Genomic DNA, 57494 nt, shown 5'->3' with positions numbered 1-57494 from the left:
ACCCGGTGAGATCGCCACCCACAGCGAATCCATCAACGGCCATGTAAGGTTCATCGGCACGTTTCTCAGTACCATTCCTTTCGCACGCAAGTACGGAATCATCGAGTCGCCACTGGAATTGTGGATCGAGAACTCCGTTGTGACGCGCATTGCCACTGACATACCGGGGCTGGAGCACGACTTCAACAAATACCTGGACGCGAATCCCTCGAACCGGCGCATCGAAGAACTGGGGATCGGCACCAACGAAGGTGTCAGTCAGCTGTACGCGCGCAACGCAGGTTTCGAAGAGCGCCATTGCGGACTGCATCTGGGCTTGGGCGGCGGTGCCAAGGGCAGCCATCACATGGACCTGATTTTCAACGGCGGATCACTGGCCGTGGACAAGCGCGTGGTGTTTGACGGTAACGCCTACGTCGTCTGACCCGTAAGCGCGCAAAAAAAAAAAGCCAGTCTCTCGACTGGCGTTTTTCGTAGTGCAGACCGCTTTCACCGCTTCACAACGTTACTCTGGCTTGCGACGACCAAAGCCTGGACGCTGACCGGAGCCGCTTGGCGGACCGCGACGTTTGCCGGACGGGGTCTTGTCGTCCACCAGACCGATGCCGGGACGCGAAGGCTTCGGCTTGGCCGGACGCTTGTTCATGTCGCTTGGGCGTTCCGCGACCGGCGTGCCGCGACCGTTTTCGCTACGGGCGCTGTCGCCACGTGGATTGCCGCCACGGGCAGTGTCGCCACGGCCACCAATGGCCGGGCGCGGGGTGCGCGCCGGACGGCCGCTTTCCGCAGGCTTGCGCGCCGGGCGCTCGCCGTCAGCCAGACGCGGCTCGCGGGCTGGACGATCCGGGGACACCGCATCCTTGGCTGGACGAACCTGACGCACACGCTCGCCCTTGCCCAGCGGACGGGAGGACTGGCGCTGCAGGCGCTCCAGCTTGTCCTTGGTCTTGGCATTCATCTGCGGCATCGCGACCGGCGTAAGGCCGACCTCGGCGCTGAGGATGTCGACTTCCTGCTGACTCATTTCGCGCCAGCGACCCATCGGCAGGTCGGAATTGAGGAACACCGGACCGAAACGCACGCGCTTCAGGCGGCTGACCACCAGGCCCTGGGATTCCCACAACCGGCGAACTTCACGGTTGCGGCCTTCCATGACCACGCAGTGGTACCAGTGGTTGAAACCTTCGCCACCCGGCGCCTGCTGAATGTCGGTGAAACGCGCCGGGCCGTCTTCCAGCACCACGCCAGCCTTCAGCCGCGCCAGCATGTCGTCGTCGACTTCGCCACGGACGCGCACGGCGTACTCGCGGTCCATTTCGAACGAGGGGTGCATCAGGCGGTTGGCCAGTTCACCGTCGGTGGTGAACATCAGCAAGCCAGTGGTGTTGATGTCCAGACGACCGATGTTGATCCAGCGGCCTTCTTTCGGGCGCGGCAGGCGATCAAATACGGTCGGACGGCCTTCAGGGTCGTCACGGGTGCAGATTTCACCGTCTGGCTTGTTGTACATGACGACGCGGCGAACGGTTTCGGCGGCTTCTTCGCGGCGGATCACGCGACCGTCGACCGTAATGGCGTCATGCAGATCGACGCGCTGACCGAGAGTGGCCTGAACGCCGTTGACCTTGATGCGGCCTTCGCCGATCCAGGCTTCAACGTCGCGACGGGAACCGACGCCAATGCGCGCCAGAACCTTCTGCAGTTTTTCGCCTGCTGGGCCGATCTCTTTGTCTTGCTTGTCTTGTTCACTCATCTGGGCACCTCCCGGTGTGTCGAATCAGGGCATGCGCGAGTGGGCATGGCCTGTGGCCCGGCTCTCTGGACGAAAGCGGCTCCGGATCAGAACAATTCTGAGGCGGAACGGGCAGAAAACTGAAATCCCTGGCGCGTGTGGATCGCCAAAAGGTCGCGAATCATACGCGTCTGACGCGCGTTGCGCATCAGAGACTAGATGAAAAAATCAGGCTGACTTCTTTTTCCGCCGACTGGCGCCCTTCAGCTTGATCAACCGCAAGGCCGACTCGGCGAGCACCGATCGCTTTTCGTCCTTCTCCATCTTCTTCCAGGATTTGATCTCGCGCTTGCTGCGACCACAGCCCAGGCAAATATCATCGTCGAACTTGCAGAGGCTGATGCAGGGATTCTTGGTGCTCATGGGTTCGCCTGAATGAGGAATTGGGCGCTGCGCATCGTCCTGCCACAGCGTTCGTCACCGCGGATCTTCATCGTCCTGCGGCGGTTCTTCCAATTCAGACTCTTTATCGGCCTCATCGAGCAATAAATCGTCGAAGTCTGTTTTCAGGCCCTGCTCCATCGTATCCAGCTCGGCCAGCAGGCTCCGGAAGCTGGTCTCATCCCGGGGCGCCTCAGGCTCTGCGTCGGGATCAACTTCCAGGCTGGCGTCGGCCAACGCCTGCAAGTGCGCGGGCACCGGCGCGTCGTCGAATTCCAGCACCGGCTCGGTTTCCATCTCGCGCAGGTCGGCCAGTGGCGGCAGTTCGTCGAGGTTCTTCAGGTTGAAGTGGTCAAGAAAGGCTTTGGTGGTGGCGAACATCGCGGGCTTGCCGGGCACGTCGCGGTAGCCAACGATCCTGATCCATTCACGTTCCATCAGGGTCTTGACGATGTTGCTGTTGACCGCCACGCCGCGCACGTCTTCGATTTCGCCCCGGGTAATCGGCTGGCGATAGGCGATCAGCGCCATGGTTTCCAGAAGAGCCCGTGAATAACGCTGGGGCCGTTCTTCCCACAGGCGCCCGACCCAGGGCGCGAACTTCTCGCGGATCTGCAAGCGATAGCCGGTGGCGACTTCTTTCAGTTCGAAGGCGCGGTTGTCGCAGGACTTGCCCAGCAACGTCAGCGCCTTTTTGAACACCGGCGGTTCGGGCCGTTCGCCCTCTTCGAACAGCTCGTAGAGACGCTCCAGGGACTGTGGTTTTCCGGAGGCGAGGAGAAACGCTTCGAGCAACGGCGCCAGATCGCGGGGTTCATTCAGGTTCATTGATCAGTTCTTGCTCTTTATTCGGCTCGCGCCCGCACATGAATAACGGCGAAGGCTTCGTTTTGCACGAGCTCCACCAGTTGCTCCTTGACCAGTTCCAGCACGGCCATGAACGTCACCACCACGCCCAGCCTTCCCTCTTCTGCCGTGAACAGCTCGGCGAAAGGCACGAAACCAGCGCCTTTCAAGCGCTCCAGCACATCACTCATGCGCTCGCGGGTGGACAGCGCTTCGCGGCTGACCTGATGGCTTTCAAACATGTCGCCACGGCGCAGCACATCCGCCATCGACATGAGCAGCTCTTCGAGGGCGACGTCCGGCAACAACTTGCGCACCCGGGCTTCGGGCGCCTCAAGCCTTGGAACGACGACATCACGGCCCACACGAGACAGTTGATCGATGTTTTCGGCCGCCGCCTTGAACCGCTCGTACTGCTGCAAGCGACGGATCAGTTCGGCGCGGGGATCACCCTCTTCTTCCTCGGCCATTTCCGAGCGGGGCAGCAGCATGCGCGATTTGATCTCGGCGAGCATGGCCGCCATCACCAGATACTCGGCGGCGAGCTCCAGGCGCACGGTTTTCATCAGCTCGACATAGCCCATGTACTGGCGGGTGATTTCCGCCACGGGGATGTCGAGGATGTTGATGTTCTGTTTGCGAATCAGGTAAAGCAGCAGGTCCAGCGGGCCTTCGAAGGCTTCGAGGAACACTTCCAGCGCATCCGGCGGGATGTACAGGTCGACCGGCATCTGCGTGACGGCCTGACCGTAGACCATGGCAAACGGCAGCTCTTGCTGGGCGTTGGCCTGCGGGTCGATATGAGCGTCGGTCTGAGCCTCCAGGGTTTGCGCCTCGGTCACTCGACTTCGACCCCGAACGGCGTCGGATCGCCGCAACCCACACGCACCACCTGGGGCTCGCCATCGGTCAGGTTGACAACGGTCGAGGCCGAAATGCCGCCCTCGCCTGCGTCGATGATCAGGTCCACCTGATGCTCAAGGATCCCGCGCATTTCGTAGGGATCACTCATCGGAATGGTCTCGCCCGGCATGATCAGGCTGACGCTCATCAGCGGCTCGCCCAGTTCCTGCAAAAGCGCCTGCGCAATGGGATGACCCGGCACGCGCAAACCGATGGTGCGCCGCTTGGGGTGCAGGACAAGACGCGGCACGTCACGGGTGGCGCCGAGGATGAAGGTGTACGGCCCCGGCGTGTGGGCCTTGAGCACGCGAAACGCCGCCGTGTCGACCTTGGCGAACAACCCCAGCTGGGACAGGTCGCTGCACATGAGCGTGAAGTTGTGCTTGTCGTCGAGTTGACGCAGGCGACGGATGCGCTCGACGGCCGTCTTGTCGCCCATCTGGCAACCCAATGCGTAGGACGAATCGGTGGGATAAACCACCAGACCGCCCGCCCGGATGATTTCCACGGCCTGCTTGATCAGGCGCGCTTGCGGGTTTTCCGGGTGGACCTGGAAAAATTGACTCACGGTAATTTCCTGTTCAGACGGCAGTAGGCTGGTCATGTTTGAACCGACACCAAAGGGGCGGCAGGTCTTCGGGCAATGGGCGATAAACGCCGATTTCAGACCATGCGCCTGGGGCATGAAAATCACTGCCGGCACTGACCAGCAGACCGAACTCACGGGCCAGAATCGCCAGACTGCCGACTTGATCGGCAGGCTGCAGGCCGTTGACCACTTCTATTGCATGACCGCCGGCCTGGATGAAGTCGGCGACCAGCTTGCGACGCTTGCTGCGGGTGAAATCGTAATGCGACGGGTGCGCGAGGCTGACCCACGCCCCGGCGGCGCGCAGGGTCGCCACCGTTTGTTCAAGGGTCGGCCAGTGTTGCTTGACGTCGCCCAGCTTGCCAGCGCCGAGCCATTTGCGGAACGCCTCGGCGCGGTCCTTGACGAAACCCTGGTTGACCAGAAAGTCGGCAAAGTGCGGTCGGGCCGGCGCATTTCCGCTGTCGCCCAGTGCCTGCTGCACCGCACGCGCACCTTCGAGCGCACCGGGCATACCTTTCATCGCCAACTTGCGGCTTATTTCTTCGGCCCGCAACCAGCGGCCGGTGTGCAATTGCTCGATCGCCTCACGCAATTGCGGGGCGTCCACATCGAACCCATAGCCCAGCACATGGATGGTGGCACCGCCCCAGGTGCAGGACAATTCGATGCCATCAATCAGCTGCATACCCAGCGCAACCGCCGCAGCACGGGCCTCGGCGAGGCCTTCGAGGGTGTCGTGATCGGTCAGCGCGAGGACTTTCACGCCGTGCTCGTGGGCACGTGCGACAAGTACCGCGGGCGCAAGGGCGCCATCGGAAGCGGTGCTGTGGCAGTGCAGATCGACGTTCATAGGGGCGCTTTCGCAGTCATTGATGTTTGTTATTATGCCGTCACATCCAGCTTCTGGCTCTTACTGTGAAACAATTCATCGACTTCATCCCGCTCATCCTGTTCTTCATCGTTTACAAAATCAGCCCGCAAGCCGTCGATGTCCTTGGCCACAGCTTCATGGTAGGCGGGATTTACAGCGCCACCGCGATGCTGATCGCCAGTTCCCTCGTGGTTTACGGCGTCCTTTATGTCCGTCAGGGCAAACTGGAAAAAAGTCAGTGGCTGACGCTGATTGCCTGTCTGGTCTTCGGTAGCCTGACCCTGGCGTTCCACAGCGAAACCTTCCTGAAGTGGAAAGCTCCGGTCGTGAACTGGGTCTTCGCGCTGATCTTCGCCGGCAGTCACTTCATCGGCGACCGTCTGTTGATTCAACGCATCATGGGTCACGCGCTGACCCTGCCGCAGGCGGTCTGGACCAAGCTGAACATTGCCTGGATCGTGTTCTTCCTGTTCTGCGGCGCAGCCAATCTCTATGTGGCGTTTACCTATCAAGAATTCTGGGTCGACTTCAAAGTGTTCGGCAGCCTGGGCATGACCCTGCTGTTCCTGGTCGGCCAGGGCATCTTCCTGGCTCGCCACATCCATGATGTCGACCCGTCTACCCAGCCTTCAAACAAAAAAAGAGAGGACTGACATGCTCTATGCAATCGTGGCAACCGACGTCGCCAACTCGCTGGAAAAACGCTTGGCCGCGCGCCCTGCGCACCTTGAGCGCCTGAACGCAATGAAAGCCGAAGGCCGCATCGTCCTCGCCGGCCCGATGCCTGCGGTAGACAGCATCGACCCGGGCGCCGCAGGGTTTACCGGCAGCCTGATCGTCGCCGAATTCGAGTCAATCAAGGACGCCCAAGCCTGGGCTGAGGCGGATCCCTATGTGGCAGCGGGCGTCTACGCTGACGTGGTCGTCAAACCGTTCAAACAAGTCCTGCCCTGATACATCAGTCGAGCGCCCGGCTCCGTACACCGAGCCGGACCGCCTTCAACCCGCTTTCCAAAGCTCACCCTTCGCACTGCCCTGCCGATAAGTTGCTAGAACCAAAGGCTTTGACTGCGGCTCAAAGAGGCACGGGCGGTCATGCCTTTGCGGGTGTGATCGAACAACAATGGTTTGTCGCAGGGGGCGCTCAGCAAGGGTGGCCCTCCAGTGCGGTATCTTTGCCAGCGGCTGGCGTAGACGTCGTCGGCAATGGCTAAATTGAGTGAGTCATGAGCGAGCTGTTACTTATTGATGATGACCAGGAGCTGTGTGAGCTCCTGAGCAGTTGGTTGAGTCAGGAAGGGTTTGCCGTGCGCGCCTGCCACGATGGCCAGAGTGCGCGCAAGGCGCTCGCCGAATCCGCACCCGCTGCGGTGGTGCTGGACGTGATGCTGCCCGACGGCAGCGGTCTGGAACTGCTCAAACAATTGCGCACCGATCACCCCGACCTTCCCGTGCTGATGCTGTCCGCTCGTGGCGAACCGCTGGACCGTATCCTGGGTCTGGAGCTGGGCGCTGACGATTACCTGGCCAAGCCATGCGATCCCCGTGAACTGACAGCGCGTCTGCGTGCGGTGCTGCGGCGCAGCCATCCGACGGCGGTGTCGTCGCAGATCGAGCTGGGCGACCTGTGCTTCAGTCCCGCACGGGGTGTGGTCACGATTGACGAGCAGGAATTCACCCTGACCGTTTCCGAAGCGCGCCTGCTTGAAGCCTTGCTCGGCCAGCCCGGCGAACCGCTGGAGAAGCAGGAGCTGGCGCAACTGGCCCTTGGCCGCAAGCTGACCCTGTACGACCGAAGCCTTGATATGCACGTCAGCAACCTGCGCAAAAAGATCGGCCCCCACGCCGACGGCCGCCCGCGCATCGTTGCCCTGCGCAGCCGTGGGTATTATTACAGCCTCTGACGACGGAGTTGGGAGCGGCAAGTTTCAAGCTGCAAGCTGCAAGCTGCAAGCAACAGCGACAGCACAAGCAACAGCATCGGCAGCGACGCCGGACTGCTTTTGGCTTGAAGCTTGTGGCTTGCCGCTTACAGCTGGGCGCGCACTCGGTAGCAGGCACACTACGTCAACACGCCAGCGCGCCCCCTTTACCCAAGCTTTACCGACCCCTGACCTCGCTTGACCTTGATCTCCCTAAACTGGCCTCAACCGGCACAGAGCCGAAATCGAGACAAGGAGATTCACCATGCGCAAGACTTTGATGGCTTTGATGTTCGCCGCAGCCCTGCCTACCGTTGCAATGGCCATGCCTCCAGAAGGCGGCCCGATGGGTGGCCCTGGCGGCCCAGGCGGCCCAGGCGTCGATGGCCCGGGCATGCATCATCGCCACGGCCCGATGGAGAGACTCAACCTGACCCCGGAACAGCGTCTGCAAGTTGACCAGATGATGGGCGAACAGTGGCGCGGCCGCTCCGAGATCACCCACAAGTACCTGGCCAAGCTGTCGCCCGCCGATCAGAAGGCGATGATGGATGAACAGGAAGCTGCCCGGGCCAAAACCCAGTCCGGCATCCGCGCCCTGCTGACGCCTGAGCAACAGAAGACGTTCGACCAGATCCAGAAGGATGAAGCCCAGCGTCGTGCGGATCGCGCCGAGTTCGAAGCCTGGAAAGCGCAGAAAGCGCAAAAAACCCAGTAACCGGCTGCTGGCGCGGCATTACACTTCCCCCAACCCGACACGCTCCCCGGCGTGTCGGGTTTTCTATTTGACGAACCGGGTCGAGGGCAGCACGTGCGTTCATTGTTCTGGAGAATCCTGGCCAGCTTCTGGCTGGCGATCGCGTTAGTGGCGGGTCTGTCGATTCTGATGGGGCATGTGCTCAATCAGGACGCCTGGATTCTCAGCCGTCATCCCGGCCTGCACAATTTGCCGCAGAAGTGGGTGGAGCTGTACGAAGGCAAAGGCGAGAAATCTGCCCAGGACTATCTGCAAGACCTCAAGCGCAAATACCACATTGACGTTCAGGTGCTGAACGACAGCGGCGAAGCAGTGATTCCCGGCACCTTCCCGCCCCGCGCGGCGGCCTTTGAAGAGCGGCAGAATGACGACACGCGCCCACTGCCCTGGCGGCGCCTGACCACCGAATACACCAGTGATAAAACCGGGGAAACCTACCTGCTGATTTACCGGATTCCCCATCCGGAGCTGGACGCCTGGCACCGGGACAGTCTGGTCTGGCCGCTGAGTGCGCTGGGTATCGCGCTGGTGGTCCTGACGTTGTTCAGCCTGATGGTGACGCTGTCGATCACCCGCCCGTTGAGCCGTTTGCGGGGTGCGGTGCATGACCTCGGCCAGACCACTTACCAGCAGAACAGCCTGGCGCAGCTGGCCAACCGCCGCGATGAATTCGGCGTGCTGGCGAACGACTTCAACCGCATGGGTGCCCGCCTGCAAAGCCAGATCAGCAGCCAGCGCCAGCTGCTTCGCGACGTTTCCCATGAACTGCGCTCACCCCTGGCCCGACTGCGGATTGCCCTGGCCCTGGCCGAACGCGCCGAGCCGGTGGAGCGCGACAAGCTGTGGCCGCGCCTGACCCGTGAGTGCGACCGGCTGGAAGAGTTGATCAGTGAGATTCTGGCGCTGGCACGACTGGACGCCGACATGGGCAGCGCCTCGGCGGTGGATTTGCCAGGGCTGTTGCACCATTTGCAGGCCGAAACCGAGATGGGCAGCGGCGAGCAGACGGTTTCGGTGTCGGTGCAGCCAGGCGTGCAGTTGCAGGGCTGGCCGAACGTGCTGGAACGGGCGCTGGATAATCTGCTGCGCAACGCGCTGCGTTTCAATCCGGCGGGTCAGCCGATCGAGTTGAGCGCAAGCGTCGATGGCGGTGAATTGCGGCTCAGCGTGCGGGACCACGGCCCCGGCGCCAACCCGGAGCATCTGGCGCAGCTGGGCGAGCCGTTCTATCGCGCGCCCAACCAGACCGCGCCCGGTTATGGGTTAGGGCTGGCGATCGCCAAACGCGCCGCCGAAAAGCACGGCGGAACGCTGGTGCTGGGCAATCACCCCGAGGGTGGATTCGTAGCCAGCATCGTGGTGCCCCGCGAGCTGACAGCTTTGCACGGCTGATTCAATGCTACCGGCTTAAGCGATTCTCAGTGGGACTGGCTTCAGCCGGGAAGAGGCCGGTGTAATCGCCCTCCATTTTGCAGTGTGACGCAGTACGCCTTCCCGGCTAAAGCCGGTCCCACTAACTAACCCTCCCACGCACTGACGAACCCGGCAACATCCGGCTTCGCGGCTTCCCGTGGCGGGTTCAGCGGGGTGCCGAGGTAGAGGAAGCCGACAACTTCTTCTTCGGCTGTCAGACCCAGCCCTTCGGCGACGTGTCGGGAGTAGGACAAGTCTCCCGAGCGCCAGACCGCGCCGATGCCCATTGCGTAGGCGGCCAGCAGGATGCCGTGGGCAGCGCATCCTGCGGTGATCACTTGTTCCTTTTTCGGCACTTTGTAGTGGTCAGTCAACTTGGCTATCACCACGACCACCAACGGCGCGCGAAGGGGTCCGTTACGGGCCTTGTCCAGCGCCTTGGCCTCAACATCGCCGCCTTGGTCGACCAATGCCTGGGCCAACAGTTCGCCCATGCGGTTACGTGCATCGCCTTCGACGGTCAGAAAGCGATAAGGCCGCAAGACGCCGTGGTCAGGTGCGCGCAGGGCTGCACCGAAGAGGATCTCGCGTTGCTCGGCGTCCGGCGCGGGTTCGATCAAGCGGGGGACGGACACGCGATTAAGCAATACGTCGAGCGCTTCCATTAAGTCGTCTCCAGGAAAAATGACGGACCATTGTAGTGCCCTCGGTGCGGTCTTGAACTTCAATAACGATTAACCCGGGCAATTACTTACAACACTCTCGGAAATGCCTCGGTTTACACACACGGGCTCGCGAGTAGAATGGCGGCCCTCTCACTTCCTGATCAGAGCGATTGCATGGCGTTGCCGACCCTCCGCATCATCGGTTTCATTATCGGCATCTTCCTGATTACCCTGGCCATCGCCATGGTCGTGCCGATGATCACCCTGATGATCTTCCACCGCACCGCCGACATGCCGTCGTTTCTGTGGTCGAGCCTGATCACCTTTGTGTTCGGGCTTGCGCTGGTGGGCCAGGGCCGACCTGAACACGTGCACCTGCGCCCGCGGGACATGTACCTGCTGACGGTCAGCAGTTGGGTCATCGTCTGCATCTTCGCGGCGCTGCCGTTTCTGCTCACGCAACACATCAGCTACACCGACTCCTTCTTCGAAAGCATGTCCGGCATCACCGCCACCGGCTCCACCGTTCTCAGCGGCCTGGACACCATGTCCCCGGGCATCCTGATCTGGCGCTCGTTGCTGCACTGGCTTGGCGGCATCGGTTTTATCGGCATGGCGGTGGCGATTCTCCCGCTGTTGCGCATCGGCGGCATGCGCCTGTTCCAGACCGAGTCGTCGGACCGCTCTGAAAAAGTCATGCCGCGTTCGCACATGGTCGCCAAGTTCATTGTGCTCGTTTACCTCGGCATCACCGTGCTGGGCACGCTGGCGTTCTGGTGGGCCGGCATGAGCCTGTTCGACGCCATCAACCACGCGATGTCGGCGATCTCGACAGGCGGTTTCTCCACCTCGGATCAGTCCCTGGCGAAATGGCCGCAACCTGCCGTGCACTGGGTGGCGATCGTGGTGATGATCCTCGGCGCCCTGCCTTTCACCCTGTATGTCGCGACGCTGCGGGGCAATCGCGGCGCGCTGCTCAGGGATCAGCAGGTGCAGGGTTTTCTCGTCCTGCTGCTGGTGATGTGGCTGGTGATGACTGCCTGGTATTGGGCGACGACCGATCTGCCGTGGTATGACGCGTTGCGTCATGTCGCGCTGAACGTGACCTCGGTGGTGACGACCACCGGCTTTGCGCTGGGGGATTACAGCCTGTGGGGCAACTTCGCGCTGATGCTGTTCTTCTATCTGGGGTTCATCGGCGGATGTTCGGGGTCAACGGCTGGCGGCGTGAAGATCTTCCGCTTTCAGGTCGCCTACATCCTGCTGCGCGCCAACCTGCACCAGTTGATTCACCCTCGCGCAGTGATCAAGCAGAAGTACAACGGGCACCGGCTGGACGACGAAATCGTGCGCTCGATTCTGACCTTCTCGTTTTTCTTCACCTTCACCATTTGCCTGATTGCGCTGATGCTGTCGCTGCTGGGGCTGGACTGGATGACAGCGCTCACGGGCGCCGCCAGCACGGTGTCAGGCGTGGGGCCGGGGCTGGGTGAAACCATTGGCCCGGCGGGTAACTTCTCGACGCTGCCGGATGCCGCCAAGTGGATTCTGTCACTGGGCATGCTGCTCGGCCGACTGGAAATCATCACGGTGCTGGTGCTGTGCATCCCGGCGTTCTGGCGGCACTAGAACACTGCGGGCGGGGCAATGTGGTTGGCCGGGCCGTGAGAAATTTCGCGGCGCGCAGCGGGGGCTCGGCTAAGCTCAGCCGAGACCCTGTTCAGAGCACAGCCTTATGGAAACAGTGAAGCGTTTCGAGCGATTTGCAGATTTCTATCCGTACTACCTGCATGAACATCGGGACAGCACGTGCCGCCGTTTGCATTTCATCGGCACGAGTCTGGTCATCCTGATTCTGGCATTCGCCTTGCTCAGCGCTAGCTGGATGCTGTTGTGGATATTGCCGCTGGCGGGTTACACCTTCGCCTGGATCGGCCACTTCTTTTTCGAGAAGAACCGTCCGGCCACGTTCAAGCATCCGTTCTACAGCCTGCTCGGCGATTTCGTCATGTACAAGGACATGCTCAGGGGCAAAGTGCCGTTTTGACCGGCACCCGTTGGCGTCGCTTATGACGACTTGCTGGCTCGCCATCTGAGCAACAAGCTGCCGGCTCAGACCGTCTCGCCCACTGGCTGCGCTGCTTCAGGGCTTTTGGCTTTGATGTGGGCGTCGGCCAACCGGAACAGCTCGATCGTGCCATCCCAGTGTTCGATCAAGGCCGTGCAGGACTCCACCCAGTCGCCGCAGTTGAGGTACTCCACACCGCCCACCTGACGGATTTCGGCGTGATGAATGTGTCCGCACACCACCCCGTCCAGCCCGCGCTTCACACACTCATGGGCGATGGCTTCCTCAAAGTCGCTGATGAAACTGACAGCGGTCTTGACCTTGTGCTTCAGGTACGCCGACAGCGACCAATAGCCGTAGCCGTATTTGGCGCGCCAGTGGTTGAGCCAGCGATTGAGGGTCAGGGTGAATTCGTAGGCCGAATCGCCAAGAAAGGCCAGCCAGCGGTGGTAGCGCGTGATGACGTCGAACTGGTCACCGTGGATCACCAGGAGACGACGACCGTCGGCGGTCAGATGCACGGCTTCATCGACCAGCTGGATGTTGCCCAGAATGAGTTTTGAATAGCGGCGCAGGAATTCGTCGTGGTTGCCGGTGACGTAGATGACTTCGGTACCGCGCTTGCTCATGGTCAGCAGGCGGCGGATGACGTTGGTGTGGGCTTGCGGCCAGTACATGCCACCGCGCATCTTCCAGCCATCGATGATGTCGCCGACCAGGTACACCTTATCGGCATGGTATTGCTTGAGAAATCCGGAGAGGTGTTCGGCCTGGCAGTCGCGGGTTCCCAAGTGCACATCGGAGATCCACAAGGTCCGGACACGTTGTTTACGACTGGGTTTCACGTTCTCGGCAATGCTCATGGACCACCTCCACTTGGGTTTCCCCAAGCGTGGACGTGGTCGGTGATATGAACATGACGGCCGTGTTTAGCTTTGATGACACGACATATCGGCTAACACTTTGCGGAATCCTCAGCCGATGCGCGTTCAGGTGTCCAGGCCGACGTGACGATCGTTGTGCCCCAGGTCCCGGGCCGGATCGATCTGGTCGCGGACCCGCTGCTTGAGAATCTTGGCCTCGGGAAAACCGCCGTCGGCCTTGCGCTCCCAGATCTGCACATCATCGCAGGTGATGCGGAACACGCCGCCGGAGCCCGGAATCAGCGACACCTTGCCGAGATCCTCGGTGAAGGTGCTCAACAACTCCTGAGCCAGCCACGCGGCGCGCAACAGCCATTGGCATTGTGTGCAGTAAGTGATGGTGATTTCAGGCTTGGCGGACATCGGTCAGCCCAACCCTGCCAGCAGATCGCGGGCCGTCTGTTGCGGGCCGTCGTCGGAGCCGTCGATCACTTCCTGCAACAGCCGCCGGGCCTCGTCAACGTTGCCTTCATCGATCAGCACCTGCGCTTCATTGATCTTGCTTAGCGGCTCTTCGTCCAGACTCAGCAAATCGAATCCGCCCTCCTCGATCATGAAACTGTCGAGAAAAGCGTCGTCCAGCAAATCGTTGTTGCTCTGCACGACGGCTGCCGGACCCGGCTCGAACTGCACGTCCATTTCCGGCGGCGTTTCCTCTTCGGCGAAATCGCTGAGGAACTGCTCTTCCGGCATCTCGAAAACCTCAGGCAGTTGCGTGAGGTCGGACGAGAAGGAGGTGTCCAGTTCAGGTTCAACTTCAGGTGCGGGCGCAGGCTTGCGGGGAGCAGGCGTGCTGTCGAACGGATCGACCAGATCCCAGTCGGCGTCCATGGAGAGGTCGTCGAGGTTGAGCTGGAAATCGTCGGCAGGGTCAACCGGGTTCAGCGATGCGGCCGCATTTTCGTCCAACTGAGCGGAGCCTGTCAGGCTGAGGTCTGGCGAGTCGTCTAATGTGTGACTGGCCGAGACTGTTTGGCTGGCCAGCACCGCAGCAGCGCCCAGGGCCGCGGCCGGGGCTGCGGCCGAGGTCATGGCAGGCGACGCCACTGGCGCGGCAGGCGCAACGGGCTCCGGCTTCAGTTTCGGGTAACGATCACGGATGTCCTGCAGCTTCTGCGCGTCGATACCCTGGCTCAGCAGGACTCTTTCTTCCTCGTCGTACGCTTGCGCGTCACCCTGCTCGCCGAGCAGTTCAAGGATGCGCAGGCGAACATCGGTGCGCTCGGGCTGTTTGTCCAAAGCATCGCGCAGAATGGCCAGCGCTTCAGCAAAGCGGCCGTAGGCGATGTAAATGCTCGCACCATCCAGCGCGTCGGTAGCGGCACCGGCCAGGCGTTGGCCGGCAGGCGCTGACGAGGCCGGACGCGCAGCGGTAACGGCCGGCACTTCGAAGACTGGCGTGACCGTAGCAGCAGACCTGACCACCGGCTCCACCGGCACTGGCTCAAGGGCCTGCTGATTTTTGATCCGGTTGCGACGCACCGACCAGGCCAGCGCGAGGAGCAGCAGTATCACCAACAGCGCTGCCAGGACCGACGTCCAGGGGAAGTCATCCTCGGCGGCAACCGGAACCGGCGTCGGCGCTTGTACAGGAGTGGCTACTGGAGCGGGTGCAGCTGGTGTGACAGCTGGCGTCGTCGCCACCGTCGAGGCCGCGGGAGCAACTGGCGCAGACGCAGGCTTGGCCGACTGCGCCTTGAGTTCGGCAAGTTGGGTCTGCAGTTCGATGATCTGCTTGTCCTTGTCGGCCTCTTCGACGGTGGAGGTCTGAACCTGCTGCTTGAGGTCGTCCAGCGTCTTGTTCAACTGCTGGTTTTCCAGCGCCGCCGCCGACAACTGATCGCTGGCCTTCTGGTTCGCTGTGGTAGACGTCGGGGTGGAGGCCGCAGCCGAGTTGCTGCTGCCTGCAACAGCAGACGCACTGGCGGTCTTCGGTTCAACGGCATTGTCCGGCAGCAACAGGCTCTGCCCGACCTTCAACTGGCTGCGCTCACCATTGGGAAACGCCTGCGGATTGAGCGCCACCACGCCTTTTATCAACTCGGCAGAAGAGCTCTTGCTGCCTGGCGCCTGTACCTGACGGGCAATACCCGCCAGGGTGTCGCCGGACACAACCGTGTAATGCTTGCCCTGTCGAGCCTGGGGCGGCGCGACCGGCAGACGCGAGTCATCATTCTTCGCGCTGGCGGCCGGCGATTGAGTGCGGCTGCGCGTCGCAGCAAGCCCTGTCGGCGATGTCGGCGGATCAAGCAGTACGGTGTATTCATGCAGCTGGTCGCCGTTCGGCCGCACCAGCCTGACGAGGAAATTCAGATACGGCTCAGTGACCGCCTTGTGCGATTCGATGTGAATCACACTGCGGTTGCCACGAATCACCGGAGTAAAACGCAGATCGTTGAGAAAAAAGACGCGCTCTACGCCAGCCTTGGCGAAGGCCTCGGGCGGTGCGAGCCCGACGACGATTTCTTCGGGACTCATTCCACCCGCTTCAATCAATTCGACATCGGCGTTGAACGGTTGCCCGAGGGCAGAATGAAGGCTGATTTCGCCCAGACCCAGCGCAGCCGCTACGGAGCTGTGCAGCAACGCGGCCGAGGCCAGCCCGATGGCGAGCAAACCCGAACGAAGACCTGACTGAACACGAAGGGGCGCACCCCCTCCGCGACGACTACCGGCCTGAAAACTCTTCAGCATGCGAACCCTTTTGAAGACGAGGCAGGCGTCCCTGCACATTCGGTACGCCCGGACACGTCATCCGGGCAGTATCAGTATGGGTGCAAATAGAACAGGATGTTTCGCCCGCATCAATGTATTTGTCGCAGGCGTTCGCGTGGTTTTCAGGATTTTTCAAGATTGGCGAGGATTTTCGAATGAACGCGCATGCACAGGTGCAGTTCTTCCTCATTGATACCGGCAAAAAGCTCATGGCGCAGGGCGGTGGCGATGGTTTCGATTTTCTCGATCAACGGACGCGCGGTGTCGCAGAGGACGATCTTTTTCGCCCGACGATCTTCAAGCACCGCCTGCCGAAGCACCAACCCCTGATTTTCCAGACTGTCCAGCAGCCGGGCCAGGGTCGGGCCTTCAACCCCCACGCTCTGGGCCAGCTCACGCTGGGTCGGCGGCGTTTTGAAACGGGCCAGATGCAGTAAAACCAGCCAGCGCGCCTGGGACAATCCCAGATCAGCAAGCCGGCGATCCAGTTCCGCACGCCAACCCCGGGACATATGGGCCAACTGCATGCCAAAGCGGTGTTCTTCGGTTAACGGCATAGGTAACTCGATGGTTAAAGGCAATTCCTAATTAATAGGCAGCTAACCATGGAGCCCGGCATGAGGCAAGCGCCTGGGCGTGGTGATTCGTCGCAGAGGCTGAGGCGTGCCGGGATGCGGCGGGTATGCCTTGGAATTGCCTGCAACTGTGCAGCCGGGCGTGATGGCCGCGGCTTAAACCTCAAACTCCGACTGCAACGCCGCGCGCACGCAATACAGCACGCCTTCGGGAACGCGCCCGGTGAACAGTTCGGCGATGGCGGCGACAGGGGGCAGCTCGCCCTCACCGTCGAGAAATGCATCCTGAATCTCGGTCATCAGATCCTCGGGCAGGTCCAGGGCCTGATCCAGAGAAAGCTGCTGTTTGCCAATCGCTTCGGCAAGCATCGTGTAAACGTTTTTCTCCGAGCATTGCAGCTGCCCGGCGATTTGCATCGGGGTCATGCCGGCGCGGGCAAGGCTGATGAGTTCGTGCCGTACATCGGTGACCATTCGTGGCGCCGGCCCAGCGCCGCCAAGCACTTCCAGGAACGCCTCGCCATAACGCTCCAGCTTGCGAGCGCCGACACCGCTGACCCGGCCCATTTCGGCCATGGTGCCGGGCTGGCTGCGGAGCATTTCCAGCAGGGTCGAATCGGGAAAGATGACGTAAGGCGGCACGCCATGTTCTTCCGCCAGCTTGCGCCGCAATGTGCGCAGCGCCTCCCACTGTTCACGCTCTTCGCCGCGCACCAGTTGGCTCGCCGGGCTGCCGGAAGCTTTCGCGGTGGTCTGCGGTTTCAGGTCACGGCGCAGCTGCAAGGTGACTTCGCCACGCAACAGCGGCCGGCAGGTGTCACTCAGGCGCAAGCCGCCGTAGCCTTCCAGGTCAATGTCAGCCAGACCGCGCGCCACCAGCTGTCGAAACAATGAACGCCATTCACCTTCGCTGCGGCTCTTGCCGACACCGAACACCGCCAGCTTCTGATGACCGAAGCTCTGAACCTTATCGTTTTCCTTGCCCAGCAAAACATCGACCAGATGGCCCACGCCGTAGCGCTGGCCGGTCCGATAGATCGCTGAAAGCGCCTGTCTCGCGGGTTCGGTTGCGTCCCAGGTCTGCACGCCGTCGACGCAGTTGTCACAATGCCCACACGGGTTGGGCATGATTTCATCGAAGTAGGCGAGCAGCGACTGACGCCGGCAGCGGGTTTCTTCACACAGCGCCAGCATGGCGTCGAGCTTGTGCTGCTCGACGCGCTTGTGACGCTCGTCGCCTTCGGAGTTCTGCAGCATCTGCTTGAGCATCAACACGTCTTGCAGGCCGTAGGCCATCCACGCATCGGCAGGCAGACCGTCGCGCCCTGCCCGGCCCGTTTCCTGGTAATAGGCTTCCAGGGATTTGGGCAGATCCATGTGCGCAACGAAGCGCACGTTGGGTTTGTCGATGCCCATGCCGAACGCGATCGTGGCGACCATGATCAGGCCTTCCTCATTAAGGAAGCGCCGTTGGTTGCCAGAGCGGGTTTCGATGGGCAAGCCGGCGTGATACGGCAGCGCCGGGTAGCCGTTGTCGCTGAGGAACGCTGCGGTCTCTTCGACCTTTTTGCGCGACAGGCAATAAACGATGCCGGCGTCACTGCGCCGCTCGGACAGGAACGCCAGCAACTGCTTGCGCGGCTGTTCCTTGGGCACGATGCGGTAAAAAATATTGGGCCGGTCGAAGCTCGACAAAAAGCGCTCGGCGTTCTGCAGGTGCAGACGCTCGACGATCTCTTCGCGGGTGCGCTTGTCGGCCGTCGCGGTCAGGGCGATGCGCGGTACGTCCGGAAACAGCTCGGCGAGTTGCCCCAGTTGCAGGTATTCAGGACGGAAATCATGACCCCATTGCGACACGCAGTGGGCTTCATCGATGGCGAACAGGGCGATCTTGAGGTTCTGCAAAAATGACAGCATGCGCGGCTGAACCAGACGCTCCGGCGCCAGGTACAGCATCTTGATTTCGCCCAGACGAATGCGGTTGGCGAGGTCGCGCTGCTGCTCGGCGCTGAGCGTGGAGTTCAGCGCGGCGGCTGAAACACCGAGTTCTTCCAGCGTTGCTACCTGATCGTCCATCAACGCGATGAGCGGCGAGACCACGACCGCGAGGCCGTCGCGCAAGAGGCCCGGCACCTGGAAACACAGGGATTTGCCACCGCCGGTGGGCATCAGCACCAATGCATCACCGCCACTGGCCACGCGCTCGATAATGGCACCCTGGCGACCACGGAAGCTGTCGTAGCCGAAGATGTCTTTAAGTACGCGTTGTGCCTGGTCGAGCATAAATACCCCGGATGGTGCCGCAACAGCGGTCGAGAATCGCTGTGGAAATCGCAAAGCGCGGCAGTATACCGGAGCGCTCCGACAGATTGGACGGCGGCGACACCGGCGGTCGAAATTAACCCGAATACCGATTCCAGTGGCCTCGCCGCTGGCGCCGGGCGCCCTCAGGGCCTAGAATTCAGCATCGTTTATTCCCAAGGTAGTCTGTCAATGTCCTTCGCTGAGCAATTACACCGCCTGCAAGCCTTCCTCGATGCCGATGAGCTGCATGACGAAGCGCTGGACTATGTAGCCGCCCACGGCTATCTCACCGCGCTGTCCATTTGCGCTGAAACCGTACCGGATCGCGAGTGGATCGACGCACTGTTCGCCGAGCCGCCGCACTACACCGACGCGGCGCAGCTCGAGGAAATCGAGGGCACCCTGATCCAGCTGAAGGCGCACATTGCTCGCCAGCTGGCATCGGACGAAGAATTTGAATTGCCGTGCGATCTGGACCTGGGCGATGACCCGGATGACTCCGAGCTGCGCGGCTGGTGCATCGGTTTCATGGAAGGCGTGTTCCTGCGTGAGTCGGCCTGGTTCGAGAACGACGAAGAGGAAGTCAGCGAGATGCTGCTGCCGATCATGGTCGGTTCCGGTCTGTTCGATGAGCAACCAGAGTTTGCCGACATCGCTGCCGACGCCAACCTGATGGACGACATGATCGTACAGATCCCTGAAGCACTGACCGCACTGTATCTGCTGCTGCAAGCCCCGGATGAAAAGCCGGCAATCCTCAAGCCGCGCCATCACTAAGACCGGCTCTAAAGCCCCGCCTTTACCGGGTGAAACACGTACGAGCCGTACTCCGGCTCGTACGGCCCCTGCCCCCGCTACTTGTGTTTCTTGTCACTCTTCTTGAATGCCGCCTCGATCGCTTCGTTGATCGTGCGCAGTACCTTTACCCGCGCCCAGCGTTTGTCGTTGGCCTCGACCAGCGTCCACGGGGCGATTTCAGTGCTGGTGCGATCCACCATGTCACTCACTGCCTCACGGTAACGCGGCCACTTGCTGCGGTTGCGCCAGTCATCCTCCGTGATTTTGTGGCGTTTGAACGGCACCTTCTCCCGCGCTTGAAAACGCTCCAGCTGGGTTTTGTCGTCGATCGCCAGCCAGAACTTCACCACCACGGTCCCGAAGTCCGTGAGCTGCTCTTCGAAGTCGTTGATCTCGCTGTAAGCCCTCAACCAGTCGGCCTCGGAGCAAAAGCCTTCAACCCGCTCGACCAGCACACGCCCATACCACGAACGATCAAATACAGTGAATTTTCCCCGCGCGGGAATCTGCCGCCAGAACCGCCACAAATATGGCTGAGCCAGTTCGTCCTGACTGGGCGCGGCGATTGGCACGATGTGGTACTGCCTTGGATCGAGGGCTCCGGCGACACGTTTGATCGCGCCGCCCTTGCCCGCAGCATCGTTGCCTTCGAACACCGCCACCAGTGCGTGACGGCGCATGCGCTTGTCGCGCATGAGCCCGGAAAGCCGCGCCTGTTCGGTGATCAGTTGCTCGTCGTAGTCGTCCTTCTCCAGCGCCAGTGTCATGTCGAGGTTATCGAGCAGGCTTAGCTCATTGCTGTTATTGGGCAAAGGCCCGAGTCCGACAAGATGGGTCGCCCCTTCAGGGGTCTTCAGGGCGTTTTGCAAACCTTCGAGCAGCAGCCGGCCGACGGTCAGGCTGCGGTAGTTCGGGTCGACGCCTTCAATGACGTGCCAGGGCGCATAGTCACGACTGGTGCGGCGCAGCACGCGCTCACCGAAGCGCACGAACTTGTCGTAGGTCTTCGATTGCTGCCAGTCCAGCGGGCTGATCCGCCAGCTGTGCAGCGGATCATCCTTCAGAGTTTTGAGACGTAGCTTCATCTGCCGCTTGGACAGATGAAACCAGAATTTGAAGATCACTGCGCCTTCGTCAACCAGCATCTTTTCCAGTCGCTCGGCACCATTGATGGCCTGGTCCAGCACCGGGTCCTTGAACCGCTTGTGCACCCGGCCCTGAATCATCTGGCTGTACCAGTTCCCGAAAAACACGCCGATGCGGCCCTTCGGCGGCAACTGGCGCCAGTAACGCCAGACCGGGGGATGGGCCAGCTCTTCGTCGGTTTGCTGGTCGAAGGTGCGCACTTCGATGTAGCGCGGGTCCATCCAGTCGTTGAGCAGTTTGACGGTCTCGCCCTTGCCGGCACCTTCGATGCCATTGATCAATACGATGATCTGGCGCTTGCCTTGCTCATGCAGTTCGTACTGGGCCTCCAGTAGCGCTTCGCGCAAGGCCGGGACTTCTGCGTCGTAGGTTTCGTCGTCGATGGTGTGGCCGATTTCAGCGGATTCGAACATTCAAGGCTCCCTTCAGGATCGCTCAAGACTGGCAGGCGACAGTGCCGATGCAGGTATGACCCCTAACTGTTGCGATGGATCAATGCGGGTGGGACATTCGGTCGCGGGCAGAGACAAGATGGCTGCCATGGGCAGCCACCTCGTGTCGCAGGTTACCAGCCCGCGCGGTATAGATCCGTGAGTTGGCGGAGCATCAGTGCTTCGGCGGCCTCGCGCTCGGCAATGAGCGCCAGCCCCTGTCGGTGATAGTCGTCCGGATCGACCGGCGGGTGTTCCTCCAGCGCGAGCATGCGCTCGCGCACTGAAGCACTCGCCAGCTCCAGACCTTCACGGTGCTCCGAGCGCAGCCGCGCATTCCACTGCCGATTCTCGACGGCGAACTGCAAGAACGCCGGCCCGCGTTCGGCTTCCAGTACGTGACGCCGGGCATCCAGTAACGCGCCACGATCCACTGCCGCCAGCCGCTCCCAGGCCATGCGGTAAGGCTGCCCTGGAAGCCCGAGATCGTTCGCCAAGCCTATTCGGTAAGCGAGCCGTACCTCGGCGTGGTCCACCGGCCGGCCGAGGCTCTCGCGCCTTGCAATCTCGGCGTCGGCGATCGCCTGCACCTCGTTGAGCCGAAAGAGCTGGCGAATGACGCCCAGCAATGCCTCCGTGCGCTCGGACTCAGCAAGCCCAAGCAGCGCACCATGACCGTACACCGTCACCTGGATGTCACTGAAGATCAGCCGCGCACCGTCCTGACAGGTTTGATTGGCACCGAACAGGCGGTCATTGGCCATGACCTCAAGCTGGCTTCGCAACGTGGCATCCTGCGCGGCTGTTTCCAGCACGGTCAGAACGTCGCCTGCGAGCTCGGCATGGAACTGGCGGAAGTCCGGGGTCTCCTGCAAACGCTGCAGTAACACCAACAAATGAGGCGCGTCGGCCGCCTGCTCCACCCGCTCCCATGCCGCCAGCAGACGGGCGTTCAACACATCTTCACCTGGCTGTAACCAAATCTGCGCCGACGCCTCGGGAACATTGCGGCTTGACCCGGCGCGGTGGCCGTGGTGCTCGCCGTCGTCGTCCGATGAGTCGGAGTCAGTTTCCATCCGGGCGCCTTCCACGTGAATCTCGCGGATGTTCTCGGGAAAGTCGTAATCCAGCTGATAGCGATGGCCGTAGCCGGTATCGTTGCGCCAGTAAGCTTCCAGTGCCTCGTGGGTGAAAGGGTTGTTGTAGGCGTAAATCACCGTATGCCGGTTGTGATCCGTCGGGTTCTCGATGACCTCGGCGGCGATTTCAGTGATGTGGTTATCGCTGATATCCAGCTCGTTGAGGCCCAGCGACTGGGTCCATTCCGGCCAATGAGTAAGGCCCGTGTTGTTGATCCACAAGGTCGACAGGCGAAGACGGCTGGTGTCGGTGAGTTCACCCAGATAAGTGCCGGCCAGGCTCAACGAGGTGAGTGCCTGAATATCCATCAGCCTGTCCATCACTGGCTGGGCGATCGGCCATGGCATGTTTTCCAGAGACAGGTGTTCCAGATACTGAAGCTGCGGCAGAACGCCGGGCAGCTCGGTGAAACTGCCCTGCACGTTCAGGCGCGTCACATTGGGGAAATTCGCCAGGAAAGCATCGGCAGCAGCGCTGTCCAGCACGACGTTGTTCAGCTCGATCTGGGTGATGGTCGCGTAGAAATCCGGCAATGGCGGCAGCTCCGGAATGGCGACGCGCTCCAGCGTCAGCCAGCGAGAACCTCGGGGTGCCGTATCGTGGCTGTAGCGCCACGCCCGGCCCAATGCGTTGGCCACGCGACGCCGCGCCATGCGTTCCCCGTCATTGAGCAGCACGCTCATGTCGTCCGCCTCGGCCCAGGCGATCAGGCTGACATGCAGTTGATCGTAAGTAGCAATACGGACACGGGTTGCGGCCAGCAATTGTTCCAGTGGGCGAGCCCGTCGCGCCATGCTGCGCACCTGCTCCGCCAACTCCACGCTCTCCGGATAAAGATGGGTCATCGCCTGGAGCAGTTGCTGTTCGGTCGTGCGACCGCCAGCCGGCAGCATGGCACCGCGCCCGCTGAGGGGGTAGCCGATACGCCCGTCGGGCAAGCGCTGCGGCGGATTGAACCGTGTTGGAAATGTCCACTCCCCCAGTTGCTCAGCGGCCCATTTCGGTTGCGAGCGGACCCAGTCGAAGACATTGCGCTTCAACGCGCGTACCTGGGTGTCAGCATCGTTCAGCCCCATCACTCGACGGCTGTCCTCGGGCAGCACCTGCAGAAGCGCAGCAAACAGGCTGCGTGGTTTTGCCGGTGAGTCGCCGTCACTTCCCTGAAACCCTTTGTCGCTTCGGACCAGAACGCGTCGTCGCTCGGCGTTTTCAGCGCCAACACTGTCAAGCAACGGCCCCGCCGCACTGCCGTCGCGAATCTCGATACGCAGGTCGGCGGGCCATCCCGGAAAGGTTGCGAGGCTGCGCAATGTCAGGCGTTGCAGATCGCGGTTGACCGTGCTCGGCGTCAGGAAGAAGCCTTCCAGCGCGCGGCTCATCCGGTTCTGACGCAAGTGAATGCGAGCCTTGCCGGCCACCTCTAGCGGGATGCGTTGAGTGTCCGACATGGCGAGCTTTTGCTCGGCGCTCATTTCTGCAACCAGCGACTGTCCTGCAGACAATGTGAGGGAAGGAAAATCGCGCCTGAGCAGGAGAATCAGCGGATCATTCGACTGTTCGCTGGCGCGGTATGCCGCCTCGAATGACTCACTCGACTCTGCCGCCTGCAGACTCAACCGGAACCGCTTGGCAGTGTCGAGCAATTCCGCTGGTGCGGGGAGGCGCTCGATGTGCAGGGCTGCCAGGCGTTCCTCGTCCACGCCGCTGACCGCCATGATGCGGCTGACCGCCTTGTCATCGATGTCCGCGAACGCCGGATGCAGGCGGCGCAAAGCCACGCTGACGTCGGTCAGGCGCAGACGGCCGGCAGCGTCACGGGCGGGCACGCTACGCGTGATGAAGGACGGCGGCTGCGATGCTGCTTCTGCTGCCATTGCGCCGGCCGCCGCACCGGCGGCACCCAACACCCCCATCAATGCCAGGTTTTGCGCCACATTGCCCAAATGGTCCAACGCTTCATCCATGTCGCCATGGTGCCACGCGTCAATGCCTTCGAAGGTCTCGTCCAGCAATTGCGCACCTGCGACCAGCAGCATGGTTTCGCCCAGGCCGGGAACGAACAGCGCCGCTATATTCAGCCCGTCCATGCCGTAGTCCAGCCATTCAGCGAGACGTTGATCGCGGGTTTTGCGGTCCTCGTCGTCAGTAGGGACGGCCAGTACGCGAGCGTCGTCCTTCACTTGCAGCATGTGATGAAGATAGAAAACATCACCCAGCGCGCCGCCCACCTCAATGGCTTCCAGATCGAGAAAAGCATTCTGATCCACCTCGGAAACGCTGATCAGCTGTCGGTGAAAACCTTTGCCACGGGCCACACTGTGCAGAACATGGGGCGCCAGTCGCTCGTGCAGACGCCTGAAGAAGGCCGACTTGCTGCGCTCGGGAATGAACCGGTCGAAGTACCGCTGATAAGCCTCAGAACGCAGTTTGGTCCTCAGCGTCTGTGTGAAATGTTCCAGCGACGGATAGGACTGAACCGCATTATCCGGCTCTCCGGGCAGGTACACCGTGCAGCGACTTTGCTCTGCGACCTTGAACAGCAACGCCCCCCGCAATTTGCAGCCCAGCAGTTGCAAGGTACAGACCTGAGACGCCGGGCCGATGAAGTCGAGCCGCAACAGCGCCTGGTATTGCGCCTCGTCGATCGCACCCTTGAGGCGCGCGATATGACAATCGACTCGCAGGGCCAGACGCGCGCGTTCGATGATGCGCGCCTTGATGTCTTTGCTGTCCAGGCTGCCTGCCAAACCGGGCCGCGCCACGGGGTGCAGCACATGCCGCAGGTGTTGCTGGTACTGGCCGCCCAGGTCCAGCCGACGGCACAGCTCGATGAATCGACCGGGACGTACGTTCAAAGGATGCACGCTTCCTGCCGCCGTCAATGCCTCTGGCGTGCCACGCACGATGGCTGAGGTGCTTTCGCGATCTGTCTCACCGACTTCGGCGGCCTCAAAATTCTGCAACGCGGCCGCCAGCAGCGAACGGGTGCTGAAGCCCTGCGGTGCGGCCCGCCCCGTCAGCCCGTCGCGCTGGAGCCGGGCGTGGAAGAAATGGTCACGGTCAACATCCAGACCCGGCCCGAATTCTGCGTCCAGGGCCTGGGTCAGCAGAGGGCGGGCAAATGCCGGCAGGTCCTGAATATGCTGGATGACCTGATTGAGGTCTTCCCGAGCGGCCTGCGCACGGGTCATGTCCTGGCGCAGGGCGTTGCGCATCGCCGGCGTGGCCTGGACAAACCACTGTGGCAGCGTGTTCTGAATGAATGAAGCAGTGAGAGCCTGACTGGCGGTGTTCATCTTACGTCCTTGTGTTTTGCGTGTGATCAAAGGCGCATAGATAAACAGGAACCAGCCGGCAAAGTGGCATACATATGTAGTGCACGGCCCACCGGACGCTGGAGTAACATCGCCACCTTGCCTGCTCCGAGCCGAACATGACCACCACTGCCCCCACCCCGATCGTCGATGCCCAGATCGCCCATGCCCAGATTGACTGGGACGAACACGGCAATCCGCATTCACGGGTGTTCTCCGACGTTTATTTCTCGACGGAATCGGGTCTGGACGAAACCCGCCATGTGTTTCTGATCCAGAACGAGCTGCCCGAGCGCTTTGCTGCTTTACCGGCGGGCGGTCGAATGGTGATCGGCGAAACCGGTTTTGGTACCGGGCTGAATTTTCTGTGTGCCTGGCAGCTGTTCAACGCCAACGCAGTGGCAGACGCCCGCCTGCATTTCGTCAGCGTCGAGAAATACCCGCTGAGCCGTGCTGATCTTCAGCGCGCATTAGGTTTGTGGCCCGAGCTCAAGGCGCTGGCGGATCAGTTGCTGGGCCGATATGTGGCGGTGCATCAGGGCTTTCAGCGACTGGTGTTCGATGGCGGCCGCGTCACGCTGACCTTGCTGATCGGCGACGCGCTGGACATGCTGCCGCAACTCGACGGGCAGATCGACGCGTGGTTCCTGGACGGCTTCGCGCCTGCGAAAAACCCGGAAATGTGGACGCCCGAGCTGTTTGCCGAACTGGCGCGGCTGGCGGCACCGGGTTCGACCATCGCCACGTTCACCAGCACCGGCTGGGTGCGCCGGTCCCTCAACGCAGCCGGTTTCAAAATGAAGCGCGTGCCGGGGATCGGTCACAAGTGGGAAGTGCTTAAAGGCCGCTTCATCGGCTGGCCTGCAGACGTGCCAACGCCTCCGCCCATCAAGCCCTGGTTTGCCCGGCCCCGATCAACCCTCCCTTCACCTGGCTACCCTCGCACAGCGTTGGTGATTGGCGCCGGACTGGCCGGGTGCGCCACGGCGGAGAGTCTGGCGGCGCGCGGCTGGCAGGTCAGTCTGCTGGAGCGCCATGGGGATCTGGCGCAAGAAGCGTCGGGCAACCCACAAGGCGTGCTTTACCTGAAGCTGTCGGCCCACGGCACCGCGCTGTCGCAGCTGATCTTGAGCGGATTCGGCCACACCCGCCGATTGCTGGAACGCCTGCAGCGGGGCCTCGACTGGGACGATTGCGGGGTCCTGCAGCTGGCTTTCGATGAGAAAGAGCAGGCGCGCCAGGCGCAACTGGCCGCGGCGTTCCCCGACGATCTGCTGCATGTGCTGAATCGGGCCGGCGCCGAGTCGCGGGCGGGTGTCGTGCTGGACAGCGGCGGCTTGTTTTACCCGCAAGGCGGCTGGGTGCATCCGCCAGCGCTGTGTCGCGATCAGGCAAGCGCCAACAACATTCAACTGCTGACCCACAACGATGTGATTGGGCTGCGGCGCGACGGGGCGCTGTGGCAGGCATGGGATGGCGAGCGTCTGCTGGCCTGCGCTCCAGTCGTCGTACTGGCGGGCGCAGCCGAGATCAAACGCTTTCCGCCCAGCGCGGACCTGCCACTCAAACGTATTCGAGGGCAGATCACCCGACTGGCTGCGACTCCCGAAAGCCAGACGTTGACAACGGTCGTCTGCGCCGAGGGTTACGTGGCGCCCGCACGCAGCGGCGAACACACCCTGGGCGCGAGTTTCGCCTTCAACAGCGATGACCTGACGCCGAGCACGGCTGAGCATCTGGACAATCTCGAACTGCTGCGGGAAATATCCGAAGACCTGACCGAGCGGCTGAACGCCAACGGTTTGCCCGCCGAGGACCTGCAAGGTCGCGCCGCATTTCGCTGCACCAGCCCGGATTACCTGCCCATCGTCGGGCCACTGGCGGACCGGGCGACGTTTCTTCAAGCGTACGCCGTGCTGCGCAAGGACGCCCGCCAGACGCCGGACACCGATTGCCCCTGGCTCGACGGCCTGTACGTCAACAGCGGTCATGGCTCTCGCGGCCTGATCACGGCGCCGCTGTCCGGGGAACTGATCGCCGCCTGGCTGGATGACGAACCGCTGCCTCTGCCGCGAAGCGTGGCCGAAGCCTGTCACCCCAACCGGTTCGCGCTGCGCGGGCTGATTCGCGGAAAGTAGGAAAGCCGGTGGCCTCCGATGTCCAGGCGCGGGTCGCCGCCATCCGACGCAACTTCTTCTCCCTTCGGAAGATCAACTGTCTCGCCAGCTACATCGGCTCCGGCCAAACCGTTATTCTCCAGCCCATCCCTCCATTCAGGTGCGTGTCGATGCTGCAAGTCCAGGGTGTGTTCAAGAGCTATGCCACGGCCCAGGGCCCATTGGCCGTTTTACGTGGCGCAGACCTGCAACTGGATCAGGGCGGCAGTCTGGCGTTGATGGGTGAGTCGGGCAGTGGCAAGAGCACGCTTTTGCATCTTGTGGCCGGCCTGGACTCTGTGGACAAAGGCAGCATCGAGGTCGCCGGGCAGCGTCTCGACCAGATGAACGAAGCGCAACTGGCTAACTGGCGGCGTACGGAAATCGGTCTGGTGTTTCAGCAGTTCAACCTCATCGGCAGCCTGAAGGTCGAAGACAACCTGGCGTTCCAGGCGCGCCTGGCCGGGCGCTATCAGCCTGAATGGCAGGCCGAACTCACTGAACGGCTAGGCCTGGGCGCGCTGCTCAAGCGCTACCCCGAGCAACTTTCGGGCGGCCAGCAACAGCGCGTAGCGATTGGCCGCGCCCTCGCGTCGCGCCCCGCGCTGCTGCTCGCTGACGAACCTACGGGTAACCTCGATGAAGCCACCAGTGACGAAGTGCTGCAACTGCTGCTGGACCTTCTGGCCGACAGCACCACCAGTCTGTTGATGGTCACCCACAGCCCGCGAGTGGCGGCGCGACTGCAGCGTCAGGCCGTGTTGCATCTGGGTCGCCTGGTCAGCGAAGGCGGACGTTGAGATGTCGGTCTTTTACTGGACGTTGAAAGCGCTGCTGAGCCACTGGCGACGACATCCCGTGCAGTTTTTCAGCGTGCTGACCGGCCTGTGGCTGGCAACCAGCCTGCTGACCGGCGTGCAGGCGCTGAACAGCCAGGCCCGTGAAAGCTACGCCAAAGCCAGCCAGATGATCGGCGGCGAGCCGCAGAAGGTCCTCGTCTCACCCAACGGAGCGAACTTTTCCCAAGAGCTGTTCGTGACGCTGCGCCGCGCCGGATGGCCGGTCTCCCCCGCACTGCGAGGGCGGATCAACCTCAAGGAAGCGCCGGAGCAGCGTCTGACCGTGCTCGGCATCGAGCCGGTCTCGCTACCAGTGAACACCGCACTGGCCGGACAATCCCTGGACACCGCGCAGATCGTCGACTTCTTCACCCCGCCCGGAGCGACCTGGATTTCGCCGCAGACCCTCGCCGCCCTCGGTCTGCATGAAGGCCAGCAGCCGGTCACCGACGCCGGCAAGGTACTGCCGCCGTTGCGGGCGAAAACCGACATGGCGCCGGGCGTACTGCTCATGGACATCGGTTTCGCCCAGCAACTGCTCAACCAGCCGAATCAGATCTCGCGGCTGGTGCTGCCCAGGGATTTTGCCGACAACGCCCCCGCCCTGCCGCCCGAGCTGAACGGAGAACTGGTGCTGCGCAAGAGTGGCGAAGACAACGACCTGGGCAGGCTGACTGAAAGCTTCCACCTGAACCTGGACGCGTTGGGCTTTCTATCGTTCGTGGTCGGGCTGTTCATCGTGCACGCCGCCATTGGTCTTGCGCTGGAACAGCGTCGCGGGCTGCTGCGTAACCTGCGCGCCTGCGGTGTCAGCGCGCGCGGGTTGATGGTGAGTCTGGTGGTCGAACTGGGCGTGCTGGCATTGCTCGGCGGCATCGCTGGCGTCATCAGTGGTTACTGGCTGGCGAGCGCGCTGTTGCCCGATGTCGCAGCGAGTCTGCGCGGGCTTTACGGCGCTGAAGTCGCCGGGCACCTGAACCTGAGCGTCTGGTGGTGGCTGAGCGGTTTGGCTGTCAGCCTGCTCGGCGCGTTTCTCGCCGGGGCCAGCAGCCTGCTGCGTGCGGCGCGTCTGCCCTTGCTGGCGCTGGCGAACGCGCAGGCGTGGCATGAAACCCACGCCAGGTGGCTGCGACGGCAGGGCTGGGTCGCCGGGATTTCAGCCCTGATTGCGGTATCAGCCGGGCTATTCGGCGACAGCCTGGCGCTGGGTTTCGTGTTGATGGCGACTCTGTTGTTGAGCGCGGCGTTGGGGTTGCCGGTACTGCTTAATCTGCTGCTCAACGCACTGTTGGGCCGGAGCCGTTCGGTGCTGGGTCAGTGGTTTCTCGCGGACTGCCGCCAGCAATTGCCGGCCCTGAGCCTGGCGCTGATGGCCTTACTACTGGCAATGGCGGCGAACATCGGCGCGGGCAGCATGACGTCGGGGTTCCGCCAGACGTTTACCCACTGGCTGGAGCAACGCCTCAGCGCCGAGCTGTACATCAATCCGCAGAACCCTGCGCAAGCCGCGCCGTTGCAGCAGTGGTTGAGTCAGCAACCGCTGACGTCGGCGGTGCTGCCCAACTGGCAGGTTTCGCTGCAGCTGCATGGCTGGCCAGCCGAGCTGTATGGCGTGATCGATCATCCGCACTACCGCCAGCACTGGCCGCTGCTGGAATCCGCGAGCGGGGATGCCTGGAAGCAACTGGCGCAGGAAGACACGCTGATGCTGAGCGAACAGTTGGCCCGCCGCCTGGACGTCAGCGTTGGCGATGAAGTCAAACTGCCCGCGCCGGACGGGCCGTGGCCGCTGCGCGTTGTCGGTATCTATGCCGATTACGGCAATCCCAAGGGCCATGTTCTGGTGAATGCCGACCACTTGCTCAAGCACTGGCCTCAACTGACGCCCAACCGCTTTAACCTGCGCATCGATCCCAAGGCCATCCCGCAACTGCTGCGTGTGCTGCACAACAAATTCACCATCGACGACAACCGCATCGTCGACCAGATCCAGCTAAAGGCTTGGTCGCAACAGGTGTTCGAACGCACCTTCGCCGCCACGGCGGCGTTGAACAGCCTGACGTTGATGGTCGCCGGCGTGGCGCTGTTCATCAGTCTGCTGACCCAAAGCCAGAGCCGCCTCGCGCAACTGGCGCCGTTGTGGGCGCTGGGCGTGACCCGGCGCCAATTGATGCTGCTCAATCTGGCGCAAACCTGGCTGCTGGCAGTGCTGACGCTGGTGCTGGCGATTCCGCTGGGGCTACTGCTGGCCTGGTGTCTGGACGCCGTGATCAACGTGCAAGCGTTCGGTTGGCGCCTGCCGCTGCAAGTGTTCCCCATGCAGCTGTTGCGCCTGACGCTGCTGGCGATGCTTGCCACACTGCTGGCCTCGGCCTGGCCGCTTTACCGCTTGTACCGCACCCGCCCCGCTGATTTGCTGAGGACTTTCGCCAATGAAGGTTAAAGCCCTGCCCCTGGTCATTGTTCGCCTGCGGATTGTGGTCTTGCTGATGCTCGGCCTGATACTGAGTGGCTGCGACGACAAGCCCGAGGAAGAAAAGGGCTTCGCAGGCCTTGCCGACGATGCGTCGAGTTACGCGCAGGTAACGCCGGACAAGCGCTTCGTGTTTCCCGACGATCATGGCCCCCACGACGATTTCCGCATCGAATGGTGGTACGTCACCGCCAATCTCAAGGATGCCGACGGCCAGTCATTCGGCGTGCAATGGACGCTGTTTCGGAACGCCCTGCCCCGCGCGAAAGGCTTGCAAGGCGACGGGTCTGGCTGGAGCAACCGCAATCTGTGGATGGGCCATGCCGCCGTGACATCCGAGGACGATCACTTCGCAGCGGAACGCTATGCCCGCGGTGGCGTGCAGCAGGCCGGTGTGACACTGGCCCCTTTCGCGGCGTGGATCGATGACTGGTCCTTTGCCAGCCAGTCCGGCCACGATGATCCGCTGGCGGACATGCAGTTGCAGGCCAGCGGCCCGCAATTCAACTATCGCCTGCACCTGAAGGCCACCAAGCCTTTGGTGCTGCAAGGCAAACAGGGCTTCAGCCAGAAGTCCGAGCAGGGTCAGGCGTCGTATTACTACAGCCAGCCGTTTTTTCAGGCGGACGGCAGCATCGAGATCGATGGCAAAACCTATCAAGTGTCAGGGCCCGCATGGCTGGACCGGGAGTGGAGCAGCCAGCCGCTCACGGATAACCAGACAGGCTGGGACTGGTTCTCGCTGCATCTGGGGGATGGCGCCGAGGTCATGCTTTATCGCATGCGGCAAAAAGACGGTGAACCCTACCTGACCGGAACATGGATCAACGCCGACGGCAGCACCGAACAACTGACAGCGAAGGACATAGAACTGGCCCCGGAAGACACGACTGACGTTGAAGGCCGTGACATGCCCACACGCTGGTCGGTAAAAATCCCGTCCAAAGCCGTGGACATCGCCGTCGAAGCGCTTAACCCACAGGCATGGATGAACTTGCAGATTCCCTATTGGGAGGGGCCCGTCACCCTGAGCGGTAGCCACGAGGGTGTGGGATATCTGGAGATGACAGGTTATTGAGGCGCGGGAGGGCCAGGATCGGCTCGATGGCCACCCAACCACATCACCCATGCCCGGCTCACCGCCACCAGCAGCCGCTGCGACGGACCAAATCATTCCTCTAAAGTTTCCTGACTGCTGCCGATAATTAAGCAATCGGATAGTGAATCAAACACCCCAACCCCCGTCAGGCCAGGACGCCTGCTTCAATAGCGTCTGGAGCCTCGATGTCTACATTAAGCTTGAAAGATATGCAGCTGGATCTCGAAGATTCCGCCGCCTACTTTGACTCTCTGTCGCAATTCCTCGAGGGTCATGCCATTTACTTGAAGGCTCAAAAAGTTGTGTGCCGGCAGGAGGACCTCATGCTTCTCGAGAGTCATGCCGGCAACCTTGCAAACTCTGTGAGTTACATCAAAAGCGCTGCTTTACGGATCGCCAGACGCGCCCGCTAGCTCGGGCGAGACAAGCACCTCCCGCAGGTGTATGTCTGGTGCAGCATCGCCGAAGTCACATTGCTCATGTTATCCCCTCCCCTCGGCGCGGCCCGCAAAGTGCCGCGTCTGTTCACCTCTTCCTGAACCCCTTGCCGCCTGCCTCCGAGGCCAAGTCTTGAGCACGCGACGGGCGCGTCCAAAAAAGGCTCGCGAGGTTTTTATTGAACGATCCAGCCCTGACGGTACTCGATAAAGCTAGGCCGCTGACGGCAGCGCGCCCTGATTACCTGGTCGCGCCGGAAGGAAGCGGGCTCGTGTCAGGGCTGTATATCCGCGCCGGGACAGGGCCCAAACGTTACTGGCTGAGTGCATTGCGCAGGCTTGGGATTAGACAGCGCAGGACGCACGACACGCGCCATATGTACGCAACCACGTGCCTGATGTCCGGTATGAACCCGGCATTCATCGCCGCGCAATCCCAGTAACGCCAAACACGCCGAAAACATAAAGGGTTTAGGACAGATGTGCGGATTAGCTGGCGAACTACGCTTTGACAATCAACCTGCGGATCTCGCCGCAGTAGAACGTATCACCCACCATCTCGCGGCTCGCGGCCCGGATGCGTGGGGGTTTCACAGCCAGGGGCCGGTTGCCCTCGGCCATCGCCGATTGAAAATCATGGACCTGTCGGACGGCTCGGCGCAGCCGATGATCGACAGCCATCTGGGCTTGTCCCTGGCCTTCAACGGCGCCATCTATAACTTCCCGGAACTGCGTGCCGAGCTCGAAAGCCTTGGCTACCAGTTCCATTCAGGCGGTGACACCGAAGTCCTGCTCAAGGGCTATCACGCCTGGGGCGCCGACATGCTGCCCAAGCTCAACGGCATGTTCGCGTTCGCCATTTGGGAGCGCGATAACAGAAGCCTGTTCATCGCCCGCGACCGTCTTGGTGTAAAGCCGCTGTACCTGTCGCGCACCGACAAGCGCCTGCGTTTTGCCTCTGCCCTGCCCGCTCTGCTGAAAGGCGGCGACATCAGCCCGATGCTCGACCCGGTCGCGCTCAATCACTACCTGAACTTCCATGCCGTGGTGCCTGCGCCGCGCACCCTGCTGGCAGGTGTTGAAAAACTGCCACCGGCCTCGTGGATGCGCGTGAGTGCCGAGGGCAAGGTTGAGCAGCAAGTCTGGTGGACGCTGCCCTATGGCCCGCGCGCCGACGAAGCGAATCTGACCCTCGAAGACTGGCGCGACCGTGTGCTCGACAGCACCCGCGAAGCCGTTGCCATCCGTCAACGCGCTGCGGTGGACGTTGGCGTGCTGCTGTCGGGCGGCGTCGACTCGAGCATGCTGGTGGGGCTGTTGCGTGAAGTGGGCGTGAAGGATCTGTCGACCTTCTCCATCGGCTTTCAGGACGCGGGCGGCGAACGCGGCGATGAATTCCAGTACTCGGATCTGATCGCCAAACACTACGGCACCAACCATCACCAGTTGCGCATCAAGGAAAGCGAGATCATCGAGCAACTGCCCGCCGCGTTCCGCGCGATGAGCGAGCCGATGGTCAGCCACGACTGCATCGCGTTTTATCTGCTGTCCCGCGAAGTCGCCAAGCATTGCAAAGTGGTTCAGAGCGGTCAGGGTGCAGACGAATTGTTCGCCGGCTACCACTGGTACCCGCAAGTGGACGGTGCCAGCGACCCATACGCTGCCTATCGTGATGCGTTCTTCGACCGTAGCTACGCTGAATACGCTGAGACCGTTGCGCCGAAGTGGCTGACCGCGAACGACGCCGCCGGTGACTTCGTGCGCGAGCACTTCGCGATGCCGGGCGCTGATGCGGCCGTGGACAAAGCCTTGCGACTGGACAGCACCGTCATGCTGGTGGACGACCCGGTCAAACGCGTCGACAACATGACCATGGCCTGGGGCCTGGAAGCACGCACGCCGTTTCTGGACTATCGACTGGTCGAGCTGTCGGCACGGGTGCCTGGCCGCTTCAAATTGCCGGACGGTGGCAAGCAGGTGCTAAAAGAAGCCGCGCGTCTGGTGATCCCTTCCGAAGTCATCGACCGCAAGAAAGGCTACTTCCCGGTGCCGGGCCTGAAGCATCTGGAAGGCAACACGCTGAACTGGGTTCGCGATCTGCTGCTCGATCCGAGCCAGGACCGTGGCCTGTTCAACCCGGTCATGCTCGACAAACTGCTGACCGATCCGCAGGGTCAATTGACGCCATTGCGCGGCTCCAAGCTGTGGCAGCTCGCAGCGCTGAACCTGTGGCTCAGCGAACAAGGACTCTGACCGATGAAAGCCAACGCTTCGATTCATAACCAGCGTTTGCTGCGCGGCCAGGCGCCGTCGTACGAGCGCTTGCAGGCTCGCCTTGCCGGAGACGGCGGCACGCCTGAGACAGAACCGCTGGCTCTGCATTGTGGCTGGGGACGGCTGCTGATCGGCCATACCTACCCTGACCCGGTGTCTCTCGCCCAGGATTTGATCAACGAAAAACAGGGCGAGCGCGACATCGCCTTGTATGTTGCCGCCCCGCAACAGGTGCTGGCGCAATCACCGCAACAGTTGTTCCTCGATCCGTCGGATACCTTGCGCCTGTGGTTCAGCGATTACCGCCCGGCCCAGCGCGTGTTCCGCGGTTTCAGGATTCGCCGGGCGCAAAGCGAGGGCGACTGGACGTCGATCAACAATCTGTACATTGCCCGTGGCATGTTGCCCATCGACCCCCATCTGCTGACCCCGCGTCATCAGGGTGGCCCGGTTTACTGGATCGCCGAAGACGAAACCACCAACGCCGTGATCGGCAGCGTGATGGGCCTGAACCACCAGAAGGCCTTCAACGATCCCGAAAACGGCAGCAGCCTGTGGTGCCTGGCGGTTGATCCGCAATGCACGCGGCCTGGCGTCGGCGAGGTGCTGGTGCGGCACCTGGTGGAACACTTCCAGAGCCGGGGTCTGGCGTATCTGGATCTGTCGGTGCTGCATGACAACGATCAAGCAAAAAGCCTGTACGCCAAGCTGGGTTTCCGCAACCTGCCGACCTTCGCCATCAAGCGTAAAAACGGCATTAACGAAAAGCTGTTTCTCGGCCCCGGCCCGCAGGCGGACTTCAATCCGTATGCCCGGATCATCGTCGAAGAAGCCCATCGTCGCGGCATCGAGGTGCAAGTAGATGACGCCGAAGCGGGACTCTTCACGCTGATCCATGGCAGTCGCCGCGTGCGTTGCCGTGAGTCGTTAAGCGACCTGACCACCGCCGTCAGCATGACGCTGTGCCAGGACAAGCGCATGACCCAGAAGGCGCTGAAAGCGGCAGATCTGGCAGTGCCGGTGCAGCAGTTGGCCGGCAACGGCGACGATAACCTGGCGTTTCTTGAAGAACATCAGCGCGTGGTGGTCAAGCCGGTCGATGGCGAGCAAGGTCAGGGCGTGGCCGTAGACCTGCGCACCATTGAAGACGTCCAGGCGGCGGTCGAACGTGCTCGCCAGTTCGACAGCCGCGTGCTGCTCGAGAGCTTCCACGAAGGCCTCGACCTGCGCATTGTCGTGATCGGTTTTGAAGTGGTGGCTGCCGCGATTCGGCGTCCGGCCGAGATCATCGGCGATGGCCGTCACACCGTGGCTCAGTTGATCGAGGCGCAGAGCCGCCGTCGGTCCGCAGCCACGGGTGGCGAGAGCAAGATCCCGGTGGACGATGAAACCCACCGCACCGTTGAGGACGCGGGTTTCAGTTTCGACAGCGTGTTACCGGCCGATCAGCGTCTGGCCGTGCGTCGGACTGCGAACCTGCACACCGGCGGCTGCCTGGAAGACGTCACCACGATTCTTCACCCGGTGCTGAAGGACGCCGCCGTGCGAGCCGCGCGCGCCCTCGACATCCCGGTGGTCGGTCTGGACCTGATGGTCCCCGCCGCTGATCAGCCGGAGTACGTGTTCATCGAAGCGAACGAGCGCTGCGGCCTGGCCAATCACGAGCCACAACCGACCGCCGAGCGTTTCGTCGACTTGTTGTTTCCCCACAGCCAGCCTGCCCATGGCTAAGGCGCAATCCCTGTAGCCGTGAGCTTGGCCGCGACCGGTCTGGCCGAACGATGCATTCGTTGCCACCGGATCGAACCCGCGAGCGAGCCCGTTAACAGTCCACTTTGCGTCACACATCGAGGTTCCTATGACGACTGCAAACATCCATGAACCGGATCTGAATTACCTGCAAAAAGTCCTGCTGGAGATGCTCGCGATCCCGAGCCCCACCGGTTTCACCGACACCATCGTGCGCTATGTCGCCGAGCGCCTGGAAGAACTGGGCATTCCATTCGAACTGACCCGGCGCGGCACCATCCGCGCTACCTTGAAAGGCAAACAGAACAGCCCCGACCGCGCCGTTTCCGCGCACCTGGACACCATCGGTGCCAGCGTTCGTGAAGTCAAAGACAACGGTCGACTGGGCCTTGCACCGGTCGGTTGCTGGTCCAGCCGCTTTGCCGAAGGCAGCCGCGTCAGCGTGTTCACCGACAATGGCGTGATTCGCGGCAGCGTGCTGCCGTTGATGGCGTCCGGGCACGCGTTCAATACGGCCGTCGACACCATGCCCATCAGTTGGGACCACGTCGAAGTGCGCCTGGACGCCTACAGCGCGACCCGCGCGGATTGTGAGTCGGTGGGCATCAACATCGGCGACTTCGTGGCGTTTGACCCGTTGCCCGAGTTCACCGACAGCGGGCACATCAGCGCTCGCCATCTGGACGACAAGGCCGGCGTCGCCGCCCTGCTCGCGGCGCTCAAAGCCATCGTCGACAGCGGCGTCGAACCCCTGATCGATTGCCACCCGCTGTTCACCATTACCGAAGAAACCGGCAGCGGCGCTGCGGGCAGCCTGCCGTGGGACGTCAGCGAGTTCGTCGGGATCGACATCGCCCCCGTTGCGCCCGGTCAGCACTCCAGCGAACACGCGGTCAGCGTGGCGATGCAGGATTCCGGCGGCCCGTACGACTATCACCTGTCGCGGCACTTGCTGCGTTTGGGCGAGCAAAACGATCTGTCCGTGCGCCGAGACCTGTTCCGCTATTACTACAGCGACGCGCATTCGGCGATCACGGCCGGGTACGACACCCGCACTGCCCTGCTGGCCTTCGGCTGCGACGCGACACACGGCTATGAACGCACGCACATCGACAGCCTGAGCACGCTAAGCCGTCTGCTTGCCGCCTACATCATGAGTCCGCCGGTGTTTGCCAGCGACGCACATCCGTCCAACGCGTCGCTGGAAAATTTCAGCCATCAGCTGGAGCACGATGCGCAGATGGAAAGCGACACACGGGTGCCGCCGGTGGATACGCTGGTGGGACAGCGGTAGCCTGCCCGCACGGGGCGCGATAGCATCGCCGCCCCGTGTACTTTTTGTGATTGCCGAGAAACCTATGCTGATCCCCTACGACCAACTCGAAGCCGACACCCTGACGCGCCTGATCGAGGACTTCGTGACCCGCGATGGCACTGACAACGGCGACGATACCCCCCTCGAAACCCGCGTGCTGCGGGTGCGCCATGCGCTGAGCAAAGGTCAGGCGGTGATTTTCTTCGACATGGACAGCCAGCAATGTCAGCTGATGCTCAAGCATGAAGTACCAAAGGAATATTTCGAGGAATAGGCCACCTTGCACCTGCCGCAGCACCGCGATAGCCACCGAATTGAGTTCATCTGCCCGGCGACCGGTTGGCCAGGTTCTGCAACCGTGACGCGATTCGTCGGATAACTTCTGCCCGATGAATCCTGATGCTGCGCGGCGCATTGATTCCCAGGCGAACCTGATTACCGCTGATGCCCAACACCTTCACGGTGATCTCATCGCCGATGTTGAAGGTCTCTCCGATTTCCCGCGTCAATACCAGCATACGTCCTACTCCTTGGCTGTAACCGAAGAAGCAGGTTGACCCTCAGACCCAGGCGCTTCAATGCGCAAGGGCAAAATCAGTAACGCCCTTCAATCCTTCAAGAACATGGCTGACAGACGCTTCCTACGCGCCAGGGCATCTCCGGCCTGCACATCAGAGAAAGGTCCGGCAGAGGTCAGTTCATTACTCTGACACGAAAGATCAAGCGCGAAAGATCAGGCGGCTGACCAGCGCGGGCCAAGCAGAATAATGGTCGCGCCGATCACGCACAGGCCGACGCCGATCCAGTCCGACGTCAAAGGACGAACACGTTCGATAACGCCTAGCCAGGCAATGGACGCAATGATGTAAATGCCGCCATAAGCCGCGTAGGCCCGCCCGGCATACGTGGCTTCTACCCGGGTCAGCAGGACGGCGAACAATGTCAGGCTGATCAGCGCCGGAATGACCCACAGCGCGCTCTTGCCTTGGCGCAGCCACATCCAGAAGGCATAACATCCGGCAATCTCGAACAGCGCGGCAAGGAAAAACCACAGGTAATTGAGCACGATGAGCCTCGTCCAGGTCAGCCGGAAAGTGCCGGCACCCTATCAGAAAAGCTCCTTCACAGAGATTTGATTCAGCTGCCGGGCTTCGCCTTGGCGCGCATTTTCTCCGCCATGGTGGCCATCTCGTCGTACAGCAGCTGAGGATTTTTCTGCTTGAGCTGCCAGGCCATTCGCCCTTGCTCATGGGGCAGGATCATGAACTCGCCGCTGGCAACCTGCTGGTAGATGTAATCGGCGATATCCGTCGCGCTGATGGGCGAGCTCTCCAGCAACTTGCCGACCTGGGCTTTCATCGCCGGCGTGGGGCCGCGAAAGGAATCCAGCAAGTTGGTCTGGAAGAACGACGGACACACCACATGCACGCCGATTTCCTGCTGGCGCAGCTCGATTAACAGACTCTCCGACAGCGCGACCACGCCCGCCTTGGCGACGTTGTAATTGCTCATCGCCGGGCCCTGCATCAAGGCAGCCATGGACGCGATGTTGATGATCTTGCCTTTGCTCTGTTCCAACAGCGGCAAAAACGCCTTGCAGCCCTTGACGACCCCCATCAGGTTGATTGCGATCTGCCAGTCCCAATCCTCCAGGGACAATTCGCCGAAGAACCCACCTGAAGCGACCCCGGCGTTGTTGACGATCACATCGATGCCGCCGAATTTCTGCTCGCAGGCTTGGGCAAATGCGGTGAGCTGGCTGTAGTCCCGAACGTCACAGCGCTGTACGAAACCGTCCCCACCCGCTTCGCGCACCAAGCGCAGGGTTTCCTGAAGGCCGCTGTCACTGACATCCGACAGCGCCAGCTGCCACCCTTCGCGCGCCCAACGCAGCGCGATCTCGCGTCCCAGCCCGGACCCTGCGCCGGTGATCATGATGCGATTGTGCATAGCAGACGCCTTGTCGGTTATGAAGAAGTAGCCAGAGTGTAAACAGGAGGATTGTCCGACAAACCCTTCATCAGGGCGCTGAATATGAGAGGCAAACCGATGCTTTGAATGGATCACCACTCTTTTGGATGTATTTAGGCAGCTAATTGGTTAAGCGGCAGAGCGTTATATCGAACTGGGTGACCCGTTAGTTACGGCTTGGTTCCACACTAAGCGGCGTTAGTTTTTGCGCATTTTTGATCAGAATTTTAAGCAATCACGTTTTTTCGCTAAACGCGCAAGGCTATGGTTTCTTTGTTTTTTTTGGGGATGTTAATTTTTATTTCTGCCGCTCAGAACCTTTTGATTAGTCCGGCAGTCGGATCCATCAAGCAGCACAATGATTAGCCGTAGTGGCAACCTCTTGAACTGCATAGCCATCTTCCAAGAACACTAGAAGGAACTCGTCATGGGCATCGGCACAATTCTGATCATCATCCTTATCCTGCTGTTGGTTGGCGGACTTCCGGTTTTCCCGCACTCCCGAAGCTGGGGCTACGGTCCGTCGGGCATCATCGGTACGATTCTGGTGATCCTGCTGATATTGGTGTTGCTGGGAAGGATTTAACTGCCAGGCTGGCATTAAAAAAGAACCGCGCTCAGGCGCGGTTTTTTTTGTGTTTTTTTTGGAGCGGATCTGCCTGCGGGCAGATTGTTTCGCCTTCGGCGACTTACTTTTGAAAAGCACCAAAAGTAAGCAAAAGTGCCTGCTCTCGGCTTGGCCCGACTTCGTCGGGTTCCTTCACCGGTCTCGCTCCGTGGGCACGCGACCTGCGTTCAGCCTGCACCCATGTCGCGACTGGCGGTGTTTGAGCGTTCTGTGCAGGAAGATCAAAAGCAGATCAAAAGCTTCCCGGCTGAAGCCGGTCCCAGAGGGTGTACGGTGTGCTTTTTTAGTGGGACCGGCTTTAGCCGGGAAGAGGCTGGTTTGAACGTTATGAATTCAGAAACTTACGCTCACCCGTTAGCTGCTACCACTGGATTTTTAGGGGTGTAAGGAGAGTGAGGGTTTACAGCAATCGAACAGGACGTTCTGGGGAAGCTAGGGCGTTACGCCCTAGCAGATAGCAGGCATTACTTTTTCTTTTTTGCAGGCTTGTCGGCTTTTTCTGCCTTGTCTGATTTCTTGGCCTTTTCTGGCTTGCTATCAGCTTTCTTTGCCGCTTTCTTTGGCTCAGCTGCTTTCTTTGGTTCAGCCGCTTTCTTGGCGTCTTTCTTGGTGTCTTTCTTTTCAGAAGACTTCGAAAGAGTCGAGGCCGCCGCTGATTTCTTTTCCGGTGAGGACTTTTTGTCCTTCAAATCCTTGCTGGCTTTCGAAGCTTCACCTTTGGTTTTCTTGTCGTCTTTAGCCACGTTAACCACCTCTCGAAGAGTGCCGGTATTAGCACAAGGCCTGTGGGAATCTCCACACGCTGATCATTAGGCGAATCGGCGTAAAAGCGGTTCAATCTTTTTTAAGCACTGAACGCAAAAATGACATCTGCGTCAGATTCATCCGGGCATGAAATGCCGTTTCGCCAGCAAGCCAGCTCCTGCCGGAAAACCGCAGACGATAAAACCCACACTGAAATACCCAGCGCCTGGACTGGCCCCTTCCCGGCTAAAGCCGGTCCCACTAAAAAGCACACCGCGTACACCCTCTGGCACCAGCGGCGCACCCTGTAGACCGGCTTCAGCCGGAAGCCTCTGCCTCTGCCTCTGCCGTTGCCGTTGCCGTTGCCGTTGCCGTTGCTTTTGATCTTCATACACAAAAAGCCCAGTCACCGCCAAACGCGACTTGGGTGCAGGCTGAACGCAGGTCTCGCGCAGTGGGCCGAGCCGCATGGATGCGGCGAGAGCGCCGTCAGGACATGGATGTCCGTTCGGCGCGGGCCCACGGAGCGGGACCGGAGTGAAGGAACCCGACGAAGTCGGGCCCAACCGAGAGCAGGCACTTTTGGTTACTTTTAGTGCTTTTTAAAAGTAACTCGCCGAAGGCGAAACAGTCGAGCCGTTAGGCCGACGCTCTTGATCTGAAACGCCTTTAAAACAAAAACGCCCCGATGATCGGGGCGTTTTCACAACAGCACTACCTCAGATCAATGCGACACCGCACCACTGGCCCCCAGGCCCGTCTGCGAACGCACAAACTGCGGGAAGAACAACGCACGCTCACCTTCCGCCGCCTTCGACTTATCCGTGATCGAGAAAAACCAGATCCCGACAAACGCAATCGCAATCGAAAACAACGCAGGATACTCGTACGGGAAAATCGCCTTCTCGTGATGCAGAATCTGCACCCAAATGGTCGGCCCGAGCACCATCAACACCACCGCACTGATCAGGCCCATCCAGCCGCCAATCATCGCGCCACGAGTGGTCAGGTTCTTCCAGTACATCGAAAGCAACAAGACCGGGAAGTTACAGCTCGCCGCAATCGAGAACGCCAGGCCCACCATGAACGCGATGTTCTGACTTTCGAACGCAATACCCAACAGGATCGCCACGACCGCCAGCGCAACCGTGGTGTACTTCGACACACGGATCTCGTCTTTCTCGTTGGCCTTGCCCGCCTTTATCACACTGGCATACAAGTCGTGGGACACCGCCGAAGCACCGGCCAGGGTCAGACCCGCCACCACAGCAAGGATGGTCGCGAACGCCACCGCCGAGATAAAGCCCAGGAACAGACTGCCACCGACCGCATCGGCCAAGTGAACCGCTGCCATGTTGTTGCCGCCGAGCAGCGCGCCCGCCGCGTCCTTGAACGTCGGATTGGTGCTGACCAGCAGGATCGCGCCAAAACCGATGATGAAGGTCAGGATGTAGAAGTAGCCGATGAAACCGGTCGCGTAGAGCACCGACTTACGGGCTTCCTTCGCATCACTCACGGTGAAGAAGCGCATGAGAATGTGTGGCAGGCCCGCGGTGCCGAACATCAGCGCCAAACCCAGCGAGAACGCCGAGATCGGATCTTTCACCAGACCGCCCGGGCTCATGATCGCTTCACCTTTCGGGTGAACCTTCACCGCTTCCGAGAACAGCACGTTGAAGTCGAAGTTGACGTGCTTCATCACCATCAACGCCATGAACGACGCACCGGAGAGCAGCATCACCGCCTTGATGATCTGTACCCACGTGGTCGCCAGCATGCCGCCGAACAGCACATAAAGGCACATCAGGATACCGACGAGCACCACCGCCACCGCATAGTCCAGACCGAACAGCAGCTGGATCAGCTTGCCGGCGCCAACCATCTGAGCGATCAAGTAGAACGCCACGACCACCAGCGAACCGCAGGCGGACAAGGTGCGGATTTCCTTCTGCTTGAGGCGATAGGACGCCACGTCAGCGAAGGTGTACTTGCCCAGGTTGCGCAGGCGTTCGGCGATCAGGAACAGGATGATCGGCCAGCCGACAAGGAAGCCGATGGAGTAGATCAGACCGTCGTAGCCGGAGGTGTACACCAGCGCGGAAATCCCCAGAAAGGACGCCGCCGACATGTAGTCACCGGCGATGGCCAGGCCGTTCTGGAACCCGGTGATCTTGCCGCCTGCCGAGTAATAGTCTGACGCTGTCTTGTTCTTTTTCGACGCCCAATACGTGATGTAGAGAGTGAAACCAACGAAGACCACAAACATGATGATCGCCGACACGTTCAACGGTTGCTTCTGCACCGCACCAGTCAGCGCTTCGGCTGCCCATAGTGTTGGTGCGAAAGCAGCAAGGCCGAAGGCCGCAAGCAGGCGCCGGATCATTGCTGTGCCTCCTTCAGGATCGCGTTGTTCAGGTCATCGAATTCACCGTTTGCGCGGCGAACGTAGATGGCGGTCAGAACAAACGCGGACACAATCAGCCCGACGCCGATCGGCATACCCCATGTAATGGTTGATGTGGCGCTGATTTTGGCGCCGAGAATCTGAGGCCCATACGCAATCAAAAGGATGAATGCGGCATAGAGCCCAAGCATGATTGCCGAGAGAATCCAGGCGAATCGTTCCCTTTTCGAGACCAGCTCCTTGAAACGCGGGCTGTTCTGAATCGAGAGGTAAATGCTGTCGTTCATTGTTTTTGTCCTCGCAGCACAGATGGATGTCACGGTTTGCACTTTAGTCCGCTCTGCGTTGCACTCCAGACGACCTTAGTATTAGAACGACATTAGTTGATGTTCGAAGGATTGCCTCTTTTACGCGCCGTTGATTGCACAGTGGGGTGAAGGCAATAAAAAACCGCCTGGCGATGGCTCGCCAGGCGGTTCGGTAAGACGTTAAATCTTTGTGACCGATTACTTACCGGTCCACTCCTTGACGCGATCCGGGTGCTTGGCAACCCAGTCCTTGGCCGCCGCTTCAGGCTTGGCGCCGTCCTGGATGGCAAGCATGACTTCGCCGATTTCATCCTTGCCGGACCACTGGAATTTCTTCAGGAATTCCGCAACGTCCGGGGCCTTCTTCGCCAGGTCCAGGCTGCCGATGTTGTCGACGGTTTCAGCAGCACCGTAAACGCCCTTCGGGTCTTCGAGGAACTTCAGCTTCCACTTCGCGAACATCCAGTGCGGCACCCAGCCGGTGACGGCGATGGATTCTTTCTTGTTCTCGGCGCGGGTCAGCTCGGCGATCATGCCGGCGCCGGAACTGGCCTGTAGCTTGTAACCGTCCAGGCCATAATCCTTGATCGCCTGATCGGTCTTGATCATCACGCCTGAGCCGGCGTCGATGCCAACGATTTTCTTCTTGAAAGAGTCGTCGGTCTTGAGGTCCGCCACCGAGTTGGCTTTCACGTACTCAGGCACGATCAGGCCGATTTTTGCGTCCTTGAAGTTGGGGCCGTAGTCGGTGACCTTGTCCTTGTTCTTGGTCCAGTACTCGCCGTGGGTCACGGGCAGCCAGGCAGACAGGATCATGTCCAGTTTGCCGGTCGCGACGCCCTGCCACATGATCCCGGCCGCCACGGCCTGCAGTTTCACCGGGTAACCCAGTTTTTGCTTGATCACCTCGGCGGCGACGTTGGTGGTGGCAACACTGTCGGACCAGCCATCGACGTAACCGATGCTCAGCTCGGGTTTGGCGTCGGCGTGGGCCAGCGTGGAACTGATGGCCAGTGCCAGCGCGGCACCGACACCCAGGATTTTTCGCATCGTCATTTTCACTTCCCCGGTAGTCCAGAACCCGACAGCGGTCGGGCGTCGTTAACGTTCTTATAACGTCGCTCTCGCGCCCTGGTTCGGGGCGAGCACGCGTTTCACGCTTTCACCACGTGCCTGCGCAGACGCAATCGCTGCGTGGACGATTGATCATCAACCCCCATACACCTTGTGCCTTTCCTCCCAGCGACACCCAGCCACCCGGTAAACGACATCACCGGGCCATCAACGACAGACAGGTCGTAAAGAGCCTGGCGACTCGTCCGGAAATTGCATGATTTGCAAAAGCGCTGAGAGGATGGGTTGTGTAGGAGCGTGGCTTGTCCCGCGATCTGGCGCGCAGCGGCAGCAATGCAATGAATGCGGTGTGTCAGCGAGAATGGCGTGGCGAGGTTTAACGACTGCTCCGCAGCCGATCGCGGGACGAGCCACGCTCCTACAGATGTAACCGCATCATCTTGCTAATATGCCGCCCTTCGCCCCACATCGGCCCCATCATGTCCGCACCGTCCCGCTCGCCTGTCGTCCTTTACCTGTTCTCCTGTGTGATTGCCCTGCTTGGCCTGTGCGGCTACTGGTACTGGCTGGGCAAGCCGGTGATTCTGCCGGACGCCGCCACGCCGACCCACAAACTGCAATGCGCGTCCTACACGCCGTTCGATAAGGACCAATCGCCTTTCGATCAGCCGTTCACCCTGCGCCCCGCACGGATGGACGCTGATCTGGCGTTGCTGGCGACGCGCTTCAACTGCATCCGCACCTACTCGATGACCGGCATGGAGGCGCTTCCCGACATCGCTCGCAAGTACGGTCTCAAGCTGATGCTCGGCGCCTGGGTCAATGGCAATCCGGTGGACACGGCCAAGGAAATCAAGGCGCTGGTGACGGCCGCGAATACCCACCCGGATGTGGTGACGGCGGTGATCGTCGGTAACGAAAGCCTGTTGCGCAAGGAAGTCACCGGCGCTCAATTGGCCAAACTGATTGCTCAGGTGAAAGCGCAGGTCAAGCAGCCGGTTACCTACGCGGACGTCTGGGAATACTGGCTGCAATACCCGGAAGTCGCCCCTGCCGTGGATTTTCTGACGATCCACCTGCTGCCGTACTGGGAAGACGACCCCACCGGCATCGACGAAGCCTTGGCCCACGTCGCGCAGATCCGCGAAACGTTCGGCAAAAAGTTCGCGCCCAAGGACATTCTCATCGGCGAGACTGGCTGGCCCAGCGAAGGCCGCCAGCGTGAAACGGCGCTGCCCAGCCGGGTCAACGAGGCCAAATTCATTCGCAGTTTCGTCGCCATGGCCGAGCAGCACGGCTGGCACTACAACCTGATCGAGGCCTTCGACCAGCCGTGGAAGCGCCAGTCCGAAGGCGCAGTGGGCGGTTACTGGGGGCTGTTCGATGCCGATCGCCAGGACAAAGGCGTGCTGGCCGGGCCGGTGTCGAACCTGCCGTTGTGGCCATTCTGGCTGGCGGTGAGTGGCGCAATCGCCCTGCTGGCGCTGGCGTGGGCGGGTCGTGTCAATCGCCCACGCAACGCGCTGATGCTGCCATTGCTGGCGGCGTTCGCGGGTTGCTGCATCGGTACCTGGGGTGAACTGGCCCGGGTGACCAGCCGCTTTGCCGGCGAATACGTGTGGGCAGTGGCACTGGTGGCGCTGAATCTGCTGGTACTCGCCCACGCAGCGCTGGCGTTGTCGGCGCGTTCAGGCTGGCGCGAACGCGTGTTCGCCTGGCTGGACGCCCGGGCCGGATGGTGGTTGTACGCCAGCGGGTTCGCGGCGGCAGTGATGATGCTGGCGATGGTGTTTGATCCGCGCTACCGCAGCTTCGCAACAGCGACCCTGTGGCTGCCGGCATTGGTCTTTCTGGTCCGCCCGGTGGCAGCACCGCGCCGTGAGATCGGCCTGTTGATGTTCATCGTCGGCGCCGGCATCGTGCCGCAGCTGTTTCGCGAAGGACTGAGCAATCCCCAGGCGTGGGCGTGGGCGGCGGTGAGTCTGCTGATGGCGCTGGCACTGTGGCGCAGCGTGCGCATCGGCGCTCCGGTCAAGGCGCCGAAGAGCGCCGCCAACGCTGTGTAACCGTGTGTGCGGCGGGACGGATACATTGTGTTACCGCCGAGGGACTAAAAAGCGCCAAGGCGGGTAACACGGAAACAAAATTCCGTTACACATCCGGGGTGCCGAATAATCGGATTTCACAATCCCTTGATTTAAAAGGGATTTCAAAAGTTGGCACGCACCCTGCTATATCTCCTGCATAACAAGAACAAAATGTGAAAAACCAATAAAAATAAGATGAATCGGCTCTGACATAACAAGAACAACGGCACAGAGACGCAGCCAACAGATTTTTTTGGAGTAGAAACGCTTTACCGAGGCCCCGGCCTCGCAGCCCGACCGAGAATAATAAAACTACCCTCAGGTAGCGGCCAGAACGGGTTGGATCACCTCTCGCAGAAGAGGAATCAAAGCAGGTCAGCGCTCAAAAAAATACGTTTGCTCTTGTATCCCGTATGGGGATCACCGAAGACGCTGTAGAGGGACCGGTTGCCAATAACAACAACAGACCGCCCTACAACAATAAGAAAGAGCACGTGCAACGATTTAAAGGGGAGCCTCGCTCCCCTTTATGCTGTCTGGCATTCGGCTTTTGAGGCCAGGCCCGTTGTGAGGTCAGGCCCGCTGACTACGCACCAGCCGCAACCCGGCAATCACCACCGCGAACACCGCCAGACTGGCGGTATACAGCACCAGCGCAAGTATCCCCAGCAGCAAGCCAACGACCGCGAGCGCCCGGCCGACCTGACGTGGCACACAGAACGCGACCAGCGACGCGATCAGCGCGCCCCATCCGAACACACCGAAGTGGATCAACAGGCCCAGGTTCGAGCGCAGCTGGCACTGCCATTTAGACGCCTCGTCAGCGCAGGTTCCTACCCATTGCACGTCTTCCATCAGGCCGTAACGCAGTCCGTAACTGACGGCCAGCCACAGCACCAGCATAAAAAAAAGCATCACCAACGGCAGACGACGGGACACGACACACTCCAGAAAATAACCAACGGCGCGCAGCATAGCCGCAGCCAGCCGGGCAAAACCATACGGGCAATAAAAAGCACGAGCAGACAGGGCAGAAGTGCCATAACCTGTATCGTCGCAGAGGGTCATGCAAGAGTCACTTGCCGTCACGGCACTTTGGCATTACACCCGTGTCATAGCCTGCGTATTTCAACAGCACATCATTCCCAAGGGATTCAGTCATGCTTCGTTTTCTGCGCCTCGCCGCCTTATCAGGCGGCCTGTTTTTGAGTGCGTCCGTGATGGCGGTCGATATCGATCCGTCCAGCTATGGCTTCCCCCTGACCAATCCGTTCGAAGCGACCATCGCCACGACCCCAGCGGATTTGCGTGCCAAGGTGCCTGAAGACGCCGACATCGATCAGGACGATTACAGCCTCACCATGCGCCCGGAGCGTGAGTTCACACTGCCGGACAACTTCTGGGCCGTGAAGAAACTGCGTTATCGCCTCGCCAAACAAGACCACCCTGCGCCGCTGATCTTCCTGATCGCCGGCACCGGCGCGCCTTATAACAGCACCCTGAACGAATACCTGAAGAAGCTTTACTACGGCGCGGGTTACAACGTCGTACAGCTCTCGTCGCCCACAAGCTACGACTTCATGAGCGCCGCCTCGCGTTTCGCCACCCCTGGCGTCACCAAGGAAGACGCCGAAGACTTGTACCGCGTCATGCAGGCCGTTCGCGCCCAGCAGTCAAAACTGCAGGTCACCGAGTATTACCTCACCGGTTACAGCCTCGGCGCACTGGATGCAGCGTTCGTCAGCAAACTTGACGAAACCCGCCGCAGCTTCAACTTCAAGAAAGTGCTGCTGATCAACCCGCCGGTGAACCTGTACACGTCGATCACCAACCTCGACAAAATGGTTCAGACCGACGTTAAAGGCATCACCAACAGCACCACCTTCTATGAACTGGTGCTGCAGAAGCTGACCCGCTACTTCCGCGAAAAAGGCTACATCGATCTGAACGATGCCCTGCTGTATGACTTCCAGCAGTCCAAGCAGCACCTGTCCAACGAACAGATGGCGATGCTGATTGGTACCTCGTTCCGCTTCTCCGCCGCCGACATCGCATTTACATCTGACCTGATCAACCGCCGCGGCCTGATTACTCCGCCAAAGACACCGATCAGCGAAGGCACCAGCCTGACGCCGTTCCTCAAGCGCGCGCTGCAATGCGATTTCGACTGCTACGTGACCGAGCAGGTCATCCCGATGTGGCGTGCCCGCACCGACGGTGGCAGCCTGCTGCAACTGATTGATCAGGTCAGCCTGTACGCGCTGAAGGATTACCTGGCGAGCAGCAAGAAGATCGCGGTGATGCACAACGCCGACGACGTGATCCTCGGCCCGGGCGACCTCGGCTTCCTGCGCAAGACTTTTGGCGATCGCCTGACCGTTTACCCTTACGGCGGTCACTGCGGCAACATGAACTATCGCGTCAACAGCGACGCCATGCTGGAGTTTTTCCGTGGCTAAACGTCTATTGCTTATCGCCGCCCTCCTCTGCGCTGGCGCCGTCCACGCGGCCGACGCGCCGATCGTTTCCCAGGCAGCCCCGGTCAAGCGGATCGATAACCCGGATGGGTTCACCGAGCCTTTGAAGTCCCTGAAATTCAACCCGGGTCTCGACGCTCAGGAGTTCGAGCGCTCGTCGCTCAACGCGCTGAATGTCTATGATCCGCTGGAGTCCTGGAACCGTCGGGTCTACCACTTCAACTATCGCTTCGATGAGTGGGTGTTCCTGCCGGTGGTCAACGGCTACAAATACGTGACACCGAGCTTCGTGCGTACCGGCGTCAGCAACTTTTTCAGCAACCTTGGCGATGTGCCGAACCTGCTGAACAGTCTGCTGCAGTTCAAGGGCAAGCGTTCGATGGAAACCACCGGCCGCCTGATCGTCAACACCACCCTGGGCATTGCCGGGCTGTGGGACCCGGCGACCATGATGGGCCTGAAGAAACAGAGCGAAGACTTCGGTCAGACCCTGGGTTTCTACGGCGTACCGGCAGGCCCGTACCTGGTGTTGCCGATCCTCGGCCCGTCTAACCTGCGTGACACTGGCGGACTGGTCTTCGACTTCACGGCTGAATCGCAGATCAACTTCCTCAACGTCGCCCAGGTCAGCGAAGACCATCCTGAGCTGTACCTGCTGCGCGCCATCGACCGTCGCTACACCACCAGCTTCCGCTATGGTCAGATGGACTCGCCGTTCGAGTACGAGAAAGTGCGTTACGTGTACACCGAAGCCCGCAAGCTGCAGGTTTCCGAGTAACGTGACCTGAACGCTGCCGGCACTGCTGGCAGCAAAACCTGTAGGACTGGCTTCAGCCGGGAAGAGGCCCGTCGGCACGCCATCAAATTCGTGGTGTTAATGCCGGCATCTTCCCGGCTAAAGCCAGTCCTACAAGTGCGCGGTCCGGCCGGTGGCGATATGTCGGATCTTCGGGCCTCTTCGCGAGCAAGGTGGAGCGCCTCCCCGGTCACTCCTACATGGACAGCGTTTGCCGCGCGACCCCTCTCCTTTCGATGGTGGGGGGTCTCCTGGAGTCTTGGGAATAAAGCCCGCAACCCATCGCCAAAACCGATCATTCCCCCGCAAAAACGTCACCCATCCATCGCCTCAACAGGCCTACCATAGGCGCCATTCCCCCTCTGCCGGAGTGAGCCCCATGACTCAATTTCGTAAAGTGCTGTCGATCCAGGCCGGCCAACCGACGTCCGACGGTGCTGGCGTCAAGCTGACCCGTGTGTTCGGCGGGCCAGGCATTGAATCCTTCGACCCCTTCCTGATGCTCGACGAATTCGGCTCCGAAAACCCCGACGAGTACATCGCCGGCTTTCCGCCACACCCCCATCGCGGGTTCGAGACCGTCACCTACATGCTAGAAGGCCGCATGCGCCACGAAGACCACATGGGCAACGTCGGCCTGCTGCAAAGCGGCGGCGTGCAATGGATGACCGCTGCGCGCGGGGTCATTCACAGCGAGATGCCCGAGCAGGAAGAAGGCGCCATGCGCGGCTTCCAGCTGTGGCTCAACCTGCCGGCCAAATCGAAGATGGGCGATGCCGGTTACGACGACATTCAGCCCGAGCGCATTCCGCGCATCACCACCCATAAGGGCGTCGACGTGGTGGTGATCGCAGGTCAGTTCGACGACGGCCAGACGTCCCAGGCAGGCGCCGTGCAGCGTCCGGACACCGAGCCGCAGTATTTCGACTTTCACATGCCCGCCGGCGCCGACGTCACCCCGCGCGTCGCCGAGGGCCATCGCGTGCTGCTGTACGTGTATGAAGGTGAAGTCGAGATCGCAGGACAGCCACAGAAACTCGGTACGAGCCGTCTCGCGCGGTTGTCGGAAAGTGGTGAGATCCAGCTGAGCAGCCAAACGGGCGCCCGCGTGCTGCTGATCGCTGGCAAGCCGCTGGGCGAACCGATCGTGCAATACGGCCCGTTCGTGATGAACAGCCGTGAAGAAATCGAACAGGCCCTGCGGGATTTTCGGGATGACAAACTGACCGCGTGAACGCCTCTTACAGTGTAGGAGCGCGCTTACCCGCGAACGCGATCTGCCTGCAATAGATATGGTGAATGACACACCGCCATCGCGGGCAAGCGCGCTCCTACAATGAGCTGCGGCCGCATTGAATCACTCGGGGCAGAGATTCACTCCAGCCGCAAGAACCGCTTCAACTCGTCCTTCTGGGCCATCGCGTCGCGGCGGCCCAGCTCAATGAGCTCGCTGCAATAACCCGACTCGAACAGCAGATAGCTCAGCACCCCGGCGCCGCTGGTCTTGGTTGCACCCGGGCCGCGCAGAAACGTGCGCAGCGCCGGGGGCAGTTCGCGGCGATGGCGGGCGGCGATTTCGTCGATGGGCTGGCTGGGGGAAATCACCAGCACTTCAACCGGCGCCAGGGACTGAATGGGCGTCGACTCGGACGCCAGAGGCGAGGGAACACTCGGTGACGGCAACATACGGCTGACCAGATTCAGCCGCTCCAGCAACTCAATGTCACTCTCAAGGCTGTCAATGAACGTGCTGTTGAGCATGTGCCCGCCGATCTGCGCAAGGCTCGGCTGCGTGCCACGGACCGCGCGCTGTACAGCGGGATTCGCGCCGGGGCCACGGGGGTTGCCGCTGACGCCCACCACCAGTACGCGGTTAGCGCCCAAGTGCAACGCCGGACTGATCGGCGCCGACTGCCGCACCGCGCCGTCGCCAAAATATTCCTGCCCCAGCTTCACCGGCGCGAACAGCAAGGGAATCGCCGAACTGGCCAGCAGATGGTCGATGGTCAAACGTGTCGGCAGGCCGATCCGGCGATGCCGCAGCCAGGATTCGATGGTGCCCCTGCCCTGATAAAACGTGACAGCCTGCCCCGATTCATAACCAAAGGCAGTGATCGCCACGGCGCGCAGATGCTTTGCTTCAATGGCTTCCTGGATGCCGTCGAGGTTGAGCCGCGCAGTCAGCAGATCCTTGAGCGGCGAGCTGTTGAGCAGCGCCACCGGCACCTGTTGCCGACCGATGCCCAACAGGCTGCGACCGAAGAACCGTGCGGCCTGCCGTACGACGCCGGGCCAGTCACTGCGCAGCACTTGATGGCTGCGAAAGCCCTGCCAGAAGTCAGTGAGTTCGTGGATCGCGGTACGAAACTGCGCGGCGCCGCTGGCCAGCTTCACCGCGTTGATCGCCCCGGCGGAGGTGCCGACGATGACCGGAAAAGGGTTTTTGGCGCCGACGGGCAGCAGGTCGGCGATGCCGGCGAGCACGCCCACCTGATACGCCGCGCGGGCGCCGCCGCCGGACAGAATCAGCCCGGTGATGGGCTCGATGCCGGGAGACATCGCTGAGGCATCGTGCACCGTTTGTTGTTCTGTGGCGCTTGTCGTCATTGGCTCTCAGCTCTTGGTTTCAGCCACGCTTCTTGTACAACTTCGGCTCACCCGGCGGCCGACTCTTGAAGCGACGGTGCGCCCACAGGTACTGCTCGGGGCATGCGGTGACGGCGCGCTCAACCCATTGGTTGATGCGAATGCAGTCCGCCTCGTCGCTCTCCCCCGGAAAATCGCTCAGCGGCGGATGGATCACCAGCTTGTAGCCACTGCCATCAGCCAGACGCTCCTGAGTAAACGGCACGACCAGCGCGTGGCCGAGTTTGGCGAACTTGCTGGTGGCCGGCACGGTGGCCGCCTGAATACCGAACAGCGGCACGAAGATGCTCTGCTTGGCGCCGTAGTCCTGATCAGGCGCATACCAGATCGCCCGGCCCTTGCGCAGCTGCTTGATCATGCCGCGCACGTCTTCGCGCTCAACGGCAATGGAATCCATGTTGTGCCGCTCGCGGCCACGCCGCTGCACGTAGTCGAACAGCGCGTTCTTGTGCTCGCGGTACATGCCATCGATGGTGTGCTGCTGACCCAGCAGGGCCGCGCCGATTTCAAGCGTCGTGAAGTGCAGCGCCATGAGGATCACGCCATGGCCGTCCAGCTGTGCCTGTTTTAAATGATGAAGGCCTTCGATGTGCGCCAGGCGCGCGAGACGGGGCTTGCTCCACCACCAGCTCATCGCCATTTCAAAAAAGGCGATGCCGGTGGAGGCGAAGTTTTCCTTGAGCAGGCGTTTGCGCTCGGCTCGGGAATACTGGGGGAAACACAGTTCGAGGTTACGGGCAGCAATGATCCGCCGATCGGTCGCCTGGTAATACATGACCCAACCCAGCGCACGGCCGATCACCAGCAACACGCGAAACGGCAACTGCACGATCAGCCAGAGCACGCCCAGCCCCAGCCACAGCAGCCAGAAGCGGGGATGAAGAAAGTGAGCTCGAAAACGCGGGCGATCCATTAAAGCTTCCGTCAGGACAAAGGCGGGCATTCTACATCGGTTCGCGCGGATCGTGCCCCCGTCGGTTGCGCCTCCCTTGCGGCTGGCGGGCGTTATCGTTATAAGTCTCGGCACTTTTAGCGACAAGCCGCTGTATGCCGACATGAGCCAAATCGAATTGCAAGACAAGGATCCCGTGTTTCAGCTGAAGGGCAGCATGCTGGCCATCACTGTGCTGGAACTGGCCCGCAACAACCTCGAAGCGCTGGATCGTCAACTGGCGGCCAAAGTCGCCCAGGCGCCTAACTTCTTCAGCAATACACCGCTGGTGCTGGCCCTCGACAAACTGCCGCCGGATGAAGGCGCGATCGATCTGCCGGCAATGATGCGCATTTGCCGCCAGCACGGGCTGCGCACCCTGGCCATTCGTGCCAACCGAATTGAAGACATCGCCGCCGCCATTTCCATCGATCTGCCAGTGCTGCCGCCTTCAGGCGCGCGCGAACGCCCCCTCGATCCGACGGAAGGCGAAGTCAAAAAGAAGCCGGAAATCATTGAAAAGCCGCCCGAGCCGCTGATCAAACCGACCAAGATCATCACGGCGCCTGTGCGCGGTGGTCAGCAGATCTACGCCCAGGGCTCTGATCTGGTGGTGATTTCCTCGGTCAGTCCCGGCGCCGAACTGCTCGCCGACGGCAACATTCACGTGTACGGCCCGATGCGCGGCCGCGCGCTGGCGGGGATCAAGGGCGATACCAAGGCACGGATTTTCTGCCAGCAAATGGTCGCCGAACTGATCTCCATCGCCGGCCAGTACAAGGTGTCCGAAGACCTGCGCCGGGATCCCCTCTGGGGCGCTGGTGTGCAGATCAGTCTGTCCGGGGACGTGTTGAACATCACCCGTCTTTAACGGATACTGCGCCATTTTTAAGCCACTCTGATTCGTCGCGAAAACGACGCGAAGGCACCGGGACGTTCGGGATATTTTTTTGTTCTCCCGAACAGGAATTCCTTCACGGGTTCCGATCACCGCCCTCGCCCGCTTTAGTTGCGCCGTCACGAGGGGCTCTTCAGGGACTCAACGTCCTTTTCCTCTAGGGGTGATACACCTTGGCCAAGATTCTCGTGGTTACATCCGGCAAGGGTGGTGTGGGCAAGACCACCACCAGCGCCGCCATCGGTACCGGTCTCGCACTGCGCGGCCACAAAACGGTCATCGTCGACTTCGACGTCGGCCTGCGTAACCTTGACCTGATCATGGGTTGCGAGCGTCGCGTCGTTTATGACTTCGTCAACGTAGTGAACGGCGAAGCCAACCTGCAGCAAGCGCTGATCAAGGACAAGAAGATCGAAGGTCTTTACGTCCTCGCGGCCAGCCAGACCCGTGACAAAGACGCGCTGACCAAGGAAGGCGTTGAGAAAGTCCTGATGGAACTCAAGGAAACCTTCGAGTACGTCGTCTGCGACTCCCCGGCCGGTATCGAAACGGGCGCTCACCTGGCGATGTATTTCGCCGACGAAGCCATCGTCGTGACCAACCCGGAAGTGTCCTCGGTACGTGACTCGGACCGCATGCTGGGCCTGCTGGCCAGCAAGTCCCGCCGCGCCGAGCGTGGTGAAGATCCGATCAAGGAGCACTTGCTCCTGACCCGTTACAATCCTGAGCGCGTGAGCAAGGGCGAGATGCTGGGCGTTGAAGACGTCAAGGAAATCCTCGCCGTGACCCTGCTGGGCGTGATTCCGGAATCCCAGGCCGTACTCAAGGCGTCCAACCAGGGCGTTCCGGTCATCCTCGATGACCAGAGCGATGCCGGCCAGGCGTACAGCGATGCCGTTGACCGTCTGTTGGGCAAGGACCGTGAGCACCGCTTCCTGGACGTACAGAAAAAAGGATTTTTCGAACGCCTGTTCGGGGGTAACTGATGAGCATTTTTGACTTCTTTCGTGCCAACAAAAAGCCCAGCACCGCGTCGGTAGCGAAAGAGCGTCTACAGATCATCGTGGCGCATGAACGCGGCCAACGCAGCACCCCGGATTACCTGCCCGCCTTGCAGAAGGAGTTGGTCGAGGTGATCCGCAAGTACGTCAATATCGGTAACGATGACGTGCATGTCGCCCTTGAAAACGACGGCAGCTGCTCGATTCTGGAACTGAATATCACCCTGCCTGATCGTTGATCGAGAAGGCAGTCGCCACGGCGGCCCGGTTGCCTGACTCCCTTTGCGGAATCAGGCAACCGCGCCGCCGTTGGCGTTCCTGAAGACCTGTTTTTTGCGCCACGATGGCTGTCTTGATCGTGCTGCGCCTGTTTGAGTGATGAGGCGTTCAATGCCGCTGTCCAACGTTCATATCCTCCATCAGGACGACGCTGTCCTGGTGGTGAACAAACCCACCCTGCTGCTCTCAGTCCCTGGTCGCGCTGACGATAACAAGGACTGTCTGATTACCCGCTTGCAGGAAAACGGCTACCCCGAAGCGCGCATCGTCCATCGGCTGGACTGGGAGACGTCGGGGATCATTTTGCTGGCCCGTGACGCGGACACCCACCGTGAGTTGTCCCGGCAGTTTCATGACCGCGAGACGGAGAAGGCCTATAAGGCGCTGGCGTGGGGCCAGCCAGACCTGGACAGCGGCAGTATCGATTTGCCGTTGCGCTACGATCCGCCGACCAAGCCGCGTCACGTGGTGGATCATGAGTTCGGCAAGCATGCGTTGACGTTCTGGAAGGTGCTGGAGCGGTATGACACCCATTGTCGGGTTGAGCTGACGCCGATCACAGGGCGGTCGCATCAGTTGCGGGTGCATATGTTGTCGATTGGGCATCCGTTGCTGGGCGACGGTTTGTATGCGCACCCGGAAGCGCTGGCAGCGTACCCGCGGTTGTGTCTGCACGCGAGCATGTTGGCGTTTACCCATCCTGGGACAGGTGAGCGGTTGCGGTTCAAGTGTCCGGCGCCGTTTTGATTTTGTTAGTCAGAACAGGGTGAAGATCAAGAACATCTGCCTAACGGCAGATCATTTCGCCTTCGGCGACTTACTTTTGAAAAGCACCAAAAGTAAGCAAAAGTGCCTGCTCCTGGTTGGGCCCGACTTCGTCGGGTTCCCTCACTCCGACGATGCTCCGTGGGCCCGCGCCGAACGGACATCCATGTCCTGACGGCGCTCTCGCCGCATCCATGCGGCTCGACCCACTCCACATCGTCTGCGTTCGGCCTGCACCAAAGTCGCGTTTTGCGGTGTCTGGACTTTTTGCGTATGAAGATCAAAAGCACAGCAACAGCAACAGCATTCGCGAGCAAGCTCGCTCCCACAGGGAGGGAGTCAGGCTGCAGAACTGCCAGCGCCCAGACTGGCCCCTTCCCGGCTGAAGCCGGTCCCACTAAAAAGCACACTGCGTCCCCCGCGTAGGACCGGCTTCAGCCGGGAAGCTTTTGATCTTGATCTCCGTACACAAAAAGCCCAGTCACCGCCAATCGCGACTTGGGTGCAGGCTGAACGCAGGTCTCGCGCAGTGGGCCGAGCCGCATGGATGCGGCGAGAGCGCCGTCAGGACATGGATGTCCGTTCGG

Annotated in this window: 51 protein-coding genes and 1 pseudogene (1 of these 52 running past the window's edge); 28 read left to right on the top strand and 24 right to left on the bottom strand. The window is 61.0% G+C overall.

From position 1 onward, the window contains the following. Positions 1-424: the final stretch of a CgnE/CgnB domain-containing protein gene (locus tag BMY98_RS14400; protein WP_074890307.1), read on the top strand. 545 nt of this gene lie to the left of the window's left edge; the window shows 424 of its 969 coding nt (coding positions 546-969); its start codon lies beyond the left edge, outside the window; it ends in the stop codon at positions 422-424. A gap of 81 nt (positions 425-505) precedes the next feature. Here BMY98_RS14400 and rluB read toward each other — a convergent pair whose 3' ends face one another. The 6 genes from rluB to BMY98_RS14370 all read right to left on the bottom strand — a co-directional run bounded on the left by rluB (position 506) and on the right by BMY98_RS14370 (position 5364). After that, a complete protein-coding gene (gene rluB / locus BMY98_RS14395; protein WP_074890305.1) occupies positions 506-1753 on the bottom strand; it encodes a 23S rRNA pseudouridine(2605) synthase RluB in 1248 nt (415 codons plus the stop codon). Between the two features lie 207 nt (positions 1754-1960). Continuing rightward, a complete protein-coding gene (locus tag BMY98_RS14390; protein ID WP_065986946.1) occupies positions 1961-2155 on the bottom strand; it encodes a DUF1289 domain-containing protein in 195 nt (64 codons plus the stop codon). A 54-nt stretch (positions 2156-2209) separates the two neighbouring features. Then, positions 2210-3001, bottom strand: coding sequence for an SMC-Scp complex subunit ScpB (scpB, locus tag BMY98_RS14385; protein WP_074890304.1), 792 nt, complete (start codon positions 2999-3001; stop codon positions 2210-2212). Positions 3002-3018: 17 nt separating this feature from the next. After that, positions 3019-3717: a segregation and condensation protein A gene (locus tag BMY98_RS14380; RefSeq protein WP_175514173.1), complete on the bottom strand. Its 699-nt coding sequence runs from the start codon at positions 3715-3717 to the stop codon at positions 3019-3021. A gap of 140 nt (positions 3718-3857) precedes the next feature. Further along, the gene (locus BMY98_RS14375; protein WP_108121457.1) at positions 3858-4490 is read right to left on the bottom strand and encodes an L-threonylcarbamoyladenylate synthase; all 633 of its coding nucleotides are present in this window, start codon (positions 4488-4490) and stop codon (positions 3858-3860) included. Positions 4491-4503: 13 nt separating this feature from the next. Then, on the bottom strand, positions 4504-5364 hold the full coding sequence (locus BMY98_RS14370) for a PHP domain-containing protein (RefSeq protein WP_074890302.1): 861 nt from the start codon (positions 5362-5364) through the stop codon (positions 4504-4506). Positions 5365-5429: 65 nt separating this feature from the next. Between BMY98_RS14370 and BMY98_RS14365 the strand changes: the two genes are divergently transcribed. The 6 genes and pseudogenes from BMY98_RS14365 to BMY98_RS14345 all read left to right on the top strand — a co-directional run bounded on the left by BMY98_RS14365 (position 5430) and on the right by BMY98_RS14345 (position 9456). After that, positions 5430-6038, top strand: a complete 609-nt coding sequence (locus BMY98_RS14365) for a septation protein A (RefSeq protein WP_074890301.1) — start codon at positions 5430-5432, stop codon at positions 6036-6038. A gap of 1 nt (position 6039) precedes the next feature. Beyond that, the gene (locus BMY98_RS14360) at positions 6040-6339 is read left to right on the top strand and encodes a YciI family protein (RefSeq protein ID WP_074890300.1); all 300 of its coding nucleotides are present in this window, start codon (positions 6040-6042) and stop codon (positions 6337-6339) included. A gap of 161 nt (positions 6340-6500) precedes the next feature. Next, a pseudogene (locus tag BMY98_RS26860) lies at positions 6501-6604 on the top strand (translation initiation factor 2); the annotation flags it as partial. A 7-nt stretch (positions 6605-6611) separates the two neighbouring features. Further along, complete coding sequence (locus tag BMY98_RS14355; protein WP_074890298.1) at positions 6612-7289, top strand: response regulator transcription factor; 678 nt, start codon at positions 6612-6614, stop codon at positions 7287-7289. 283 nt (positions 7290-7572) lie between these two features. Continuing rightward, positions 7573-8025, top strand: coding sequence for a Spy/CpxP family protein refolding chaperone (locus tag BMY98_RS14350; protein ID WP_074890297.1), 453 nt, complete (start codon positions 7573-7575; stop codon positions 8023-8025). A 93-nt stretch (positions 8026-8118) separates the two neighbouring features. After that, a complete protein-coding gene (locus tag BMY98_RS14345) occupies positions 8119-9456 on the top strand; it encodes a sensor histidine kinase (protein WP_074890295.1) in 1338 nt (445 codons plus the stop codon). Positions 9457-9581: 125 nt separating this feature from the next. On the opposite strand, the gene BMY98_RS14340 is transcribed toward BMY98_RS14345, so the two are convergent. Continuing rightward, positions 9582-10142, bottom strand: a complete 561-nt coding sequence (locus BMY98_RS14340) for an NAD(P)H nitroreductase (RefSeq protein ID WP_074890293.1) — start codon at positions 10140-10142, stop codon at positions 9582-9584. A gap of 174 nt (positions 10143-10316) precedes the next feature. Here BMY98_RS14340 and BMY98_RS14335 point away from each other — a divergent pair, with 174 nt between their 5' ends. Together BMY98_RS14335 and BMY98_RS14330 are read left to right on the top strand one after the other, a co-directional pair. Beyond that, positions 10317-11771 carry a TrkH family potassium uptake protein gene (locus BMY98_RS14335; protein ID WP_074890292.1) on the top strand — a complete coding sequence of 485 codons (1455 nt, stop codon included), beginning with the start codon at positions 10317-10319 and terminating at the stop codon, positions 11769-11771. A 106-nt stretch (positions 11772-11877) separates the two neighbouring features. Beyond that, positions 11878-12189: an Mpo1-like protein gene (locus BMY98_RS14330; protein ID WP_074890290.1), complete on the top strand. Its 312-nt coding sequence runs from the start codon at positions 11878-11880 to the stop codon at positions 12187-12189. 65 nt (positions 12190-12254) lie between these two features. Here BMY98_RS14330 and BMY98_RS14325 read toward each other — a convergent pair whose 3' ends face one another. The 5 genes from BMY98_RS14325 to recQ all read right to left on the bottom strand — a co-directional run bounded on the left by BMY98_RS14325 (position 12255) and on the right by recQ (position 18706). Next, on the bottom strand, positions 12255-13073 hold the full coding sequence (locus BMY98_RS14325) for a UDP-2,3-diacylglucosamine diphosphatase (RefSeq protein ID WP_074890288.1): 819 nt from the start codon (positions 13071-13073) through the stop codon (positions 12255-12257). 126 nt (positions 13074-13199) lie between these two features. Beyond that, complete coding sequence (locus tag BMY98_RS14320) at positions 13200-13496, bottom strand: Rdx family protein (RefSeq protein ID WP_074890286.1); 297 nt, start codon at positions 13494-13496, stop codon at positions 13200-13202. A gap of 3 nt (positions 13497-13499) precedes the next feature. After that, positions 13500-15827 (bottom strand): FimV/HubP family polar landmark protein, encoded by a 2328-nt coding sequence (locus tag BMY98_RS14315; RefSeq protein WP_074890285.1) that lies wholly within the window; start codon positions 15825-15827, stop codon positions 13500-13502. 143 nt (positions 15828-15970) lie between these two features. Continuing rightward, positions 15971-16405, bottom strand: coding sequence for a MarR family transcriptional regulator (locus BMY98_RS14310; RefSeq protein WP_074890282.1), 435 nt, complete (start codon positions 16403-16405; stop codon positions 15971-15973). A gap of 174 nt (positions 16406-16579) precedes the next feature. Beyond that, positions 16580-18706: a DNA helicase RecQ gene (recQ, locus tag BMY98_RS14305; RefSeq protein WP_074890280.1), complete on the bottom strand. Its 2127-nt coding sequence runs from the start codon at positions 18704-18706 to the stop codon at positions 16580-16582. 210 nt (positions 18707-18916) lie between these two features. Here recQ and BMY98_RS14300 point away from each other — a divergent pair, with 210 nt between their 5' ends. Next, a complete protein-coding gene (locus BMY98_RS14300) occupies positions 18917-19504 on the top strand; it encodes a UPF0149 family protein (protein WP_074890277.1) in 588 nt (195 codons plus the stop codon). A 77-nt stretch (positions 19505-19581) separates the two neighbouring features. Here the strand turns inward: BMY98_RS14300 and pap are convergent, their stop codons facing one another. Next, entirely contained in the window at positions 19582-21084 is a 1503-nt protein-coding gene (pap, locus tag BMY98_RS14295) for a polyphosphate:AMP phosphotransferase (RefSeq protein WP_074890274.1), read from the bottom strand. 152 nt (positions 21085-21236) lie between these two features. Continuing rightward, the gene (locus BMY98_RS14290; protein ID WP_074890272.1) at positions 21237-25538 is read right to left on the bottom strand and encodes a dermonecrotic toxin domain-containing protein; all 4302 of its coding nucleotides are present in this window, start codon (positions 25536-25538) and stop codon (positions 21237-21239) included. A 137-nt stretch (positions 25539-25675) separates the two neighbouring features. Here BMY98_RS14290 and mnmC point away from each other — a divergent pair, with 137 nt between their 5' ends. From mnmC to BMY98_RS14245, 9 genes are all read left to right on the top strand, one after another. Then, positions 25676-27694 carry a bifunctional tRNA (5-methylaminomethyl-2-thiouridine)(34)-methyltransferase MnmC2/FAD-dependent 5-carboxymethylaminomethyl-2-thiouridine(34) oxidoreductase MnmC1 gene (gene mnmC, locus BMY98_RS14285; protein ID WP_074890269.1) on the top strand — a complete coding sequence of 673 codons (2019 nt, stop codon included), beginning with the start codon at positions 25676-25678 and terminating at the stop codon, positions 27692-27694. 149 nt (positions 27695-27843) lie between these two features. Beyond that, positions 27844-28512 carry an ABC transporter ATP-binding protein gene (locus tag BMY98_RS14280; RefSeq protein ID WP_074890266.1) on the top strand — a complete coding sequence of 223 codons (669 nt, stop codon included), beginning with the start codon at positions 27844-27846 and terminating at the stop codon, positions 28510-28512. A 1-nt stretch (position 28513) separates the two neighbouring features. After that, a complete protein-coding gene (locus BMY98_RS14275) occupies positions 28514-30994 on the top strand; it encodes an FtsX-like permease family protein (RefSeq protein WP_074890263.1) in 2481 nt (826 codons plus the stop codon). Further along, positions 30984-32102 (top strand): lipocalin-like domain-containing protein, encoded by a 1119-nt coding sequence (locus tag BMY98_RS14270; protein ID WP_074890259.1) that lies wholly within the window; start codon positions 30984-30986, stop codon positions 32100-32102. Before BMY98_RS14275 ends, BMY98_RS14270 begins: the two co-directional genes overlap by 11 nt. Positions 32103-32308: 206 nt before the next feature. Continuing rightward, positions 32309-32536 carry a hypothetical protein gene (locus BMY98_RS14265; RefSeq protein WP_074890257.1) on the top strand — a complete coding sequence of 76 codons (228 nt, stop codon included), beginning with the start codon at positions 32309-32311 and terminating at the stop codon, positions 32534-32536. Between the two features lie 504 nt (positions 32537-33040). Further along, a complete protein-coding gene (locus tag BMY98_RS14260) occupies positions 33041-34813 on the top strand; it encodes an N-acetylglutaminylglutamine amidotransferase (RefSeq protein WP_074890255.1) in 1773 nt (590 codons plus the stop codon). Positions 34814-34816: 3 nt separating this feature from the next. Beyond that, on the top strand, positions 34817-36565 hold the full coding sequence (gene ngg / locus BMY98_RS14255; protein ID WP_074890253.1) for an N-acetylglutaminylglutamine synthetase: 1749 nt from the start codon (positions 34817-34819) through the stop codon (positions 36563-36565). Positions 36566-36692: 127 nt separating this feature from the next. After that, the gene (locus BMY98_RS14250; protein WP_074890250.1) at positions 36693-37877 is read left to right on the top strand and encodes an osmoprotectant NAGGN system M42 family peptidase; all 1185 of its coding nucleotides are present in this window, start codon (positions 36693-36695) and stop codon (positions 37875-37877) included. Between the two features lie 64 nt (positions 37878-37941). Beyond that, positions 37942-38172, top strand: coding sequence for a YheU family protein (locus BMY98_RS14245; protein WP_065986890.1), 231 nt, complete (start codon positions 37942-37944; stop codon positions 38170-38172). Between the two features lie 46 nt (positions 38173-38218). Here BMY98_RS14245 and csrA read toward each other — a convergent pair whose 3' ends face one another. The 3 genes from csrA to BMY98_RS14230 all read right to left on the bottom strand — a co-directional run bounded on the left by csrA (position 38219) and on the right by BMY98_RS14230 (position 39848). Beyond that, complete coding sequence (gene csrA / locus BMY98_RS14240; protein ID WP_074890247.1) at positions 38219-38416, bottom strand: carbon storage regulator CsrA; 198 nt, start codon at positions 38414-38416, stop codon at positions 38219-38221. A 215-nt stretch (positions 38417-38631) separates the two neighbouring features. Beyond that, complete coding sequence (locus BMY98_RS14235) at positions 38632-38964, bottom strand: YnfA family protein (protein ID WP_074890245.1); 333 nt, start codon at positions 38962-38964, stop codon at positions 38632-38634. Between the two features lie 71 nt (positions 38965-39035). Continuing rightward, complete coding sequence (locus BMY98_RS14230) at positions 39036-39848, bottom strand: SDR family oxidoreductase (RefSeq protein ID WP_074890242.1); 813 nt, start codon at positions 39846-39848, stop codon at positions 39036-39038. 448 nt (positions 39849-40296) lie between these two features. Between BMY98_RS14230 and BMY98_RS14225 the strand changes: the two genes are divergently transcribed. Then, positions 40297-40455 (top strand): DUF3309 family protein, encoded by a 159-nt coding sequence (locus BMY98_RS14225; RefSeq protein WP_020290439.1) that lies wholly within the window; start codon positions 40297-40299, stop codon positions 40453-40455. A 506-nt stretch (positions 40456-40961) separates the two neighbouring features. Here the strand turns inward: BMY98_RS14225 and BMY98_RS14220 are convergent. From BMY98_RS14220 to BMY98_RS14205, 4 genes are all read right to left on the bottom strand, one after another. Further along, positions 40962-41249, bottom strand: a complete 288-nt coding sequence (locus BMY98_RS14220; protein ID WP_074890239.1) for a hypothetical protein — start codon at positions 41247-41249, stop codon at positions 40962-40964. 716 nt (positions 41250-41965) lie between these two features. Then, a complete protein-coding gene (locus BMY98_RS14215) occupies positions 41966-43624 on the bottom strand; it encodes a cation acetate symporter (RefSeq protein ID WP_074890236.1) in 1659 nt (552 codons plus the stop codon). Beyond that, complete coding sequence (locus BMY98_RS14210) at positions 43621-43932, bottom strand: DUF485 domain-containing protein (protein ID WP_074890233.1); 312 nt, start codon at positions 43930-43932, stop codon at positions 43621-43623. Before BMY98_RS14210 ends, BMY98_RS14215 begins: the two co-directional genes overlap by 4 nt. A gap of 219 nt (positions 43933-44151) precedes the next feature. Then, positions 44152-45009 (bottom strand): glycine betaine ABC transporter substrate-binding protein, encoded by an 858-nt coding sequence (locus BMY98_RS14205; RefSeq protein ID WP_074890231.1) that lies wholly within the window; start codon positions 45007-45009, stop codon positions 44152-44154. A gap of 497 nt (positions 45010-45506) precedes the next feature. Between BMY98_RS14205 and BMY98_RS14200 the strand changes: the two genes are divergently transcribed. Further along, a complete protein-coding gene (locus BMY98_RS14200) occupies positions 45507-47093 on the top strand; it encodes a glycoside hydrolase family 17 protein (protein ID WP_074890228.1) in 1587 nt (528 codons plus the stop codon). 594 nt (positions 47094-47687) lie between these two features. On the opposite strand, the gene BMY98_RS14195 is transcribed toward BMY98_RS14200, so the two are convergent. Beyond that, on the bottom strand, positions 47688-48053 hold the full coding sequence (locus tag BMY98_RS14195) for a hypothetical protein (protein ID WP_074890389.1): 366 nt from the start codon (positions 48051-48053) through the stop codon (positions 47688-47690). A gap of 221 nt (positions 48054-48274) precedes the next feature. Here BMY98_RS14195 and BMY98_RS14190 point away from each other — a divergent pair, with 221 nt between their 5' ends. The 3 genes from BMY98_RS14190 (at position 48275) to BMY98_RS14180 (ending at position 51621) form a co-directional block, all read left to right on the top strand. Beyond that, positions 48275-49573 (top strand): serine/threonine protein kinase, encoded by a 1299-nt coding sequence (locus BMY98_RS14190; protein ID WP_074890225.1) that lies wholly within the window; start codon positions 48275-48277, stop codon positions 49571-49573. Next, positions 49566-50369, top strand: a complete 804-nt coding sequence (locus BMY98_RS14185) for an MlaA family lipoprotein (RefSeq protein ID WP_074890223.1) — start codon at positions 49566-49568, stop codon at positions 50367-50369. Before BMY98_RS14190 ends, BMY98_RS14185 begins: the two co-directional genes overlap by 8 nt. A 397-nt stretch (positions 50370-50766) precedes the next feature. Then, a complete protein-coding gene (locus BMY98_RS14180; protein WP_074890220.1) occupies positions 50767-51621 on the top strand; it encodes a pirin family protein in 855 nt (284 codons plus the stop codon). Between the two features lie 140 nt (positions 51622-51761). Here the strand turns inward: BMY98_RS14180 and BMY98_RS14175 are convergent, their stop codons facing one another. After that, complete coding sequence (locus BMY98_RS14175) at positions 51762-52946, bottom strand: patatin-like phospholipase family protein (RefSeq protein WP_074890388.1); 1185 nt, start codon at positions 52944-52946, stop codon at positions 51762-51764. 67 nt (positions 52947-53013) lie between these two features. Beyond that, positions 53014-53946, bottom strand: a complete 933-nt coding sequence (locus BMY98_RS14170) for a lipid A biosynthesis lauroyl acyltransferase (protein ID WP_074890217.1) — start codon at positions 53944-53946, stop codon at positions 53014-53016. 142 nt (positions 53947-54088) lie between these two features. On the opposite strand from BMY98_RS14170, the gene minC reads away from it, so the two are divergent. From minC to BMY98_RS14150, 4 genes are all read left to right on the top strand, one after another. Then, a complete protein-coding gene (gene minC, locus BMY98_RS14165) occupies positions 54089-54835 on the top strand; it encodes a septum site-determining protein MinC (RefSeq protein ID WP_074890214.1) in 747 nt (248 codons plus the stop codon). 200 nt (positions 54836-55035) lie between these two features. Further along, positions 55036-55848 carry a septum site-determining protein MinD gene (gene minD, locus BMY98_RS14160; protein WP_037013830.1) on the top strand — a complete coding sequence of 271 codons (813 nt, stop codon included), beginning with the start codon at positions 55036-55038 and terminating at the stop codon, positions 55846-55848. After that, positions 55848-56102, top strand: coding sequence for a cell division topological specificity factor MinE (gene minE / locus BMY98_RS14155; protein ID WP_037013831.1), 255 nt, complete (start codon positions 55848-55850; stop codon positions 56100-56102). The genes minD and minE overlap by 1 nt, the downstream gene beginning before the upstream one ends. Positions 56103-56253: 151 nt before the next feature. Beyond that, a complete protein-coding gene (locus BMY98_RS14150; protein WP_074890211.1) occupies positions 56254-56889 on the top strand; it encodes an RluA family pseudouridine synthase in 636 nt (211 codons plus the stop codon). Positions 56890-57494: the final 605 nt, after the last annotated feature.

Source organism: Pseudomonas graminis, from assembly GCF_900111735.1.
GTDB classification, from domain to species: Bacteria; Pseudomonadota; Gammaproteobacteria; order Pseudomonadales; family Pseudomonadaceae; genus Aquipseudomonas; species Aquipseudomonas graminis.
The sequence above is the reverse complement of the archived record's forward strand: the minus strand, read 5'-3'. Positions and strand labels throughout refer to the sequence as shown.

Excerpts from the sequence above, each read along its gene's own strand:
- rluB (WP_074890305.1), bottom strand. The coding sequence starts at position 1,753 with ATGAGTGAACAAGACAAGCAAGACAAAGAGATCGGCCCAGCAGGCGAA.
- BMY98_RS14390 (WP_065986946.1), bottom strand. The coding sequence starts at position 2,155 with ATGAGCACCAAGAATCCCTGCATCAGCCTCTGCAAGTTCGACGATGAT.
- scpB (WP_074890304.1), bottom strand. The coding sequence starts at position 3,001 with ATGAACCTGAATGAACCCCGCGATCTGGCGCCGTTGCTCGAAGCGTTT.
- BMY98_RS14370 (WP_074890302.1), bottom strand. The coding sequence starts at position 5,364 with ATGAACGTCGATCTGCACTGCCACAGCACCGCTTCCGATGGCGCCCTT.
- BMY98_RS14360 (WP_074890300.1), top strand. The coding sequence starts at position 6,040 with ATGCTCTATGCAATCGTGGCAACCGACGTCGCCAACTCGCTGGAAAAA.
- BMY98_RS14355 (WP_074890298.1), top strand. The coding sequence starts at position 6,612 with ATGAGCGAGCTGTTACTTATTGATGATGACCAGGAGCTGTGTGAGCTC.
- BMY98_RS14350 (WP_074890297.1), top strand. The coding sequence starts at position 7,573 with ATGCGCAAGACTTTGATGGCTTTGATGTTCGCCGCAGCCCTGCCTACC.
- BMY98_RS14340 (WP_074890293.1), bottom strand. The coding sequence starts at position 10,142 with ATGGAAGCGCTCGACGTATTGCTTAATCGCGTGTCCGTCCCCCGCTTG.
- BMY98_RS14335 (WP_074890292.1), top strand. The coding sequence starts at position 10,317 with ATGGCGTTGCCGACCCTCCGCATCATCGGTTTCATTATCGGCATCTTC.
- BMY98_RS14330 (WP_074890290.1), top strand. The coding sequence starts at position 11,878 with ATGGAAACAGTGAAGCGTTTCGAGCGATTTGCAGATTTCTATCCGTAC.
- BMY98_RS14325 (WP_074890288.1), bottom strand. The coding sequence starts at position 13,073 with ATGAGCATTGCCGAGAACGTGAAACCCAGTCGTAAACAACGTGTCCGG.
- BMY98_RS14320 (WP_074890286.1), bottom strand. The coding sequence starts at position 13,496 with ATGTCCGCCAAGCCTGAAATCACCATCACTTACTGCACACAATGCCAA.
- BMY98_RS14315 (WP_074890285.1), bottom strand. The coding sequence starts at position 15,827 with ATGCTGAAGAGTTTTCAGGCCGGTAGTCGTCGCGGAGGGGGTGCGCCC.
- BMY98_RS14310 (WP_074890282.1), bottom strand. The coding sequence starts at position 16,405 with ATGCCGTTAACCGAAGAACACCGCTTTGGCATGCAGTTGGCCCATATG.
- recQ (WP_074890280.1), bottom strand. The coding sequence starts at position 18,706 with ATGCTCGACCAGGCACAACGCGTACTTAAAGACATCTTCGGCTACGAC.
- BMY98_RS14300 (WP_074890277.1), top strand. The coding sequence starts at position 18,917 with ATGTCCTTCGCTGAGCAATTACACCGCCTGCAAGCCTTCCTCGATGCC.
- pap (WP_074890274.1), bottom strand. The coding sequence starts at position 21,084 with ATGTTCGAATCCGCTGAAATCGGCCACACCATCGACGACGAAACCTAC.
- BMY98_RS14290 (WP_074890272.1), bottom strand. The coding sequence starts at position 25,538 with ATGAACACCGCCAGTCAGGCTCTCACTGCTTCATTCATTCAGAACACG.
- mnmC (WP_074890269.1), top strand. The coding sequence starts at position 25,676 with ATGACCACCACTGCCCCCACCCCGATCGTCGATGCCCAGATCGCCCAT.
- BMY98_RS14280 (WP_074890266.1), top strand. The coding sequence starts at position 27,844 with ATGCTGCAAGTCCAGGGTGTGTTCAAGAGCTATGCCACGGCCCAGGGC.
- BMY98_RS14275 (WP_074890263.1), top strand. The coding sequence starts at position 28,514 with ATGTCGGTCTTTTACTGGACGTTGAAAGCGCTGCTGAGCCACTGGCGA.
- BMY98_RS14270 (WP_074890259.1), top strand. The coding sequence starts at position 30,984 with ATGAAGGTTAAAGCCCTGCCCCTGGTCATTGTTCGCCTGCGGATTGTG.
- BMY98_RS14265 (WP_074890257.1), top strand. The coding sequence starts at position 32,309 with ATGTCTACATTAAGCTTGAAAGATATGCAGCTGGATCTCGAAGATTCC.
- BMY98_RS14260 (WP_074890255.1), top strand. The coding sequence starts at position 33,041 with ATGTGCGGATTAGCTGGCGAACTACGCTTTGACAATCAACCTGCGGAT.
- ngg (WP_074890253.1), top strand. The coding sequence starts at position 34,817 with ATGAAAGCCAACGCTTCGATTCATAACCAGCGTTTGCTGCGCGGCCAG.
- BMY98_RS14250 (WP_074890250.1), top strand. The coding sequence starts at position 36,693 with ATGACGACTGCAAACATCCATGAACCGGATCTGAATTACCTGCAAAAA.
- BMY98_RS14245 (WP_065986890.1), top strand. The coding sequence starts at position 37,942 with ATGCTGATCCCCTACGACCAACTCGAAGCCGACACCCTGACGCGCCTG.
- csrA (WP_074890247.1), bottom strand. The coding sequence starts at position 38,416 with ATGCTGGTATTGACGCGGGAAATCGGAGAGACCTTCAACATCGGCGAT.
- BMY98_RS14230 (WP_074890242.1), bottom strand. The coding sequence starts at position 39,848 with ATGCACAATCGCATCATGATCACCGGCGCAGGGTCCGGGCTGGGACGC.
- BMY98_RS14225 (WP_020290439.1), top strand. The coding sequence starts at position 40,297 with ATGGGCATCGGCACAATTCTGATCATCATCCTTATCCTGCTGTTGGTT.
- BMY98_RS14215 (WP_074890236.1), bottom strand. The coding sequence starts at position 43,624 with ATGATCCGGCGCCTGCTTGCGGCCTTCGGCCTTGCTGCTTTCGCACCA.
- BMY98_RS14210 (WP_074890233.1), bottom strand. The coding sequence starts at position 43,932 with ATGAACGACAGCATTTACCTCTCGATTCAGAACAGCCCGCGTTTCAAG.
- BMY98_RS14205 (WP_074890231.1), bottom strand. The coding sequence starts at position 45,009 with ATGACGATGCGAAAAATCCTGGGTGTCGGTGCCGCGCTGGCACTGGCC.
- BMY98_RS14200 (WP_074890228.1), top strand. The coding sequence starts at position 45,507 with ATGTCCGCACCGTCCCGCTCGCCTGTCGTCCTTTACCTGTTCTCCTGT.
- BMY98_RS14190 (WP_074890225.1), top strand. The coding sequence starts at position 48,275 with ATGCTTCGTTTTCTGCGCCTCGCCGCCTTATCAGGCGGCCTGTTTTTG.
- BMY98_RS14180 (WP_074890220.1), top strand. The coding sequence starts at position 50,767 with ATGACTCAATTTCGTAAAGTGCTGTCGATCCAGGCCGGCCAACCGACG.
- BMY98_RS14175 (WP_074890388.1), bottom strand. The coding sequence starts at position 52,946 with ATGTCTCCCGGCATCGAGCCCATCACCGGGCTGATTCTGTCCGGCGGC.
- BMY98_RS14170 (WP_074890217.1), bottom strand. The coding sequence starts at position 53,946 with ATGGATCGCCCGCGTTTTCGAGCTCACTTTCTTCATCCCCGCTTCTGG.
- minC (WP_074890214.1), top strand. The coding sequence starts at position 54,089 with ATGAGCCAAATCGAATTGCAAGACAAGGATCCCGTGTTTCAGCTGAAG.
- minE (WP_037013831.1), top strand. The coding sequence starts at position 55,848 with ATGAGCATTTTTGACTTCTTTCGTGCCAACAAAAAGCCCAGCACCGCG.
- BMY98_RS14150 (WP_074890211.1), top strand. The coding sequence starts at position 56,254 with ATGCCGCTGTCCAACGTTCATATCCTCCATCAGGACGACGCTGTCCTG.